Consider the following 57671-nt stretch of genomic DNA (forward strand, 5'->3'; position numbering starts at 1 on the left):
TCGCTGGTCTTTGCTTTTTGCGGTTTAAAATCGGTACGGTTGGCGCTGTTGCCGGTACCGCTCTGGGCGAGTGCAAAATTGCTGCCACCCGGCGGTTGCTGAGAGACCGCATAGTTAATGTAAATGTTGCCGTTATCTGTCAGATGATAAAGCGCGCCCGCTTTCCAGTTCACCAGATTACCAGACTTAGCGGTATCGACGGTGGTGACCGGCGATCCTTTGGCTACGCCTGCCGGGCAGGCGACAGCACCGCGCCCGGATGCACCGCATGCAGTGGCGCTGTCATACTCGGTGCGGTAGTTATCGAGACGAATGCCGCCGTTCAGCTCAAACTCACGGGTAATTTGCAAGGTGTCGAATGCATAAATGCCGAAGGTGTCGGTCTGGCCGTTGGCGTTGGCACCGTTACGGTTTAATCCACCCACGCTGACGTTGCTGTTGGGATGGTAAATATTCACCGGCGGTGGCGTGATCGGCACTACGCCGTAGTTGGTCTGCGTTTCACGCGTAAACTCTACGCCGGTGCTGATGTCATGGCCAATGGCGCCGGTATAAAATTTTGAGGTCAGGTTGGTCTGGTTGGTGAGGATTTTGTTGCTGACATCTTTGGTATTGGCCAGACGCGACCAGGTCCAGGTGTCTACGCTGCTGGTTGGCTGCGTGATATTTGACGCGCCGCCCATCACCGCCGTCATCAGGTAATCTTGTTTGACTCGTGACCAGCGCGTGGTATTGCGCACGGTGGTGCTGTCGCTCAGATCATGCTCAAAGCGCATCGTCGCGGTATCGGTCGTCGAGTCGTCGTAATCCGAATCGGTGCCATAGAAATTATGCGTATCCACTTTCCCTGAATGATTCAGGGCAGAAGTCCCCGCAGAAGGTGCAGAGTACCCCGGCAGGCCGATGGTGGGAACACCGCCGTCCGGCGTGTTGTGCTGGGTGACGTGCAAGTAGTTCAGATACAGACGATTTTCAGTGCCTAAACCAAAGGCGATGGACGGGGCCACGCCGTAACGTTCATTTTTAACGCTATCGCGTCCGGCATCGTGCGTCTTTTCGCCCATCAGGTTTAATCGTGCGGCGGTGGTCTCGCCAATTACCTGATTGATGTCCAGCGTACCGCGGCGGAACCAGGCGCTGCCGACGCTGGCAGAGGCATCAATGCCGGAGTCAGTGCGCGGTTGCTTGCTGATCATGTTGATAGAGCCGGTCGGCGCGCTGCGGCCATAATCGGTACCGGAAGGACCTTTAATTACTTCAACTTGTTCTGTATTGAAGGTATCGCGCGTCACGCTGCCAATATCGCGAACGCCGTCGATGTAAATGCTGTTCGAGGTATCGGCCCCACGCATATAAATCGCGTCACCGGTGGTGGAGTTGCCGTTTTCACCGGCGAAAAATGCGCCTACGCCCGGCACGTTCTTTAGCGCATCGGTCAGATTTGTTGCCCCTTGATCCTTAATGACCTGCTCAGAAATCACCGTCATGGTGCGCGTCGTATCAGCAACAGGACGGGAGAATTTCGGATCGGCAGAGTGGGTGGGGGCGTACAGCGACGGTTTGGCGGCTTCTACGACCAGCGTATCTTCTTGTTTCTTATCCTGATCGCCTGCGGCGACTGCCTGAGCGACCGGAGACAGGCCGATGCACAGACCGGCAAAAAAGGTGAGTGAATGGAAACTACTGGACGGCAGGTTGCGATTTTTATCCATGTTAATGAGTAGCTTATTATTTTTTGAGTAGAAGGTTTCACTCGTGCGAAGGGACATCTCTTTGGATGTTACGCCTGCAGGTCTCGCCGTAATGAAATACGTAATTGATAATGATTTTGATAAGCATTATTAATCAGTGCGACTTTTTAGCATTCATTAATTCAAAAATAAATACATTTATTTACATTGGATTCAAAATTCCAACATGATGGTTACAAATTGTGCAGGGAGTACGGAGAGCAAAAAAGAAAACTGCATTCAGGACGAATGCAGTTAGGCTGAGGGAGATTACTTGTAGATAGTTGCGGTACCGTACATCTGATTTTTACCGCCAGCAGCATTAACCACAAAGCCTTTTGCGCCTTGCTCTTTCGCTTTTTCCGCCAGCTTGTCTTCAAGATCGGTCAGGCTTGATGCGCCGGTAGCCGACACAGTTCCGGAGGCCTGTAGCGGACCGGTGGCAGGACTGGTGTTAGGCGGTGCAGCAAAAGACGCAAATGTCATGCCGGTGAGTACGGTAGCGGCAAGGAGTGTGAGGCATTTCTTCATAATGATATCCTCTGAGAAACAACGGGTAGTGCCTGATAAGTTTAGGACGTCATTGCCGGACGTTTACCGCAAAAAATTGATGGACAGCTGAGTGTTTTTTGAACGATTTGTTTTGTGGAAATCCGGCACAAATTATCGATTTTCCGTGCCGTGCGTGTTTACCGCGTGGCGTTATGCGGGTATCTTACGCCGCTGTTAATAGGAGAATGTTATGCCCCCCCAGAAACCGGGATTACACCCACGCAACCGCCACAATGGCCGTTACGATCTTGCCACGTTATGCCAGGTTACGCCCGAATTGACGCAATTCCTCACTATTACGCCAGGCGGCGAGCAGAGCGTTGATTTTGCTAACCCATTGGCTGTGAAGACGCTGAATAAAGCCCTGCTGGCGCATTACTATGCGGTGGCTAATTGGGATATTCCGCAAGGTTACCTGTGCCCACCGGTACCGGGTCGGGCGGATTACATTCATCATCTGGCCGATCTGTTGGGCGAAACGACGGGAACTATCCCGGCGAATGTGAGCGTGCTGGACGTCGGCGTTGGGGCAAACTGTATTTATCCGCTGATTGGCGTGCACGAATATGGCTGGCGGTTTACCGGCAGTGAGACCAGCCAGGAAGCATTGAGTAGCGCACTGGCGATCGTTAACGGCAATCCGGGGTTAACCCGTGCTATTCGCCTGCGCCGTCAGAAAGATTTGTCGTCTATCTTCAACGGAATTATTCATAAGAATGAACAGTTCGAAGCGACACTGTGCAATCCGCCGTTCCATGATTCAGCGGCTTCTGCCCGCGCCGGAAGTGAGCGTAAACGTCGTAACCTGGGACAGGACAAAGACGATGCGCTGAACTTTGGTGGGAAACAGGAGGAGCTCTGGTGTGAAGGTGGCGAAGTGGCGTTTATCAAAAAAATGATCGCCGAAAGCCAGGCCTTTGGTCGCCAGGTGATGTGGTTCACCACGCTGGTTTCACGCGGTGAAAATCTGCCACCGCTGTACCACGCCCTGACGGATGTGGGTGCGGTGAAAGTGGTCAAAAAAGAAATGGCCCAGGGGCAAAAGCACAGCCGCTTTATTGCCTGGACCTTTATGGATAACGATCAGCGTCGCCGTTTTATGGCGCGTCAGCGCTAAATCGTCGGTTCTGTCGGCGGCAGCGGATCGGCTGCTGCCGTGGGGCCATTCACCGGTGCGGGCAAAACCTGGTAGGTCTGTACCGGCGCGCGCACGTTGGCCAAATCAAAGTATTTTTTCACCTGACTGTCGAGCGCAAAGCGTACCGCCCACTGCTTCAGCGGTAAGGTGGTGAACGACACCCGCAGCGTAAACGCCGTATTGGTTAACCCGACAATGCCCGCGAATGACGGCTCGCCAATAATGAATCCGCGAATATCTTCTCGTTCCATCACCGCCGTAACGGCATCCTTCAACGCCTGATTGGCTTTATCGGCATCCTCATGGCGGTCCACGTCGTAATTGGCGACGACCGATCCAATACCCCGTACAAAGTTGGCGAAGGTGGTTATCGATGACCACGGGATAATATGGTACGCCCCGGTGTCCTGGCGCACACCGACTGAGCGAATCGACATGCGTTCAACCGTGCCGGTTAGCGGACCGATGGTGACCAAATCACCGGTGTTCATGCCATTTTCAAACTGGATAAAGATCCCGGTAATAATATCTTTTACCAGCGTCTGCGAGCCGAAGGAGATAGCCAGCCCCAGCGCGCCCGCGCCTGCCAGTAACGGGGCAATATTGACCCCAATTTCCGACAACACGATCATGATAGTGATGGTGCTGATAATCACCGCCAGCGCGTTGCGAAACAGTGTCAACAGTGTACGGGTACGTGCGCTGGGCAGGGGCCGGCCGTGGATATCCGAGGTCAGGCGGTTTTCAATCAGGCTGGCGAGCAGGGTCCAGCCGATAGCGGAGAAGAATAAAATCAGCGCGATACGGATCAGAATATCCACCGTTTTTTCTCCCGCGCCGTAATGCAGCCAGTTCCAGAAGTCGAACAGCCCCCAGGCGTTGAGCAGCAACATGATGGCGACACAGACCGTCAGGATCCGCGCGATGCTTAACGCCGTCGACAGCCAACCATTCAGGCGTTTTTGCAATTCCGGATAACTGCGCTGGGTGTGTGGTGAAAGCGTAATGGTTTTGGCGATCCAGCGGGAAAACATGCCAGAAATAAAGGCGGCGATGCCGATAATCACCAGGCTGCGCAGCGTTGCTCCCATCATAAACTTCAGGCTGTTGCCCGGATCAAACAGCGAGAAGAAAAACAGCACGATGAAATAGGCGCTGGCCAGCCAGTGCCAAACCAGCGCAAAGGCGCGGATAAACAGGCTGAAAAAAGCCAGCGACCTTTCTGCCAGACTCTGCAAATGCTCGGTGATCTCTTTCTTGTTCCTGAAGATCAGATACAGCGCCCACAGCGTAATGCATAGCATGATGATGACGTTAGCCATGGCGCCAACCTGTACATTGACCTGATTCGAGACGATGGGCACCACCACGATCAGCCCGTAGCCAATCAGGCTGCTGAGTGAGCTCAGGCGACGATTCCAGTAGCGTGCGCTTGCAGTCTGAATGTTGAACGGACGCAACTCGGCCACTGTCGGGCAAAATATCAGGCGTAAAATGGCCTTAAAGAACTCAATCAACGCGAAGGCATTAAGAAACAAACTTTGCTGGAAAGCGATGGTGCGGCTGCCGGCGTTCATGCGATCGCTTAAGATCTGCCCAACAAACAGCGTCAGGGCCAGCAGCAATAAATCGATGATGAATGCGCCAATAATCATGGCGGGAAGCTGTAACCAGTTGCTGCGGTCACGATTTTTTTGCCGCGCCCATTGCCCCATTTTGCGATACAGCGGCAACGCACATAAGCGTACCAACCAGTAAAATCCGAACACGGATACCGCCAGCATAAAAAAGTGAGTCAGGGCATTGGTGAACGATTGCGGATTAAAAGTTTTGTGCGGAGCGTCGGTGATATTGCGATAAAGCTGGGCGAATCGGCTGGAGAGAGCTTCCCCGTAGTGGCGACTGACATCGGTCACGTTCTCGAGTACCGTTTTTTCTTCCGTCAGCGTGGGAGGGACGATAGTGGGGACCGGTTCAGGAGGCGGCGTTGCCGCTACTTTACGCAGTTGACCTATCAACTCCTGGCGTGAGGCATTATTCTCCAGCACGTCTGCCAGGGCACCGTAGGCGGCTTTTTTTTGCTCAACGTCAGGTTCAGCAGCGGGCTCCGCTGGCGGGCTGGCGGAGGCGGTGGACGTTACGCCGGGTATCGTGACCGCCTGAACGGGGACGCTCAGTAGAAAAAAACAGATGAATAAGATCCACCGCATGACTCCTCCCATGAGAAACAAACACAAAAGGATAAGTATAGATGCCCGGACGGGAGGGTCATGAAATCAGAACATTCTGGGGGAGAACCTCCCTTCGGGGAGAAGGGAGGTGTCAGCATCAGGAAACGTGCTGTAAAAATTCCTGCAGACGCTGGCTGGGCGGATTTTCAATCAAGGTTTGCGGATTACCGTCTTCGGCAATACGGCCCTTATCAATGAAGATCAGGCGTGAGGCCACTTTTTCGGCAAAGCCGATTTCGTGGGTCACAATCACCATCGTCATACCTTCTTCCGCCAGATCCTGCATGACTTTCAGCACTTCGTGACGCAGTTCCGGGTCAAGGGCTGAGGTCGGCTCATCAAACAGCATCATTTTTGGCTTCACCGCCAGCGCACGGGCGATCGCCACACGCTGTTGCTGGCCGCCTGAAAGCTCAGAAGGGTAGTGATGCGCACGCTCGGCGAGGCCCACTTTAGCCAGTAACTCTTTGGCCTGTTTCTCAGCCTGATCTTTCTTCGCCCCGCGCACGCGCAGCGGCCCAAACATGACATTCTCCAGCGCGGTCAGGTGTGGGAACAGATAGAACTGCTGGAATACCATCCCGGCTTCCTGGCGTATTAACCGCTCGTCGACCTTCGGATCGTTGACCTTCAGACCATCGACAATCAGTTCGCCGGAGGTTATCTCTTCCAGCTTGTTAATGCAGCGCAGCAGGGTCGACTTACCGGAGCCGGAAGGCCCGATAATCACCACGACTTCGCCCTGACCAATATTCAGATCGATGTTATGCAGCACCTGGGTAGGACCAAAATGCTTAGAGACGTTTTTAAATTCAATCACAGGATTTTCATCCTTCTTTCCAGACGACGCAGAACGAAGCTCAGCACCAGCGTAATAATCAGATAGAACACCGCAACGGCGCTCCAGATTTCCAGTGCGCGGAAGTTACCGGCAATGATTTCCTGACCCTGACGGGTCAGTTCAGCGACGCCAATGACAATAAACAGTGAGGTATCTTTAATGCTGATGATCCACTGGTTACCCAGCGGTGGCAGCATACGACGCAGCGCGAGCGGTAAAATGACGTGACGAATAGTCTCTGTGCGTGAGAGACCCAGCGCCAGCCCGGCTTCGCTGAAACCTTTATGAATTGAGAGCACTGCGCCACGGGTGATTTCCGCGATGTAGGCACCGGAGTTAATCATGATGGTGACGACGGCGGCGCTGAAAGGATCAATGCGTAAGTCGTTAAACGCCATCGGCAGGGCGAAGTAAATAAACATCACCTGCACAACAATGGGGGTGCCGCGGATGACTTCGATAAATACCAGCGCAACGTGGTTGGCTATCCAACCGCCGAAGGTACGTGCAAAACCTGCTGCCAGCCCGATTACCAGGCCGCCAGCCAGACCGAGGACCGAAATCCACAGGGTCATTTTGGCGCCTTCAATCAAGAGCGGAATGGCGGGCCAAATGGCACTCCAGTCAAACTGCATATGTCGTTCCTGTTACCGTGGTGTAAATATTCAAATGCCTGTTTTGCCGGATGCGCCAGGCTTATCCGGCCTACAGGTCTCAAATCTGCTGGTGTAGGCCCGGTAAGCTTCGCGCTACCGGGCAACATCGCGAGTTATTATTTAGGTTCAGTACCGAACCATTTTTTGTAGATTTCGTTGTATGTGCCGTTCTCTTTCAGCGTTTTCAGCGCGCCGTTCACTTTCTCACGCAGTTCGTCGCTGCCTTTCGGGAAGGCAATACCGTACTGTTGGGCTTCCAGAGAATCGCCTACGGCTTTGAACTGGCCGTTGCCCGCAGTTTTGATGAAGTAAAGAATGTTTGGTGTGTCGTGCAGGACGGCATCTGCGCGGTTAGTGCCCAGTTCCATATACGCGTTATCGATGTTCGGGAACTGACGCAGATCTTTGGTTTTGATGTTTGCTTTCGCGTAATCGACAGAACCGGTTCCGCCTTTAACCGCAACCACTTTGCCATCCAGATCTTTCACGCTTTTCACGTCGTTATTGTTAGCTTTAACCATCACTAACAGGCCGCTTTTGTAGTAGCCGTCAGAGAAGTCGATCGCTTTTTTACGTTCTTCGGTGATGGTGATACCTGCCAGCGCCAAATCGATATTTTTGGTTTGCAGCGCAGGGATGATGCCGCTGAAATCCATCGGTTTCAGTTCATAATCCAGCTTCAGCTCTTTGGCCACGGCAGCCCACAGATCCACATCAAAACCGACGTATTTGTCACCCTGCTTGAATTCAAACGGAACAAAAGCGGTGTCAGTTGCGACAACGAGTTTCTTATCCGCGGCATGAGAAGACACCGCAAAAGCCAGGGTAAGTGCAGCCAGTGAAACTTTTAATACAGACTTCATAGGATTTCCTTTTATATCCACGGGGCGATCCCCTGCGAGAACATATGTCTTAATGAAATAATCGTGCCAATTTTGCAACTTATTGTTTTAACAAGAAGGTGTTACGTTTTGCTGCACAATAAGTAGGGCAAAGTGGGCAGCCTGCACCGTTTCGGGGCACTCATTTGGTGCGTGAAGGGGGCGGCACAAACGATATGACTATTTAGCGTAAAAATTGTTGATAAAACAATCTTTCGTTAACGATTGTGTGAGGTGATTATTACAAATATTTTACTTTACAGTGATAATCGATCAATGTTATGCACTAAAAAAGTGCAAAACCCCCGCCGGAGCGAGGGTTATATAGGAATTTCTTATCATGACCGTTATTCGATGTTGGCTTCGATAAACCACAAGAATTTGTCGAGATCGCGTGACGCAGCGGTGAAAATATCGGCGGTATCTTCATCTTTGGCTTCACTAATAGCTTTACGCACGCTGTTAGCGACCACGGCATAGCGTTCAGCCAGCTCTTTTAAGTGATCCTGCACGCTGTGAATATCCAGCGGGTAACTTTTCAGCGACGTTTTGCTGTTAATAACCTGCGTTGTCCCCAGCGCTACGCCACCTAACTGCACGGCGCGCTCGGCCATGGTGTCGAGGTGGTCGGTTAACGCGGTACGAAAGCCATCCAGCATTTCATGTACGGCAATAAAATTAGCGCCGCGCATGTTCCAGTGCGCTTGTTTGGTGATGAGTGACAGGTCGATGAACTGGATCACCTGCTCATTCAACAGCTCCACGGTCGCTTTCTTATCACTGTCGGATACATCGTTACGGGTATAAAGAAGGGGGGATGCTTTTGTTTTTACCAGTTTTGCGGTACTCATAATCTCATATCCTCTTGATATCTATGTTCCAGGTCATTCAACGAGAGTAAGTATAGACCTAAAATTAGTTTTAATTTTCTGGCCTTACCTATCACTTTAATAGTGAACAGGATGGGGAAATATAAATATTCAATTGGATCATATGCATAAGTGCAATTGTAATCTGTTGTCAGCTATTTTTTCTGGATGTTTATATTCGTAGGAAATAGGAGTTGAGAAACAATGGCGGTATAAGAATAATAATCACTGAGATAAACAAAAGGTTATTCTGCATGATTATGCAAACCATGCAGAATAACGGCAGGTTAATTCACGTCAAGTTGCTTAATTTGTGGCTCTTTACGGATGGTGAGCGTAGAGCCCATTGACGCGGCAATAATGGCTCCCAGCGCCAGCATTTGTACCATCGTCAGCGTTTCTCCGAGGAAGATCATGCCGGAAACAGCCGCCAGCGCAGGCTCCATGCTCATCAGCGTGCCAAAAGTGCGCGTAGGCAGGCGCGTTAAGGCGATCATTTCCAGCGAATAGGGCAGCGCCGTAGAGAGGACGGCGACCGCTAAGCCCAATGGCAGAATCGACCAGTGCCACAGCGCATCTCCGGCCTGAATCGCGCCCAGCGGCACGAAAATGATCGCTGCAATCAGCGACCCTACCGCCACGGTTGCCGGGCCATGCTCTTCACCAGCACGCTGGCCAGTAAGAATATAGACTGCCCAGCAGGCACCTGCGCCCAGCGCCAACGCGGCTCCGGTTAAGTCGACGTGCGACACGTCCTGACCCAACGGCAGCAGGAACCAGAGCCCGAGTACGGCCAGTGCGACCCAAATGAAATCCACTGGGCGTCGGGAAGAGAACAGCGCGACTGCCAGCGGTCCGGTGAACTCCAGCGCCACGGCAATACCGAGCGGGACGGTCTGAATCGACAGGTAGAAGAGATAGTTCATCCCACCCAGCGACAGACCATAAAACAGCAGAGGAAGACGCTGCTCTTTGGCAAAGCGTAACCGCCAGGGTTTAAAGAATGCGATGAGGATTAGCGTTCCCAGTGCCAGACGTAGCGCGGTAACGCCTGGTGCGCCGACAACAGGGAATAGCGACTTCGCCAGTGATGCCCCGCTTTGTATAGAGGACATTGCAATCAGCAGAACCAAAATAGGTAACCAGACTGGCGTTTTACGTGACGACCCCAGCATCCTTTCTCCTGTCAATTTAAGTAAAAGAGCGAGTGTACTGGAAATACACGCAGGTGGTTGAGTATTCGTTGAAAAAAAAACTGCACAGATCCGTACAATGGCCTGAAAGTGATGGATTAATAATCTGCGTGATTAGGAATTTTCCGGATGAATGTGCCGTATTGTGCGCGCAATAATGGCATTATTCGTTATAAAAGTGATGTTAATTGAAAGAGATAGTGGGTGTTTGAAATGTTCTGTTACATGAAAACCCCCGTTAGACATCGCTAATCGCAAAGAGTTTCCCATCAATTTTTGGTATATTTAAAACTTAAGATTTACTTGAAGCACATTTGAGGTGGTTATGAAAAAAATTGCATGTCTTTCAGCACTGGCCGCTGTTCTGGCTTTCTCCGCAGGTTCCGCTGTTGCGTCTACTTCTACCGTGACCGGTGGTTATGCTCAGAGCGATGCTCAGGGCGCTGCGAACAAAATGAACGGTTTTAACCTGAAGTATCGCTACGAGCAGGACAACAACCCGCTGGGCGTAATCGGTTCTTTCACTTACACTGAAAAAGATCGTACCGATGCTTCTGGCGACTACAACAAAACCCAATACTACGGCATCACTGCAGGTCCTGCTTACCGTCTGAACGACTGGGCAAGCATCTACGGCGTTGTTGGTGTTGGCTACGGTAAATTCCAGAACGCAGCATCTCCTGCTGACAACCACAGCACCAGCGACTACGGTTTCTCTTACGGTGCGGGCCTGCAGTTCAACCCGATCGAAAACGTTGCTCTGGACTTCTCTTACGAGCAGAGCCGTATTCGTAGCGTTGACGTTGGCACCTGGATAGCTGGCGTGGGTTACCGCTTCTAATCACTTCGGTGATATGAAAAATCCGCCTCGAGGGGCGGATTTTTTTTGTCTGTGATTTGCACGGTTAGCGTGATTTGGTCTCGAAGATATCGGTACCAAGATGGTTGTAGTCCACCTTCTGTAATTTAAAGTTGGTGATATACACCGGTCCGGCTTTTTTCTCCGAGATAAAGCGGTAGCGGTTGGTAATTTCTTTCGCGCTGATCCCGGTCCACTGCGAGAAAAAGCTCAGGAAGTCATTCGCGGAACGACGGGCTTTAATCACTCGGTGTGCTTTATCGTCGCTGGATATCACCATAAACGGCACCTGGAAATTCTGCTGGAACTGATCGTCGTGTGCCAAATACTGCACTTCTTTACCGCGTTCTTTAAAGGCGAGCCCATGATCGGAGAAGTAAACCATCGAGAAGCTGTCGCCGCTGTTACGCAGCTGATCGTAGAGCTGGCGCAGCAGGTCGTCGGTCTGCTTCATGGTGTACAGATAACACGATGTCTCTCTCGACTGAACGAAGGTCTCGTATTTTCCCTGGGTACGATCGCAGGCCTGCGGATGCGAACCCATCAAGTGCAGCACGATGAGCTGGGGTTGAGTTCGTTCCGTTTCTAACACCTGAGCAGTCATCTTCAACAGCGCTTCATCGCGGGTGTTCTTATCGGCTTCGAAGTCACCGTTTTTCAGGAAATGAACTTCGTCAGCGCGTTTGGCGATACTGGCGATTGCCGTATCGTATTCACCGATCTGTCCCTGGTTAGAGAACCACCATGTCTGGAATCCGGCGCGGTTGGCGAGGGTGACAAAGTTATCCTGGAACTGCGGCTTATCATCGACCACCCGATTCAGCGTTAAGCCAAGTGATTTCTGCGTTGATCCGCTGGCCGCGATGTAATCTGCAAAAATATAGCCGTTAACGCTGCTGGCAAACGGTGTGTTGTCCCAGTGGCCGCCAAACGCGCCTAGCGCATCACGACGGGCGCTTTCACCAATCACCACGACATAGGTGTGGTACTTAGGTTTCACCGCCGTCACAGTCCAGGTGTCTTTAACGCTCGCCAGCTTCGCCATGCGGTCTTGTTCATCAAGAACCTCGTAATTATTGACGATAACGTCCTTGGCAAAGCGAAACACCGGATAGCCGGTATCTTTTAATTTGAAGACGCCGCCCCAGGCGAGGTTTTGCACCGGCGTCACAAAAAACGCCACGATGCTGACCAGCAAACACAGACTGTCGAATTTGTTCCAGCGGCGTTTCGTCGCGACTTTTTTACGCCGTACGGCGAGCACGCCGAGGGCAAAGATAAACACGCCAACCAGGTAGTTGTACCAGGGGAAGATGGTCAGGATTTCGGTGGACTCTTCCATGTTGGTCGAGTGCAGCGCCAGCAGGGTATTGAAGTTGGGCGAGCCGTAAGCCTGACCAAATGGAAAATACATTGCTGCAATCAGTGAACAAATGCCGATCAGCGTTTTTTGCGTGCGCGGTGCATATTGCCACAACAGCAGCAGTATGCAGGTAAAGGCGACGCTATAAAGCAGGCTAAGCGGGTAGCCCAGTGCGAGGTTGATCAGCAGAGACTGTAAGAAATAAAAGCCAGTCCACGGGCTTAGCACCCGGCTACGAGCAATAAGCGAATCTTTGAGGGTTAAATTCATATGCCACTGTTGCAAAAACGCCATGTGCTTACCCTGGCGCAAAGGGTCATTGCCTGCCTGAGAGAGCGAGAAGAGGGATGAGGTCCGCATCTGCGAGCCGCAATATACGCAGGGCTGCGAAAAGATAGAGTGTGTACGGGAGAAGGTCAACTACTACAAAGAAAATGTTTTGCGAAGGGGATGGCAAAACGGACAAAAAGAAGGGTTATTGGGAGACAAACTGACCACCGTATCGAGGAGACGGCAGGAAAAAGAAGCGGCGTACCGCGACGCCGCATTATTTTCCGGAAGGTTTATCCTGCTCCGGTTTGCCGTTGATCATGTCGCACAGCATCGCGATCAGCATTAACCGTACTTTAAAGGGAGAGTGACTAAACACGCGCATACACCTCTTGAATTCATTCATATGAACCTCCTGACTTCACATTCCCATCAGTCCTTGAGGGATGTCTTTATTATATACAGATATAGCACAGGCTATATTATATAGCTATTGCTAAAACGTTAAATTTTTGTGCCCAAGCAACTCTGGTTTACAATGGCCGTTCTCTAATCAGATGCTGTTAACGCGTCACAGGAACGAGGAAGCAGAATGAGTCGTCGCGCAGGTATGCCAACAACAAAAAAAGTGACGCAATTGGTGAATGTTGAGGAACATGTTGAAGGGTTTCGTCAGGTCAGGGAGGCACACCGACGTGAACTGATCGATGATTACGTGGAGCTGATTTCCGATCTCATTATTGAGGTGGGAGAAGCGCGTCAGGTGGATATGGCCGCCCGGCTTGGCGTTTCCCAGCCCACCGTTGCTAAGATGCTCAAGCGTCTTGCTTCTGTGGGGTTGATTGAAATGATCCCATGGCGCGGGGTGTTCTTAACCGCAGAAGGCGAGAAGTTGGCGCAGGAGAGTCGCGAACGTCATCAGATCGTCGAAAATTTCTTGCTAATGTTAGGCATCAGCCCGGAAATTGCCCGCCGCGATGCGGAAGGGATGGAACACCACGTGAGCAAGGAAACGCTGGAGGCGTTTAGCCGGTTTACCCAACAGCAAGGCACCGACTCTGAATGAGTTTTCCTTTATTACGCGCATTGCAGCGCGATCGTTTTTTCCAGCTACTCATTATTACCGGGTGTGTACTGAGTCTGTTCGCGCCGTTTGCGCCCCGGAACTGGCCGGGGGCCATTGACTGGCACACGATTATTACGCTCGCAGGGCTGATGCTTCTGACCAAAGGTGTGGAGCTAAGCGGTTATTTTGATGTGCTAGGCCGCAAGATGACCCGCCGCTTTAAAACAGAACGTCAGCTGGCGATATTTATGGTGCTGGCGGCGGCGTTACTGTCGACGTTTCTTACCAACGATGTTGCCCTGTTTATTGTGGTTCCGCTCACCATCACCCTGAAAAAACTGTGCGCGATCCCGGTGAATCGTCTGATTATTTTTGAGGCACTGGCGGTCAACGCTGGATCGCTGCTGACGCCGATCGGTAATCCGCAGAACATCCTGATGTGGGGGCGATCCGGGCTGTCATTTACCGCGTTTACCTGGCAAATGGCGCCGCTAGCCGGTGCGATGATGCTAACGCTGGTGGCGCTGTGCTGGTTTAGTTTTCCGCGTAAAGCGTTGCACTATCATACCGGCACGTCTGCACCTGACTGGCAACCCCGACTGGTTTGGAGTTGCCTGGCATTGTATCTGGTCTTTTTAACGGCGCTGGAACTCAAGCTTGAGCTTTGGGGGCTAGGGATTGTCGCTGCGGGCTTTATGGTGCTGGCTCGCCGTGTGATCTTAAGTGTGGACTGGACGCTGCTGCTGGTGTTTATGGCGATGTTTATCGATGTGCATCTGTTGACACAGTTACCTGTACTCGGGGGCATTTCGGGCCACGTTGGTACGCTTTCGCAACCCGGTCTATGGTTGACGGCAATCGGCCTGTCGCAATTTATCAGTAATGTGCCCAGCACTATTTTGCTGCTGAACTACGTCCCGCCAACGGTATTGCTGGCTTGGGCGGTCAATATTGGTGGTTTTGGACTGTTACCGGGATCGCTGGCGAACCTTATTGCCTTACGCATGGCAAACGATCGACGGATCTGGTGGCGTTTTCATTGGTATTCGGTACCGATGCTGATCTGGGCGGCGCTGGTGGGATATGGTTTGCTGCAGATGATGTGAGGATTATGCCCGATGGCGCTAGCGCTTATCGGGCCTACTTAATCTGTAGGCCGGATAAGGCGACAGCCGCCATCCGGCATTTTTTGATGCTTAGTTCAGACGAACCGGCATACCAGAACGGTTCTGGACTGCCTGCTCAACGACGGCCTGGTCGACATCCGGCTGAGCGGTGATGCTCTTAATGCTCTTGGTCAGCGTAATCGGTACGATTTCCCCGCCTTCGAACTGTTCTTCGGTAGTAGACAGTGGGTTATGCACCTCAATATAGCGACTGCCGTCTGGCTCGGTCGTCGCTTTTACCGGTTCATCGATAAACTGGACGCGCGTGCCGACTGGAACGTTTTCAAACAGGAACTTGATATCTTCATTACGCAGACGCACGCAGCCGTGGCTGACGCGTAAGCCAACACCGAAGTTCGCGTTGGTCCCGTGGATGGCATACAGGCGACCGATATACAGTGCGTACAGACCCATCGGGTTATCCGGACCGGCCGGAACAACGGCTGGCAGCGGTTCGCCCGCAGCGCGGTATTCTGCGTGCATCTTGGCGGTTGGCGTCCAGGTCGGACCGGCTTTCTTACGTTCAACTTTGGTGGTCCAGTTAACCGGCGTGTCTTTACCTAACTGGCCGATACCAATCGGTAAAACGATCACGGTGTTGGTGCCTTTCGGGTAGTAGTACAGACGCATTTCAGCGCTGTTGATAACAATACCTTCATGCACGGTATCCGGCAGGATCAGCTGCTGAGGAATGTTCAGCACGGTGCCGCCCTTCGGCAGGAAGGTATCCACGCCCGGGTTGGCTTCCAGCATGTTGGACAGACCCATCTGGTATTCAGCCGCATAGTACTCCAGCGGTTGGGTGTTGCCTTCAGGAATGGTGATGACCTGGTTCTGGCCAATCAAACGGCTACCATCGGTAGGCAGCGGGTACGTGACGGCTGAGGCAGTGTTACAAAAACCAACTACTGCGAGCGCCGCCGCGAAAAGCGTTGTCAATTTCATATTCATTTTTGCGAGATTCTGAAGCCAAGCAGGCTAGTGGGTTGAGATTTATGTAGTGTTGGGCACGCATTATATGTGCATTCGGAGCAACAAGGAATTCGGATGTGTACTAAATCACATTTTTTTCCCTTTGCTTTCACTTTAACCCTCACGCACGAGAGGCGCGATCTTATTCCAGACTTATGGCATAATAAGCGGTTCGTCACATATTTCTTCTTTCAGGATACGCCAGTGTTAGTTTCCAGCAACGTCACCATGCAGTTCGGCAGTAAGCCGCTGTTTGAAAATATTTCCGTCAAATTTGGCGGCGGCAACCGTTACGGCCTGATTGGCGCCAACGGTAGCGGTAAATCCACTTTTATGAAAATTCTCGGCGGCGACCTCGAACCGACGCTGGGTAACGTTTCCCTCGATCCGAACGAACGCATTGGTAAGCTGCGTCAGGATCAGTTCGCTTTTGAAGAGTTCACCGTTCTGGACACCGTTATTATGGGTCACGCTGAACTGTGGGAAGTGAAACAGGAACGTGACCGTATCTATGCGCTGCCGGAAATGAGCGAAGAAGACGGCTACAAAGTTGCCGATCTTGAAGTTAAATACGGCGAGATGGACGGCTATTCGGCGGAGTCCCGCGCCGGTGAACTGCTGCTGGGCGTCGGTATTCCGGTAGAACAACATTACGGTCCGATGAGCGAAGTGGCACCAGGCTGGAAGCTGCGTGTGCTGCTGGCGCAGGCGCTGTTCTCTAACCCGGACATCCTGCTGCTCGATGAACCGACCAACAACCTGGACATTGATACCATTCGTTGGCTGGAGCAGACGCTGAACGAGCGTGACAGCACCATGATCATCATTTCGCACGACCGTCACTTCCTGAACATGGTCTGTACGCATATGGCGGATCTGGACTACGGTGAGCTGCGTGTTTATCCGGGTAACTATGATGAATACATGACGGCAGCAACCCAGGCACGTGAGCGTCTGTTGGCCGATAACGCCAAGAAAAAAGCGCAAATTGCCGATCTGCAATCCTTCGTCAGCCGCTTTAGCGCCAACGCCTCGAAATCTCGTCAGGCGACTTCTCGTGCGCGTCAGATTGATAAAATCAAGCTCGACGAAGTGAAAGCATCCAGCCGTCAGAACCCGTTTATCCGTTTCGAACAGGATAAGAAACTGTTCCGTAACGCGCTGGAAGTCGAAGCACTGACCAAAGGTTTTGATAACGGCCCGCTGTTTAAAAACTTCAATCTGCTGTTGGAAGTGGGCGAAAAGGTTGCCATCATCGGGGCTAACGGCGTGGGTAAATCGACCATGCTGAAAGTGCTGGTCGGCGACATGGAGCCGGATAATGGCACCGTTAAGTGGTCTGAGAATGCGCAAATCGGCTACTACGCGCAGGATCACGAATATGAGTTCGAAAACGATATGACCGTTTTCGAATGGATGAGCCAGTGGAAACAAGAAGGCGATGACGAGCAGGTTGTTCGCAGCTTCCTTGGTCGTCTGCTGTTCAGCCAGGACGATATCAAAAAGCCTGCTAAAGTGCTGTCCGGTGGTGAAAAAGGGCGCATGCTGTTCGGTAAGCTGATGATGCAGAAACCGAATATTCTGGTGATGGATGAACCTACCAACCACCTGGATATGGAATCTATCGAATCGCTGAACATGGCGCTGGAAATGTATCAGGGCACGCTGATCTTTGTTTCTCACGACCGCGAATTCGTCAGCTCGCTGGCCACCCGCGTGATTGAGATTACGCCGGAACGCGTGATCGACTTCACCGGTAACTACGAAGACTATCTGCGTAGCAAAGGCGTCGAATAATTATTCCGTCGTCTTTCGTGTTACAGGTGTGTTGGCTGCACCTGTTCACCCCGGTCACTTACTTATAATTCCACCCCCGCACTTTTCTGAAAAAAAGTTCTGCTGATTAATCTTAGCCACAATTGTGGCTAAGATACTTTCCATAACTACCTACACAAGGAAAGGAAATGAGTCAGATGGAACCGCTTTCTTTAGCCAATCTTAAATTAAAATTACTGAGTTTAAACAACAACAACGAGCATCCTTTCATTTTATGTGAAGATGGCGATGATATCGTTGCATCCTGGAATATCGTAGATGCTGAGTGGAAAGATTATTTCAGTCAATACGGATTGCAAAAACAATATGAGCTAAGACTGTTTTTCAATGAAAGTAAAAATCAGATTAGCTATCGGGAAAAAACTACCGATGTTGAGTGGGATGCAGATTTGGGTGGGTTCAGATTGAGCAAATCTGTCCAAATCGGGAAACGTCTTGAGTTTTCTGCTGGGGGATCCTGGGGTAAAAAAGAAGACGGTAGCTTCGGTAAAATTGACAGCTATAAATTTGCATCAACGGAAATTACGGACCCTATTTTTGATATGGCTCGTGATGCGGGATGGCAGGTTCGTGGTCTGTTAGCAGACAAGAAAAAAAGAAAATTTGTTATTGCGGGAGCGGTGATTGCCGCACTGATTATTTTTATTGGCTTGGGTACTTTCCTCTTTTCTTCGATGGGTGAATTGAAGGATGCTGCGCGATCAGAGATAGACTTGCTCCGTGATGGACAATATGTTCAGGCTTATCAGGCAAGCTCTTCTTCTCTGCAAAGACAAATGGGCAGTGAGGATTTTAAGCTTGTAACCGAGTCTATTCATTTTGATGATATTAGTGAATACAGTTTTGATAGTTTCAACGTAGAAAATGATGTTGGTTCTTTGTCTGGAAGCGTTGTTTTTAAAAATGGAGAATCCGGCGAGATTAACGTTACTATGCTCAAAGAAAATGATAAATGGAAACTGGTTGCAGTATCAGTAGAATAAAAAAATATCCGGTTTTTATCACGTAATGAAGAAAACCGGACTGTTTTAAAGGCGTTGAAAGGGGAAGGATTATTCCATCCCCAGCGCGCGCTTACCGTGGATATTCAAATCCCCCAGGGTAAAGCGTCCTTCCCAGTTTGTTTCATAGTCTTCACGCGGGAAATCCCCCGGCGAGGCACCTTTCTCCAGCGCGGCCTTCACCTTGTGGGCATAGGCGAGATTTTTTTCGCACATTGGTGCGGCGGGAATATACATCACGTTGCCCCAGCCTTGTTGGTTCTCCACCGGCGCAACGGCGTGGATCACATCACAATGCCACCATACGGAATCGCCGGCTTCCAGTTGCGGAATGCTGGTTAACGCCTCGATGAGTAAGGGATGCCATTGCGCTGAAACCGGCAGCACTCTTCCTGGCGCGACGCCGCACAGTTCATCTTCCGGAACATCATCCAGCAGTGGGCGTAACAGCACATAAGCCATCGCTTCAGGAATGGGAACCACATGTAGCAACCCCTGGCCCGGTAACATATCGGAAAGCGCTGTCCAGCCCTGGAAGGTGCGAAACACCGAACATTTGGTGGTGTTATCGACCGTATACTCTTCGACGTCAGTGCGATGCGCCGCCTGCCACGGATCGTAATCGGCCAGATTGCCGTTAAAAACAGAAGCAAAAACGCGCTGATATGCCGGAAGCAACCAGCGCTCCAGTGCGCCGGAATCTGTATGTGCGCCGAGCCCTTTGGAGGTGGTTCCCGGCGGGCGGCGACGAATACGGTCAGGATAGATCACGCTGACGTCCGGGTTAAACCACTGCTTACCTTCGCTTTCAAAAGTCCACAGGCGATTAAGAAACGACTGTGCGTTAGCCATCTCTTCACTCTGGCGGGCCTGCATTTGTGCCTGTGACCAGTAGATCGGAAAGATTTCAGGACGCGATGCACTCAGGGTGCCGAAAAAATTGTCCCCCGGTCCTTTGTAGACCTCGTCAAAGCGGTTGCGGTCGAGATAATCGAGCATTGAGCGATCCCAACCCAGCGCCTGCTCGCGGGGGAAATGACCCTTAATGACCGCACATCCACGACGTTTAATCAGTTCTCGCTGCACAGCGGTGACGGTGCCCGCCTGAATATCGGCGTATGGCAGTACCGGCCAGACCGCGTCACTCTGTGCTTTAAGCGCGTTGATCTCCGCCACGCGGGTGGCGATGGTCTCGCTAATCTGGCTGAAGATCTGCTGGACGTCGCCAAGCTGCGCCCGCTGTTCCCGCTTCATCTGACGGATTGCCGCTTTGTGATCGGCAGGCAACGTGTCGCTGGTAAAAGTAAGAGCCATAACCACCTCGCATGAACTTTCATTCGAAACTAATTTAACTTGCAAATGATAATATAAGTTAAAAGTAAGTTAATGCAAGTTTAAAAATCAGTAAGGCGCGCGGATGGGTAAGTGAGCGTTGGGCTGACCTATCGATAAAATGGGGGCTGTTGGATAAAAACGTTAACCAGCAACAAGTGGGACTATCTATACTTCTTTGCTCTGGGAGATTTTGCCCGCTAAAGGCCAGCACTAAGAGGGCGGTGCAGGTTGATAAAAGGATATTTTTCAATGGAAAGAAAAGGCACGCTTCATCTCTTCACCGTTCCAGTCTGCATTCTTAGTTATGCGCTATGGCAGTACTGGCGGGTAGCCGATGTTCTCGAAGGCGATGCTGAGGGGCTGCTCCGACAGGCGCTAGCGATGTTGGCGATAGCGCTTGGCGGTGCGGCTTTGCTTGTTGTGGGGGCGGCAGTGGGGCTATGTACAACCAGCGCCCGCGCTTCGCGCCATTCCCAAAGCATCTTGATTCGCACATTTACGCGTTGCCGTCGCCTGTTGCCTTTTATGATGGCCGCTGAAATTGTGACCTGCGGACTGGCGGCGATTTGTCTGGCGTTATCGGAAGTTACCTGGCTGATGTCGCATTTTGGCGGGGCGGGTGGGTTCAAACTGGCGGCGGTAATCCTGGTCGCCGTCGGCGCGATCCTCTGGATGCTATTAAAAAGTCTGACTTCCATCAGACGCTGTTTCGCTCTCTTTCAACCTGACGATACGGAGATTTACGGGGTGAATGTCACCGTCTCGAATAACCCGGCGCTCTGGCAATGGATACGTGACGTCACCCGGCGTGCAGAGTTGACGCTGCCTGACAATATCGTGGTCGGATTTTTTGACGGCTTCTTTGTCACCGCCAATACCGTACAAATTGAAGAGGGCAAACGACTCACGGGTAATACGCTCTACTTGCCGCTAACCTATATGGCATTGCTGGATGACGCGGAAGCGGCAGCGGTGATTGGCCATGAGCTGGGACATTTTACCGGCGAGGATACGCAGTACAGCCTGCGCTTCGTTCCTCTGTATGCCGGGATGCAAAACAGTCTTGAACAGATGGCGAGCAGCTCGCAGGGGATTTCCTGGCTTGACCGCATTGTGCTGCGCCCGTCGCTGGATATGGGCCTATGGTTTTTGCAGACCTTCCATGAAGCGGTCAGTGACTGGGCCAGGATCCGTGAATATGCGGCGGATAATATGGGTGCAAAAGTCTCATCTCCAGCGGCGTTCGCGTCGGCGTTACTACGGATATCGGTGCTGGATGTGCCGGTTTCCCGATTTCTGGAGGAGCTTTTGCATGGGCGTGTGACCAGCACCAACTGGCTTGTCGATCTGCTTGTCGCGTTACAGAAAATCGGACCGTTTGCGCTGCAGAACAGTCTCGATAATGAAATAGCGCATCCAATGGATAGCCATCCGACGACGCGTGAACGTATTGCGGCACTGACAGTACCGCTCGATAGTGAACTTCTGGCGCGGGCTTTACGCCCGGTTGCCGCAGGTGATAACGCTTTTTTCGGTGGTCTATTCGCCGATGCGGATGTGTTGAGCCTATCGCTTTCACGCACCCTGTCGACAAAAATCACCGCGCAACGTAAGGTCTATCGCCAGACACTTGAAGCCGAAGCCGGGCTGGCAACAGGCTCGGTGGCGCTGTGGATGAGTGCGAAAGTGGCATGGTATATGATAATTGCGGGCCTGGTGATGCTGTTGGGCGGTGGGGCTTTGCTGCTGTTCAAAACGGTCAGCCCTTGGTGCGTGTTGATTCCTTTCGGCGGAATTACCTTTGGGCTGTTGGGCATTATCACCTTACGACGAACGCGACAGCCGCTACTGGTGCTGACGCAGGACGCGATCGCCAGCCCGTGGTTGCCTCAGCCGCTACCGCTAAAAAATATTGCCGACTATAACCTGACGATTATTTCCAGTTCGATGACGATTGAATTCTTCATGGACGATGATTATCAACCGAATCTCACCACCAAACGGTTTATGCAGGTTATTCGCTTTAACCCGCGAAAACATGCGGTTGCAATCGTGGTGGCCGGCGATGTGTTACGCCAGCAGGAAAATGGAAAGGTTAAGCTGGATGCGCAAGCGCTGCTGACGCTTATCGGGCAATACATTGTTTCTGCCCACGCTCGCGCTGAGCTGGAGGATTTCTGATGGGGATGTAAAACCCGGAGTACGGACTCCGGGTTTATGTCAGCCGTTAAACGGTGAGGTGTTGTCGAGTACGGCCTGAATCACGTTCAGTGCGCCCTGATGATTGTTGTCATCGGTCTGGTAGCGGGCAATTGCTTTAATGCTGTCGGCGGCATTAGCCATGGCAAAGGAATAGTGTGCCATTTTCAGCATTTCCGCATCGTTGCCGCTATCACCAATGGCAACTACATTCTGCGGTGACAGGTTCCAGCGTTTAAGCAGGCGGCTGATACCGTTGGCTTTATGTAAACCTGGGATTATCAGATCGATAAAGCCAAACCCGCTGGTCACCGGCTTCATGATACCGTCGAGGGCTGTATGCAAATGGTCAATAACCAACGGGATTTGCCCATCAGGTAAATTCAGTGAGAACTTGAACAGCACATCATCGATGTCCTGAAAGTCCTTAACCGGTTTCAGGCGATGGTAGTGTTTTGACATCAGCGCCACAAACGCCTCCGGGGCATTTTCGCTGATGTAGGCGCTTTGCAGTCCGCAGGCGACAAAATTCAGCTGCTTATCCTTCAATAACTCGCCGATGACAATACGGGATTCGTGGCGGGTAAGCTCACCATGAAAAAGTTGTTTGCCGTGTTCATACACCAGCGCGCCGTTCTCTGCGACAAAAGAGATTTCGTCTTTGAGTTCAGGGAAAAAGGAGATCAACTGGTAATACTGGTTGCCGCTGGCCACGACAAATTCAATATCTCGTTTTTTCAATTGCTGATACTGCGCCATAAATCGCTGGCGATCGTACTGCTTGGCATCGTCGAGAAAAGTGCCGTCCATGTCGGTGACGATAACGTTGATGGTCATATATGCTCCTGGCTTTCACTGCAACCAGAAACATTCTAATAACAATGTGACCTGTAGCACAAATTTAATTTCGAATGAAAGTTTCCCCGTCGTCTATTACAGCACAGTTGTAGGCCGGATAAGCGTCAGCGCCATCCGGCATTGAAGCGGTATCGCTGCCGGATAGCGACGCGAAAACGTCTTATCCGGCCTACGGGAAATTACAGCATATGCTCTGTTCGGGCGATGATATCGTCCTGTGCATCCGGAGACAGGGCAGTGAAGAAGGCGGAGTAGCCAGCTACACGCACCACCAGGTCACGGTACTGATCTGGGTGTTTTTTCGCTTCCAGCAGCGTTTCACGAGAGACGATGTTGTACTGAATATGCCAGCCTTTGTGCTCTTCAAAGAAGGTACGCAGCAGGATCATTAACTTCTGCTTATCGGACTCATTTTCCAGTGTAGCCGGATTCAGCTTCTGGTTTAACAGCACCCCGCCGAGGATCGCGCCGGTCGGCAACTTGCCCACTGAGCCAATCACCGCCGTTGGGCCGAGATGGTCGGTACCGGAGGCCGGGCTGGCGCCTTCTGCCAGTGGGGTATGCGCTTTACGGCCATCCGGCGTTGCCATTGTTGCCGCGCCAAACGGTACGTTTGCCGAGATGGAGGAGGTTCCGGCGTAATAGTTACCACCGATCGGACCGCGACCGTAACGCGGATTATGATATTGCTTCAGTTCGTCGATATAGGTCTGGTAAGCGCGGGCCAGCAGGGTGTCGACGCTGTCATCATCGTTACCGTACTTCGGTGCGCCGTTGATCAGACGCTGGCGTAATTGTTCATGCGTGAGGCCTGCAAAGTCATCTGCCAGGGCTGCCGCCAGCTGCTGCTGACCGATAACACCCTGATCGAAGACCAGCTTTTTCACGGCAGCCAGACTGTTGCCAAGGTTAGCAATCCCGACCTGCAAACCGGATACCCAGTCATATTTTGCGCCGCCCTGTTTAATGCTCTTCGCCCGCTCAATGCAATCATCCACCAGCGCAGAGCACAGGATGTCGTGGACGTTTTCTTCCAGCATGGTATCAACCACATACTCAATCTCGATGGATTTACGCGTGTAGTAGCGGATCTGAGTATCCCAGGCGGTCATCACCTCGTCGAAGTTGTGGAAGTTACCCGCCGAGAGCGCCTTTTCCTGCGGCAGGAACACCTTACCGCTGGTGGCATCGCGACCACCTTCCAGCGCGGCCAGCATCACACGGGCAAAGTTAATAAAGCTCATGCCGGTGCAGCGGTAACCCCATTTCCCGCCCACGGCGGTTTCGATGCAGCCAATGGCTGCGTAGTCGTAGGCATCTTGCGGCTCAATACCCAGCTTAATGAATTCCGGGATAACAATTTCATCGTTGTTAAACGCCGGCATGCCAAAGCCGCAGCGAATGACCTGCACGCAGGCATCAAGGAAATCGTTACTCATCCCGGCGTGATAACGCACGCTGAGGTTCGGCTGGGTTGAACGCAGACGACCGCAGGACTCCAGAATGGCATAGGAGAGCGGATTGACCGCGTCCATTGGCTGGCCGTTAACCAGATTCTGACCACCGATAGTGACGTTTTGATACAGCGGGCTGCCCGCGGATGCCTTCGAGTGGGAGCCGGAGCGGATTTTGTTCACTTCCAGCAGCTTCAACCAGCAGCTGTGCAGCAGCTCAATGGCGTGCTCGCGGTCCAGCGTCTGGTTCAGCTCCACGTCGCGACGATAGAACGGGTAGAGATACTGGTCCATGCGGCCAAACGACACCGAGTGACCGTTCGATTCGATTTGCAGGATAAGCTGGATGAAATAGCACAGTTGCAGTGCCTGCCAGAAGGTTTTTGGCGGTTCGTGGGCGATGACATCGCAGTTTTCTGCCATTGCCAGCAGCTCATCGCGACGGCTTTCACGGGTTTCAGTTGCTGCCATTTTACGTGCCAGGCTGGCGAAACGTTCGATATGCAGGCTAACGGCATCCAGTACGATATCAATGGCTTTCAGGAACTGATCGCCATGGAGATCGTCCAGGCAGGTCAGGTTAATGCGCGAGCGACGCTCGTCGACTTTATGACGCAGACCATCAAGGCCTTTTTCCAGCAGCAGCGGAAAGTTCACCGCCAGGTGCGCATCGCCGGAAGTCATGTTGCCTTCGGCTTTGATGATGCCGGTTTCCAGCAGGCCTTTTTGTTCGTCGGTAAACATGCCGTAGCAGCGATCCTGTACGGTCTGACCGCGCCACCACGGGCAGATTTCATGCAGTACGCGCTTGTTCTCTTCGCTGACCGCAAAGCCGGCTCCTGGTCGGTCGGCCAAATCGTCGATCTCTTTTTCAATCCACGATACGGTGTATTCCGGGAATATTGGTGCGGCGCGGACTTCGCTTGCCTGATTACCGATAATCAACTCGTCATGTTTGATCCAGATAGTCCGTTCCGCCAGATGATGCGCCAGCGCCAGCGCGCGGCGTACCGGGATCGGTTTGTCCAGATGCTGTTGATACATCTCGGTATAGTGCTGGGCGCGCTCGGTACACACCGGCGGCTTCACAATGTGGATCAGGGCTGTTTTGTGTGCGTTGATGCGGTCGCTGAGTGTATCCAGTTTCAGTGTGGTCATGGCGGTTATCCTCGTAGGGTCGCGGTTAAACCTTTATGGCTGGCATACTGCTGGGCAAATTCGAGCAGTGCAGGCGCATCCAGCGGTTTGTCCGGGGCGTTGTAGGGTTGGCTGAGTAAGTGGTATTTGTTGATGCCCAAGGTGTGATAGGGCAAAAAATGAATCTCACCGACGTGAAGTTCATCGGCGGCAAAATCGGTAATGGCTTTAATGGCTTCTTCGTTGGCATTGAAGCCCTGAATCAGCGGCACGCGAATAATCATTTTTTTTCCGGCAGCGGCCAGTTTTTTCAGATTCTCCAGCACGCGAGCGGCGTTGCCGTCAGTCCACTGCTTAAACGGCACATCGGCGATGTGTTTTAAATCGGCAAGAAACAGATCGATGTACGCTAATGAAGGTTCAATGTACTTCCACGGTACGTGCAGGCAGGTTTCGACCGCAGTATGAATACCCGCCTCATGGCTGGCTTTGAACAACGCCGCAGCCAGCTCCGGCTGCATAAATGGCTCACCGCCGGAGAGCGTTACCCCACCACCGCTGCGATCGTAGAAGGGTTTATCGCGCAGCACGGTGGACATTATCTCCTCTACGCTTTTTACTTCACCACAGACGGTAAGCGCCTGGGTCGGGCAGCAGTGGGTCAGTGCGGTGAGCGACTTATCGGTCAATTTTTCACGATGAATAAGCAGGCCGTTGAGGGCGCGCTGAATGACGTCAGGCGCAGCCTGAACACACAGGTCACAGCCCTCCAGACACAGACGCGCGTCATACAGCAGATCCTGCGTACGGGCACGACTCTCCGGGTTCTGGCACCAGCGACAACCCAGAGAGCATCCCTTAAGGAAGACTACCGTGCGGATACCGGGACCATCGTGGGTGGAATAGCGCTGGATATTGAAAATCATAAGCGGCCTCTCTTCTTTCGTATAAAGATTAAATTACTTTCGAATGAAAGTTATATTGACGTGAGTCAACTAACCGCGCGGTTTCGTCGTGCTACCGTTGATTCATGCTAACGATCAGTTTTGAGGAACGGTTATGGAACTCTATTTAGATACGTCTGATGTGGATGCGGTGAAAACCCTGGCGCGTATTTTTCCGCTGGCAGGTGTCACCACAAACCCGAGTATTGTGGCGGCAGGTAGAAAGGCGCTGGAGGTGTTACTCCCGGAATTGCATGACGCGACTGGCGGGCAGGGGCGTTTGTTTGCTCAGGTGATGGCAACGACCGCTGAGGGCATGGTCAGCGACGCGCATAAACTGCGGGCAATGATTCCCGATATCGTGGTGAAGGTACCGGTGACCGCAGAAGGGCTGGCGGCGATTAAGCTGCTGAAGAAAGAGGGGATCCCAACGCTGGGCACCGCGGTTTACAGTGCAGCACAGGGGCTGTTAGCTGCGCTGGCAGGGGCCGAATACATTGCGCCGTATGTTAACCGCGTGGATGCGCAGGGCGGGGATGGTATTCAGACGGTGGTTGATTTACAGAACTTACTGAAAATGCACGCGCCGCACGCCAAAGTACTGGCTGCCAGTTTTAAAACCCCGCGTCAGGCGCTGGACTGCCTGTTAGCTGGCTGTGAAGCCATTACGCTGCCGCTGGATGTGGCGCAGCAGCTAATTAGCTCCCCGGCCGTGGATGCCGCCATGGCGAAATTTGCGCACGACTGGCAGAGCGCATTTGGACGTACGTCGATCTGATGCTGTTGCCGGGTGGCGCTAACGCTTACCCGGCCTACGTTCGAGCCGTTGTAGGTCGGGTAAGGCGAAGCTGCCACCCGACTTTTTTACCGACTACAAACCTCACACCCCGGGTTGCGCATCAGCTTCATCTCCCGGAACTGGCAGGTCATCGCATCGTACATCACGATTTTACCGCTTGCCGGTTTACCGAAGTTTGCCAGTAACTTGATGGCTTCCATCGCTTGCAGCGACCCGATTACGCCAATCAGCGGTGACATCACACCGGCCTCCACGCAGGTTAAGGCGTTTTCACCGAACAGGCGGCTCAAACAGCGGTAGCAGGCTTCACCTTCCTGATACGTAAAGACGGTGATTTGTCCTTCCATACGAATGGCCGCGCCGGACACCAGTGGCACTTTTGCCGTAAAGCAGGCAGCGTTCAGCTGATTGCGCACGGCGACGTTATCGGTGCAATCCAGCACCAGGTCATGCTCTACAACCAACGCATGCATCGCAGCATCGTCAAGCAGCGCATTCACCGGTGTGAGGGTGATATGTGGATTAATACGCGCCAGCGCATCGCGTGCCGATTCCACTTTTGGCTGCCCGACGGTCGCGTCGCTATGCAACGTCTGGCGCTGAAGATTGGAAACCGACACGGTATCAAAGTCGAGCAGGGTTAAATGCCCGATGCCTGCGCCCGCCAGATACTGAGTTGCGGCGCAGCCAAGTCCTCCGAGTCCTACGACCAGCACCCGCGCTTCTTTTAACGCTTCCTGACCGTCAAAGTCGAAGCCGCGCAGGATGATTTGCCGGTTATAACGCAGCATCTCCTGGTCGCTGAGTTCTGCCATTACAGGCCTCCAAACAGCGCGTTAAATGGCTCGACGTCTACCCATTCTCCGGCTTCAACGTTGCCGCGATCGCGTTCCAGAACGATAAAGCAGTTGCCAAGGCTAAAGGAGCTAAAAATATGCGAGCCCTGATGACCGGTGGTAGTGACCTCCAGTTCGCCATCAGCTGTACGCTGCAATACGCCGCGCTGGAAATCCAGACGGCCAGGCGTTTTCTTCAGGCGTGATGCGGTCCGTACGCGCTGGCGTGGGGGTAATCCGCTGGCGGTGTTGCCGCTCAGTTTTGCCAGCAGCGGTTGCACCAGCTGATAGAAGGTGAGGGCCGCAGAGACCGGGTTGCCCGGCAGGCCACAAAACCAGCTGTTGCTCAATTTACCGAACGCGAACGGTTTACCCGGCTTAATCGCCAGTTTCCAGAAGGCAATTTCGCCGAGTTCTTCGAGAATGGTTTTGGTGTAGTCCGCTTCCCCGACCGATACACCGCCGGAGCTTATCACCACATCGGCCTGACTGTCGGCTTCGATAAACGCCGCGCGCAGGGCGTGAGGATCGTCGCGGATAATACCTAAGTTGATGACCTCACAGCCCAGCTGTTGCAGCATCAGGTGTACGGCCAGGCGGTTGGTGTCATAAATCTGACCGTCACCCAGCGGTTGGCCTGGCAGCTGTAGCTCATCACCGGTAGAAAATAGCGCCACGCGCACTTTACGCACAACCTGCACATCGGCAATGCCGAGCGAGGCTAGCACAGGGAGCTCAGCGGTTGTCAGACGCGTCCCTGCGGCAAACACCACCGCGCCGTGAGCAATATCTTCTCCGCGTAGACGAATATTTTGTCCGGCGCGAACTTCTGCGGTGAAACGAATACCATCATCAGTTTGTTCTGTTTGTTCCTGCATCACCACGGCTTCGCAGCCGGCGGGCACCGGTGCGCCGGTCATAATGCGGATGCAGGTTCCCGCAGGCCATTCCCCATGAAAAGGCTGACCGGCAAAGGCTTTACCTGCGACAGCAAGCGGCAGACCGGATTGCAAATCCGCTAAACGCACCGCGTAACCGTCCATTGCCGAGTTATCGAATCCCGGCACATCAATCGGTGAGACGACGTCGGTTGCCAGCACGCGACCAAAGCATTCCACCAGCGGCAGTGTTTCAACGGCGGTGAGTGGGGTAATCGACGACAGCATTTGTGAAAGTGCCGTTTCGAGCGGCATCAGTCCGGCGGTAAATTCCATGAGAAGACTCCTGCGAGGCAAAATCGAATCCGATCATTATGTCAGAAAACAGACGCAGACAGTATGCCACCTCAGTCTTAGGTGCAGGCCTTTATCTTTACATGACGTCTGCATCTTTCTATATTCGAAAATCGAATCAATAACTCACCGAAATTCTGCTATTTATAACCACGTTTCCTGCCACCTAAATGGACGATAAAAATGGGCAAAGCAGTCATTGCAATTCACGGCGGCGCTGGCGCAATCACCCGCGCGCAGCTGAGTCAGGAACAGGAATTGCGTTATATACAGGCATTGTCAGATATCGTTGAAGTAGGGCAACGAATGCTGGAGGCGGGCCAAACCGCGCTGGATGTGGTGACTGAAGCCGTACGCTTACTGGAAGAGTGTCCTCTGTTTAATGCCGGAATCGGCGCTGTATTTACCCGTGATGAAACCCATGAGCTGGATGCCTGCGTGATGGACGGAAATACGCTGCAGGCAGGCGCCGTCGCTGGCGTCAGCCACCTGCGTAACCCGATCCTCGCGGCCCGTCTGGTGCTGGAAAAAAGCCCGCACGTTATGATGATAGGCGAAGGGGCGGAGAATTTTGCCCATGCGCAGGGCATGGATCGCGTGAGTGCGGATATTTTCTCGACGCCAGAGCGGTATGCTCAGCTACTGGACGCACGTACAGCGGGAGAAACGGTGCTCGATCACGGCGGTACGCCGCTGGATGAGGGCAGCAAAATGGGCACCGTTGGCGCGGTGGCGCTGGATAAGTACGGTAATTTGGCGGCGGCGACCTCGACCGGTGGCATGACCAACAAACTGCCGGGGCGCGTCGGGGATAGCCCGTTAGTAGGTGCCGGTTGTTATGCCAATAATGCCAGCGTGGCGGTCTCGTGTACCGGAACCGGGGAAGTGTTTATACGCGCGCTGGCAGCATATGACATTGCCGCGCTGATGGATTATGGCGGGCTGAGCTTGTCAGAGGCCTGCGAACGCGTAGTTATGGAAAAATTACCGGCGCTCGGCGGTAGCGGCGGGCTTATTGCCGTCGATCATGAAGGTAACGTGGCCTTACCGTTTAACAGTGAAGGCATGTACCGTGCCTGGGGATACGCTGGCGATACGCCAACCACCGGTATTTACCGGGAAAAAGGAGATACCGTTGCCACACAGTGATGAGCTTGACGCCAACGATGTACTGGCGGTTAGCAATCTGAACATTGCGTTTGCGCAGGAGCAGAAGCGGGTCAGTGCGGTACGCAATTTGTCATTTCGCCTCAAGCGTGGGGAAACGCTGGCGATTGTTGGCGAGTCCGGTTCAGGAAAGTCGGTCACCGCGCTGTCACTGATGCGCCTGATTGAACAGGCGGGCGGAGAGGTGAGCTGCGATGAGATGTTGCTTCGGCGACGCAACCGGCAGGTGATTGAACTGGGCGAACAGAGCGCGTCGCAGATGCGCCATGTGCGCGGGGCGGATATCGCGATGATCTTCCAGGAGCCGATGACGTCGCTCAATCCGGTGTTCACCGTCGGCGAGCAAATAGCCGAGTCGATTCGTTTGCATCAGGGGGCTAGCCGTGAGGCGGCGATGGAAGAGGCCAAACGGATGCTCGACCAGGTGCGGATACCGGAGTCGAGGGCCATTTTATCGCGCTTTCCGCATCAGCTTTCTGGCGGTATGCGCCAGCGGGTTATGATTGCGATGGCGCTGTCGTGCCGTCCGGCGGTATTGATTGCCGATGAGCCGACCACCGCGCTGGATGTCACCATTCAGGCGCAGATCCTGCAGTTAATTAAAGTATTACAGCAGGACATGGCCATGGGGGTGATTTTTATCACCCACGATATGGGCGTGGTTGCCGATATTGCCGACCGTGTCCTGGTGATGTATCAGGGTGAAGCTGTAGAAACGGGCAGCGTGGAACAGATTTTTCACGCCCCGCAACATCCCTATACCAAAGCGCTGCTGGCTGCCGTGCCGCAGCTCGGGGCCATGAGCGGACATGAACTGCCGCGCCGTTTCCCGTTGATTTCGCTGCAGGACCCCGACCACCGTGAACCGCAGACTGAACAGGACACGGTGGTGGCGGGCGAGCCGATCCTGCAGGTGCGTAATCTGGTGACGCGTTTCCCGCTGCGCAGCGGCATTCTCAATCGCGTGACCCGCGAGGTGCATGCGGTGGAAAACGTCAGTTTTGATCTGTGGCCAGGCGAAACGCTCTCGCTGGTCGGGGAGTCCGGCTGTGGTAAATCTACTACCGGACGGGCGTTGTTGCGACTCGTGGAGTCTCAGCACGGGGAGATCACCTTTAACGGTCAGCGGATAGACACGCTGGCCAGCAGCAAGCTTCAGTCGCTCCGTCGGGATATTCAGTTTATTTTCCAGGATCCCTATGCGTCGCTCGACCCGCGTCAGACGGTAGGTTATTCCATTCTCGAGCCGCTGCGGGTGCACGGGCTACTGCAAGGGGACGCCGCGGCAAAACGGGTCGCCTGGCTGCTGGAGCGGGTGGGGCTACTCCCTGAACACGCCTGGCGCTATCCGCACGAGTTTTCCGGTGGCCAACGTCAGCGTATCTGTATTGCCCGGGCGCTGGCGCTCAATCCAAAAGTGATCATTGCCGATGAATCAGTTTCGGCGCTGGATGTCTCGATTCGTGGGCAGATTATTAATTTGTTGCTCGATCTCCAGCGAGAAATGGGCATCGCCTACCTGTTTATTTCTCACGATATGGCGGTGGTCGAACGTATCAGCCACCGTGTGGCGGTGATGTACCTGGGGCAGATTGTCGAGATTGGTCCCCGTCGGGCGGTGTTTGAAAATCCGCAGCATCCGTATACCCGCAAATTAATGGCGGCGGTTCCGGTTGCCGATCCCTCTCATCAGCGGCCGCAGCGGGTGCTGCTGTCGGATGATATCCCCAGCAATATCCGCAAGCGCGGAGAAGAGATTTCCCCGGTGTCACTCCAGTTAGTGGGGCCAGGGCATTATGTTGCGCGTCCGCAGGTGGAAAATGCGCTTTCGCGTCTATAACAGGCAGGGTTCAGGAGAATAACATGAGACAAATTGTTGCTCGTAAATGGCTGGTTGCGCTGGGGGTTGCCTCTGCACTGGCTGCGTCCCCTGCCTGGTCGGCTAAAGACGTGGTGGTGGCGGTAGGATCTAATTTTACTACGCTCGACCCCTATGACGCGAATGACACGCTGTCGCAGGCGGTGGCGAAGTCGTTTTATCAGGGGCTTTTCGGTCTTGATAAAGAGATGAAGCTGAAAAATGTGCTGGCAGAAAGCTATACCGTTTCCGATGACGGCTTAACCTATACCGTCAAACTGCGGCAGGGGGTGAAGTTTCAGGATGGCACCGATTTCAATGCAGAGGCGGTGAAAGCTAACCTTGAGCGAGCCAGCAATCCGGAAAATCATCTTAAACGCTATAACCTGTATAAAAATATCGCTAACACCGAGGCCGTTGATGCGACGACGGTGAAGATCACGCTGAAACAGCCGTTCTCGGCGTTTATTAATATCCTGGCGCACCCGGCAACGGCAATGATATCGCCGGCGGCGCTGAAGAAATACGGTAAAGATATCGGCTTCCATCCGGTGGGTACCGGGCCTTATCAGCTTGAAACCTGGAATCAGACCGATTTTGTGAAGGTGAAAAAGTTCGCTGGTTACTGGCAGCAGGGCCTGCCGAAGCTTGATACGATTACCTGGCGTCCGGTGACCGACAATAACACCCGTGCGGCGATGTTGCAGACCGGCGAGGCACAATTTGCCTTCCCGATCCCTTACGAGCAGGCCGCATTACTGGCGAAGAACAAAAACCTGGAACTGGTTGCCAGTCCGTCGATCATGCAGCGTTATATCAGCATGAACGTGACGCAAAAACCGTTTGATAATCCGAAGGTGCGTGAGGCGCTGAACTATGCCATTAACCGCCAGGCGTTGGTAAAAGTGGCATTTGCCGGTTACGCCACACCGGCGACCGGCGTGCTGCCGCCCGCGATAGCCTACGCGCAAAGCTATACGCCGTGGCCTTACGATCCGGCGAAAGCCCGTGAGTTGCTGAAAGAGGCGGGTTATCCCAACGGCTTTACCACCACGCTGTGGTCATCGCATAATCACAGCACCGCGCAGAAAGTGCTGCAATTTACCCAGCAGCAGTTAGCGCAGGTCGGCGTGAAGGCGCAGGTGACGGCGATGGATGCCGGACAGCGGGCGGCAGAAGTTGAAGGTAAGGCGCAGAAAGAGAGCGGGGTACGGATGTTCTACACCGGCTGGTCGGCGTCGACGGGCGAAGCTGACTGGGCATTATCACCGCTGTTTGCTTCGCAAAACTGGCCGCCAACGTTGTTTAATACGGCGTTTTACAGTAACAAGCAGGTGGACAGCGATTTAGCCGCGGCGCTGCAAACGAACGATCCGAGCGAAAAAGCGCGATTGTACAAAGATGCACAGGATATCATCTGGAAAGAGTCGCCGTGGATCCCGCTGGTGGTGGAGAAACTGATCTCTGCGCACAGTACCAAGTTGACCGGATTCTGGATTATGCCGGACACCGGATTTAGTTTTGATGATGCGGATTTGCAATAAGCTATTCATTCGGCCCCTGAACAGCGGGGGCCGCCGAAGGGAGTCTGATGCTTAATTATGTTTTCAAGCGCCTGCTGGGGTTGATTCCAACGCTACTTATCGTCGCGGTGCTGGTGTTTTTATTTGTTCATTTGCTGCCTGGCGATCCGGCCCGGTTGATTGCCGGACCGGAGGCCGACGCTGAGGTGATTGAGCTGGTGCGCCAGCAGTTGGGTCTGGACCAGCCTCTGCATGTTCAGTTCTGGCATTACATGACGAACGTGTTGCAAGGTGACTTTGGCACCTCGATGGTGTCGCGTCGTCCGGTTGCTGAAGAGATTGCCAGCCGCTTTATGCCTTCATTCTGGTTGACGATTGCCAGCATGACGTGGGCGGTCTTGTTTGGCATGACGGCAGGGATCATCGCCGCCGTATGGCGAAATCGCTGGCCGGACAGGTTGAGTATGACCCTTGCGGTCACCGGGATCTCCTTCCCGGCGTTTGCCCTCGGCATGCTGTTAATGCAGATTTTTTCCGTGGAGCTCGGCTGGTTACCCACCGTGGGCGCGGATTCCTGGCAGCATTATATCCTGCCCTCTATCACGCTGGGCGCTGCGGTGGCAGCGGTATTGGCGCGTTTTACCCGCGCCTCGTTTGTCGATGTGCTCAGCGAAGATTACATGCGCACCGCGCGGGCAAAAGGGGTGAGTGAAACCTGGGTGGTGTTAAAACACGGTTTGCGTAACGCGATGATCCCGGTCGTCACGATGATGGGGCTGCAGTTTGGCTTTTTGCTTGGTGGCTCCATTGTGGTTGAGAAAGTCTTTAACTGGCCAGGGCTCGGACGATTGTTGGTGGACTCGGTTGAAATGCGAGACTACCCGGTGATTCAGGCCGAGGTGCTGTTATTTTCTCTGGAGTTTATTCTTATTAACTTAGTGGTGGATGTGCTCTATGCCGCCATTAATCCGGCTATCAGGTACAAGTAAGGATGCGATTTTTTAACTGGCGCCGACAGGCGATTTTAAATGCAATGCCGCTCGTTAAGCCTGAACAGATCCGCACGCCGTGGCACGAGTTCTGGCGGCGTTTTCGTCGCCAGCGTGTGGCGATGATCGCCGGGTTATTCGTGCTGGCCTTGATCCTGGTGGCGATATTTGCCCGTTGGTTGACGCCGTTTGATGCCGAGAATTACTTCGACTATGACCGCCTCAATGATGGGCCGTCGATGTTGCACTGGTTTGGCGTCGATTCGCTGGGGCGGGATATTTTTAGCCGCGTGCTGGTTGGCGCGCAAATTTCGCTGGCGGCAGGGGTGTTTGCCGTATTTATTGGCGCGGCCATAGGTACGGTGTTGGGTCTGCTGGCAGGTTATTACGAAGGCTGGTGGGATCGGCTGATTATGCGTATCTGCGATGTGCTATTCGCTTTTCCGGGTATTCTGCTGGCGATAGCGGTGGTGGCGGTGCTCGGCAGCGGCATTGCTAACGTGATAATTGCCGTCGCTATCTTCTCCATTCCAGCCTTTGCGCGACTGGTGCGTGGGAATACGTTGGTGCTCAAACAGCAGACGTTTATTGAGTCGGCGCGCAGCATTGGCGCCAGCGATACGACCATTATCTTCAACCATATTTTGCCGGGGACGGTCTCGTCGATCGTGGTCTTTTTTACCATGCGCATCGGGACGTCGATCATCTCCGCCGCGAGTTTGTCGTTCCTGGGATTGGGTGCTCAGCCACCGACGCCGGAGTGGGGCGCGATGCTCAACGAAGCGCGGGCGGATATGGTGATTGCTCCACACGTGGCGATATTCCCGGCGGTGGCAATATTCCTGACGGTGCTGGCGTTTAACTTATTGGGTGATGGCCTGCGCGACGCGCTGGACCCGAAGATTAAAGGATAAACAGTAGGCCGGATGACGGCGTAAATGCCTTATCCGGCCTACTGTTGGGTGACGATGAGTTAAACGCGGCTGCCCCACAGATCGTATTCGTCTGCGTTTTCGACTTTCACGCGGATGATATCGCCAGGCTTCACGTTGGTTTCGCCATTCATATACACAGCGCCGTCGATTTCCGGGGCGTCTGCCATGCTGCGACCAATCGCGCCTTCTTCGTCAACTTCATCGACGATGACCAGAATTTCGCGGCCGACTTTCTCCTGCAAGCGTTCAGCAGAGATCTGCTGCTGCAATTGCATAAAGCGGTTCCAGCGTTCTTCTTTCACCTCTTCCGGGATTTGATCCGGCAGCGCATTGGCCCCCGCACCTTCTACCGGGCTGTATTTAAAGCAGCCGACGCGATCCAGACGCGCTTCTTTCAGGAAATCGAGCAGCATCTGGAAGTCTTCTTCGGTTTCACCCGGGAAGCCGACGATAAACGTTGAACGCAGGGTCAGTTCAGGGCAGATTTCACGCCACTGCTTAATACGCGCTAACTGGCGGTCTACCGAACCTGGGCGCTTCATCAGCTTAAGAATACGCGGGCTGGCATGCTGCAGAGGGATGTCCAGATACGGCAGGATTTTGCCTTCCGCCATCAGCGGGATGACATCATCGACGTGCGGGTACGGATAGACGTAATGCAGACGAGTCCAGATACCCAGTTTCGACAGCTGCTCGCACAGATCAACCATGCTGGTTTTCACTGGCTCACCGTTATGGAAGCCGGTGCGGTGCTTCACATCCACGCCGTAAGCGGAGGTATCCTGGGAGATAACCAGAATCTCTTTGACGCCCGCATCAACCAGGCGCTTGGCTTCGCTGAGTACCTCGCCGATGGGACGGCTGACCAAATCGCCGCGCATGGACGGAATGATGCAGAACGTGCAGCGGTGATTGCACCCTTCAGAGATCTTCAGATAGGCGTAATGACGCGGCGTCAGCTTGACGCCCTGCTCAGGAACCAGGCTCTGGAACGGGTTATGTTTTGGTTTTGGCACGTAATGGTGAACGTGTTCCAGAACCTGCTCGTAACTGTGCGGTCCGGTGATTTCCAGCACCTTCGGGTGAACTTCACGGATCTGATCGACTTTCGCGCCCAGACAGCCGGTGACAATCACCTTGCCGTTCTCGTTCAGCGCTTCGCCAATCACTTCCAGTGATTCTTGTACCGCGCTGTCGATAAAGCCGCAGGTGTTAACGATAACCATATCCGCGTCGTCGTAATTCGGCACCACGTCATAACCTTCGGTACGAAGTTCAGTCAGGATGCGCTCAGAATCAACGAGGTTTTTCGGACAACCTAGTGAAATAAAACCAATTTTTGCCATTTTCTTATACTGTACATTGCTCGTAATCGGGGGATTATACAGATGCCATCGCGTGACATCTATCTCTGATGTTCATAAGTCGGACGCTCTAAATGGGGAGTACCGGTAATTGGCTTATCGGCAGGAGCAAGGTATTTAGAGAGTCTAATTCCGGCTTTAAGTGTCACTTCTTGGCTATAGAGAAGAAGTCTTCTAAATTTAATATGTCGAGCGTTATTCATGAGGTTAAATTTGAAAGATATTGCTTTGCAGTCAAAACTTAAAATGGCGAGAACCCTTTATGCTAATGGTGTGAGCTTATATTATATTTCGCTCGCCACCGGTTTAAGCTGGCGCTTATTAATGAATGAACTTCATTCTATTACTCGTCATGAAGTGAGCCCGCAAAAGAATCAACGCTCATAAATTTATTTGTGCTTTATTTTTATTTTATTTTTCTGCCCCTGTCCGATTCTACGAGGTCACGCTGACATGTATATTTCCCCACTTCCTACAGCCGCCGAAATTGATGTTGATAAACTCAGGGATGATATTGCCAATAAACTCTTATTTACCATTGGTAAAGATCCGGCCATTGCCACTAAACGTGAATGGTTAAACGCTACGCTATATGCCGTGCGCGATCGCATGGTTGAACGCTGGCATCGTTCAAACCGGGCGCAATTCTCTCAGGATGCCCGCCAGGTTTATTACCTGTCGATGGAGTTTCTGATTGGGCGTACATTGTCGAATGCGCTGCTGTCTCTGGGGATTTATGACGAAGTGAACAGCGCGCTCGAGGCCATGGGGCTGGATCTGGAAGAGCTGATTGACGAAGAAAACGATCCAGGGCTTGGCAATGGTGGTCTCGGACGTCTGGCGGCCTGTTTCCTTGACTCGCTGGCCACGTTGGGTTTACCGGGATGCGGTTACGGTATCCGTTACAACTACGGTATGTTCAAACAAAATATCGTTAATGGGGTGCAGAAGGAGTCGCTGGACTATTGGCTAGAATACGGAAATCCGTGGGAATTTAAGCGTCATAATACCCACTATAAAGTGCGCTTTGGCGGTCGTGTTCAGCAAGAAGGCAGCAAAGTCCGCTGGATTGAGACCGAGGATATTCTGGCCGTAGCGCATGACCAGATTGTCCCAGGTTATAACACCGACAGCACCAATACATTGCGCTTGTGGAATGTGCAGGTTAATAGTGAAGTTAATTCAGGCAAAGTAAATCTGAATGATGATTTTACCGTTGAAGTGGAAAATAAATACCATTTTGAAAAGATCTCGCGGGTGCTGTACCCGGATGACTCCACCGACGCCGGGCGCGAGCTGCGCCTACGCCAGGCTTATTTTTTGGCCTCAGCGACCATTCAGGACATATTGAGCCGGCATTATCAACTGCACAAAACTTATCATAATCTGGCTGATAAAATCGCGATTCACCTTAATGATACCCACCCGGTTCTGGCGATCCCGGAATTGATGCGTCTGTTAATCGATAATCATCAATTTGCATGGGATGATGCGTTTGACGTGACTTGTCAGATTTTCTCCTATACCAACCACACCTTGATGAGTGAAGCGCTGGAAACATGGCCGGTAGAGATGCTGAGCCGGATCCTGCCGCGCCATTTGCAAATTATTTTTGAAATTAACGATCGCTTCCTGAAATCCGTGGCGGATAAATATCATGATGACAGTGAGCTGCTTAAACGGGTCTCGTTAATTGATGAATCGCATGGCCGGGTGGTGCGGATGGCCTGGCTGGCCGTCGTGGTCAGTCATAAAGTGAACGGCGTGTCGGCATTACATTCAAAATTGATGACGGAATCACTGTTTGCTGATTTTGCGCGTATCTTCCCGATGCGGTTTACTAATGTCACGAATGGCGTGACGGCCCGTCGCTGGCTGGCATTGGCGAACCCGCCGCTGGCAAACGTACTGGATGAGAATATCGGTCAGAACTGGCGCACTAACCTGATGCAGCTTGCTGATCTGAAACAGTATATTGATTATCCAAGCGTGAACGATGCGGTGCATCGCGCGAAACACAAAAATAAACAGCGGCTGGCGCACCATATTGCCACCCAGTACGGGGTGGTGGTGGATCCTGCGGCCCTGTTTGATGTACAGGTGAAGCGTATTCACGAGTACAAGCGTCAATTATTGAACGTGCTCCACGTGATTACACGCTACAACCGTATTAAAGCTGCACCGGAGGAAAACTGGGTTCCTCGTGTGAATATCTTTGCCGGTAAGGCTGCTTCGTCGTACCACATGGCGAAACAGATTATTCGCTTAATAAATGACGTGGCACAGCGGGTGAATAACGATCCACAAATCGGCGGCAAGCTGAAGGTGGTGTTTATCCCGGATTACAGCGTCAGCCTGGCGCAGCTAATTATTCCGGCGGCGGACCTTTCCGAGCAAATTTCACTGGCAGGGACCGAGGCTTCCGGTACCAGCAATATGAAGTTTGGCTTAAATGGTGCGTTGACCATTGGCACGCTGGACGGGGCGAATATTGAAATGCAGGAATATGTCGGCGAAGATAACATCTTTATCTTTGGTAATAAGGCGCCGGAAGTCGACGCCTTACGACGTGACGGCTATAACCCAAGAACGATTTTTGAGAATGATGCCGAACTGCATCAGGCACTGACGCAAATTGGCACCGGCCTGTTTAGTCCACAGGATCCTGGGCGGTATCGTAACATCCTCGATTCATTGATCAACTTTGGTGACCATTATCAGGTGTTAGCGGATTATCGCCGCTATGTTGATTGCCAGGACTCTGTGGATGAGTTGTATCGTACTCCCCGTGAGTGGACGACGAAATCGCTGCATAATATTGCCAATATGGGGTACTTCTCGTCGGACAGAACGGTACAGGAATACGCCAATAATATTTGGCGTATTACCCGGATCCATGTCTAACCCTTAATCACAACGGGTGTTCTCCCTGGTTTTCAGAACAGGGAGGATGCTTGTAAATCGGCGAGAATTGGCGCCAGGAGCTTATGGGTATTGGTTTCTTTGCGCGATGAGGCAAAAATACTGAATTGCGGTAACGGGAACGGCGTATTGATTTTTTTCAGGCCATAAAGTGGCGCATGCGTGGCGAAGACTTTTTCCGGGATCACCCCTAAACATTGGGTATTCGCGACAATCGTGAGTATCGCGGTAAAAGAAGAGGTTAGCAGGCAGCGATCCCCGGTTCTGAATTTTTTATCCACGATGCTGCGGTGATAAATTATTTTCTCGTTTTTAGTGTTGTAACCCACCAGATTGGCACTTCTGAACATTTCCTCACTGATCGAATGACCATACAACGTATTATTTTGTGACGCTGCCAGTACCAGCCGCATATCACATATTTTGTGACAGGAAATACTGCCTGATTCCACGGAAAAGGTAGAAAAAACAACATCAGCCTGCCGCATCGTGAGCAGTTCGATAATACTCTGCTCATTTAAATCAGCGGTAAGATGCAGGAGACTGATATCCGCGTTATTGCTGATTATTTTTTCCGTAACGTCGGGAATAACGATCGGTGAAATAAACGATTCCGTATACAGCGTGAGCCTTTTTCTGGATGCCGGGGAAGTATGTGGCATTAGCAGCGACAGTTTATCAATAATCGGGATTGCATTGTCGTAAAGCTCGTCGGAATAGACGGTTGGTAATAACGCATTGCCGCTGCGGACAAAAAGATTATCTCCCATCAGTTCGCGCAGTTTTTTTAACGACTGACTGACAGCCGAGGGAGAAATATTCAGCATATCGGCGACGCGGGTAATGCTCCCTACGCTATAAATTAAACAGAAAATGGTGAGCAGATTCAGGTCTATCTTTGATAGCGTGCGTATCTTCTCGGCATCATTTGCTTTTGACATAGACCCCTCATCATCCGTGTCGCGACAGTAACCCCATCAGGTATAGCAAAAAATTATCGCTACGTCAGAAACAGACGGTTTCTCTGTGCGTTGTAACATTGTAAATAATGTTAATCAATTAGGGTTTATTGACGTGGAGCATCAATTTGTTCAAAAAACGACCATACTATTAAGTTGCACCATGGTTGGAAAGAGGAGGAACAAAGTATGGTCGTTGACAGACTGAGAACCGATCTTCTCAACAAGTTGATAAACGCCCGTATCGATCTCGCCGCTTATCTGTTGTTGAGGAAAGCGAAAGGCTATATGTCAGTGAGTGAGAGCGATCGTCTGCGTGATAATTTTTTTGCACTGAATCGCGAACTGCATGATGACCAATCACAGCTCCACGGTATGCATCTTGACCAGGAAGAGTGGAATGCCCTGCGCCGTGCTGAAGGCGCGTTAGCCGCCGCGGCTGTTTGTCTGATGAGCGGACATCACGATTGTCCGACCTTTATCGCCGTTAACGCAGAGAAACTGGAAAACTGCCTGACAACGCTGACGCTGAGTATCCAGTGTTTGCAAATGTACTCAACGCTGGAACATGTCTGAATCCGGGGGAGGGCGCTCCCCCTTTTCGTTAAGATTGTGTAAAAGTTGCGGGAAATTGCCCCTTGCTGGCTACGCTTTATGCAGAGCCATTAAGGAGGTGTTATGCGGCGACTCTTTCTCTGTGCGGCCCCACTGTTACTGTTTGCCCCTCACGCCAGTGCCGAACCGTCTGCGCTGAAGGTTGAGGTGCTGCAAACCAAACTTGATCACCCCTGGTCCTTGGCCTTTTTACCTGACAACCGCGGCATATTACTCACGCTGCGGGGTGGACAGTTGCGACTATGGCAGGCGGGGGAAGGACTTTCCGATCCGCTAACCGGGGTACCAAAGGTTTGGGCGCACGGTCAGGGGGGGTTACTCGATGTGGTGCTCGCCCCGGATTTTGAACGTTCCCGGCGGGTTTGGCTCAGCTTTGCTGAAGCCGACCATGAGGGTAAGGCCGGTACGGCAGTCGGTTATGGACGACTGAGCGACGATCTCAAACATCTGCAGGCGTTCCAGACGGTTTTTCGCCAGATGCCAAAACTTTCAACCGGCAACCATTTTGGTGGCCGCATGGTGTTTGACGGTAAAGGCCACCTGTTTATTGGTCTGGGTGAAAATAACCAGCGCGCTACCGCTCAGGATCTGGACAAGCTGCAGGGTAAGGTGGTGCGACTGACCGATGAGGGCAGCATTCCGCCGGATAATCCATTTGTGAACCAGGCCGGTGCTCGACCTGAGATTTGGTCCTATGGCATCCGTAATCCACAGGGGATGGCGATGAATCCCTGGAGTGACACGCTGTGGCTCAACGAACATGGCCCGCGCGGTGGCGACGAAATTAATATCCCCGAGAAAGGCAAAAACTACGGCTGGCCGTTAGCGACCTGGGGGATGAACTACAGCGGTTTAAAAATACCTGAGGCTAAAGGTGGAATTGTTGAGGGTACGGAACAGCCTGTTTTCTACTGGGAAAAGTCGCCGGCGGTCAGCGGGATGGCTTTTTACAATAGCGATACCTTTGCGCAGTGGCGGCAGAAGGTGTTTATTGGCGCGTTAAAAGACCAGGATGTGATCGTTTTAAGCGTTAACGGGAATCAGGTTACTGAGGACGGGCGTATTTTACGCGAAAGAGGACAGCGGATCCGCGATGTGCGTGTCGGACCAGACGGTTATTTGTATGTGTTAACCGACGAGTCCGACGGGCAACTACTGAAGGTGAGCCCCCGGTAGCCGCAGCGCTGCAGCATCAGCTGACCGGGATCATCACCGCTTTTTGGAACGCTGGACGTTCGGTAAGCTGCTGGTACCAACGCTCAAGGTGAGGACGTTCGGTCCAGCTCAGGCCAACGTTAAACAGGTTGTAGATAAACGGGGCGATGGCGATATCGCCGGTACCAAACTCGTCCCCGGAGAACCACTGTTGGTCGGCCAGCGCGTTGTCGAGCATGGCAAACAGGTTGTCGCAAACCTTCGCGCCTGCGTCAATGGCCGCCTGGTCGCGTTGTTCTGCCGGTGTTCTGACCAGACCAAATAAGATGACCCGATGAGCAGGGCTTAGCGTCTGGTTAGCCCAGTCCATCCATTTTTCGCCTTCTGCACGTTTTGCCGGGGCATCGATCCACAGCCGTTTTTGCCCGTATTGGGCGGCCAGATAGCGGACGATGGTATTGGATTCCCACAGTAAAACGTCGGTTTCATCATCGCGTAGCAGGGGGACCAGACCGTTTGGATTCATCGCCAGGTAGTCAGCATCTCGGTTGATACCGTGCTGCCCGCCCGCCAGTATTTGGTTATACGGCAGTTCCAGTTCTTCGAGCGTCCACAACACTTTTTTCACGTTGGTCGAGTTATTGCGACCCCACAGTGTAATCATAGTAACCCCGCGTAATCATTGAGCAGCTTGATGGCTGCATTCGGTATTAAACCCGTTACATGGTGGGGTAAACCTAATATTTACGCAACAACACGTAAAAAAATCGTGATGAAAGCGGCGCAGCGCAGTGTTATTGCATAAACTTTAAAAACTTTACCAACTTACGGTTTCTTTAAGCTCGTTAGTGCGTTATTACTCACCGCACTTATTTTACACGTCATCCATCAGGCCGCTTCTGCGCGGGTTTGGCCGATGCAGTTTGTGTAAACATGGTGTGTTATGACGTGGTTTTTTGGAATGGATACTCGGGTGGCATTTATGACGCAATACTTCTCTTCCCTTCGCAGTTTCGCCGCAGGTTCAGCGCTGTTATTCCTTTTGGCACCGACCGCACAGGCGGTAGAGCAACCCACCGCGCCGCCGAGCGTGGATGCGCGCGCGTGGATCTTAATGGATTACGCCAGCGGCAAGGTGCTGGCGGAGGGCAATGCTGATGAGAAATTGGATCCAGCCAGTCTGACCAAGATCATGACCAGCTATGTGGTTGGCCAGGCGCTGAAGGCCGGGAAAATTAACCTGAACGACATGGTTACCGTAGGAAAAGATGCCTGGGCGACGGGCAACCCGGCTCTGCGTGGGTCTTCAGTGATGTTCCTGAAACCCGGCGATCAGGTAGCGGTCTCCGATCTGAACAAAGGCATTATTATTCAGTCGGGTAATGATGCATGTATCGCGCTGGCAGATTACGTGGCTGGCAGCCAGGAATCCTTTATTGGTTTGATGAACGGCTATGCGCAAAAGCTGGGACTGACGAATACCACCTTCCAGACGGTGCATGGTTTGGATGCGCCGGGGCAGTTCAGTACCGCGCGCGACATGGCCTTGCTCGGTAAAGCACTCATCCACGATGTGCCGGAAGAGTACGCCATTCATAAAGAAAAAGAGTTTACCTTTAATAAAATTCGCCAACCGAACCGCAACCGCCTGCTGTGGAGCACCAACCTGAACGTGGACGGGATGAAAACGGGCACCACGACGGGCGCGGGTTATAACCTGGTGGCTTCCGCCACCCAGGGCGATATGCGCCTGATCTCGGTAGTGCTGGGAGCGAAAACCGACCGTATTCGATTCAATGAGTCAGAGAAGCTGCTGACGTGGGGCTTCCGCTTCTTTGAAACGGTCACGCCGATTAAACCGGATGCCACCTTTGTGACCCAGCGCGTCTGGTTCGGCGATAAGAGTGAAGTTAACCTGGGCGCAGGCGAAGCCGGTTCGGTGACTATTCCGCGCGGTCAGCTTAAAAATCTGAAAGCCAGCTTTACACTGACCGAACCGCAATTAACCGCGCCACTGAAGAAAGGCCAGGTTGTCGGGACGATCGACTTCCAGCTGAACGGGAAATCCATTGAACAGCGTCCGCTGATGGTGATGGAGGCCGTTGAAGAGGGCGGTTTCTTTAGCCGGATGTGGGACTTTGTGATGATGAAATTCCACCAGTGGTTTGGTGGCTGGTTCTCTTAATCACCGTTATTGCCGGACAGCGTTTGTGCGTCCGGCAATGTCATTTCAGTACACCAGTTTAATGTGCTGCGCTTTTGCGTAATCAACAAACTCATCGTCAGGACGGGTATCGCTAATGATGCTATCAAAGCGTTTCAGATTACCCATCCGAGCGGGACGCACCTTACCAAACTTGCTGTGATCCACCACCAGTACATGATACTGCGCCATCGACATCGCCCAATGCTTCACCGGTAGTTCTTCCAGGTTAAAACAGGTTGCACCTTTGTCAATGTGTACGCCAGCCGCAGAATAAAACGCGATATCCGGGCACAGGTTGTTCAGCGTTTCCTGGAAATCGAGTGGTTTGAAAATAGCGTTGCTGGCGTGGAATTCACCGCCACATAGGATGACGCGACACAGCGGTTTTTCCTGGAGTACCAGAAAGGTATTCAGCGAGTAGCAAATCGCGGTGAAAGGCAGATCGTTATCAATAGCTTCAATGATCCACGGCGTGGTGGTGCCGCAGTCAAAAAAGATCGTCTGATGCGCTTGAACGAGGCTCGCAGCTTGTTGGGCCGCGCGACGTTTCTCATCCACCAGCCGGGACTTTTGGTCGCTGATTAAGTAATGGCTGGCGCTACGGGGTTCCAGAACAATATATCCCCCCAGCAACACGACCGGGGCATCGTTATTATTCAGGTCGCGACGGATGGTCATCTCAGATACGCCAAGTAGCGTCGCGGCTTCTTTAAGGTGTAATTTATCGCTGCGTTTCAGCGCCTGCAGCAATTGACCAATACGCTCGTCGCGTCGTGTTTCCATAGTTCCCCTGGTGAGTAGAATAAGCGTTTCATATCGCGCGCTTAATACTACTCTTTTTACCGTGGATTAGTCACGCACCCAGCCTTTACGGATCGGCAGGGCGAAGCAGGTGCGATAGCAGGCCTGCAACGCGGAATACAGCGAGGTGCCGAACCGTTGCCAGATCATCTGGGCGCTCAGGCAGCCGATTAACGCTGCCAGGAACCCACCCAGCATATCCAGCGGCCAGTGTACGCCGAGGTACACCCGTGACCAGGCGATCGCCACGGCAATCGCCATAAACAGGGCGCCAGACCACAGGCGATGCCAGAATATAAAGGCCAGTGCAAAGGTGAAAATAACGGTGCCGTGATCGCTTGGGAAAGAGTCATCAGGTGCATGGTGCAGGAAGTTGTAGCCGATGTGGTTAACAAACGGGCGATCGTGTGGGAACAGATGTCCTATCAGCCATGAAATGACCAGGCTGACAATTATTGCCAGCGCCATTTTGATCACCAGTTTGCGCTGAGTCGTCACGTGGTCGCGCGGGCCCCAAAGCCACAGGATTACAGCTAACAACGGCACGATGCTGATCAGATCTTTAGCAATAAAGATGGCAAACGCGATCGCCCATTGCGCAGAGTCCGGCGTGGCGTTGATCAGGTAAAATAGCGAGTTGTTCAGATTTTCCAGCATAACATCCAGATTCACGACAGTAGTTAAAAGAGTCCCATCAGGCAGAGCATAAGTTCGCTTTAGCGGGATAAAAAGCGGTGTTGTCTTATTTGTCAGCTAAATGACTATTTTTAAGATAATTAATGACGTCTATAGAGCATGATAACGGGTTCAACTTAAATTAACCTTAAAGCAAAAGAGCATTGTGAAACTGAGTGTAAAAATGTGCGCATTTTGCGGCCAAATCACATAATTCACTATCACCAGTCCGGCGCATTTATTACACTTTGCGCGTTTTTTCATTGGTTAAGAGACTGCATGCACAACCGTTTATCTTCAGGCGCCCGACTGGGGCGTCAGGCATTACTTTTCCCTCTCTGTCTGGTGCTTTACGAATTCTCTACGTATATCGGCAACGATATGATCCAGCCCGGTATGCTGGCGGTGGTGGAGCAATATCAGGCCGGATTAGACTGGGTTCCCACCTCCATGACCGCTTACCTGGCAGGCGGCATGTTTTTGCAGTGGTTATTAGGACCGCTGTCGGATCGTATTGGTCGTCGGCCGGTGATGTTAACCGGTGTGGTGTGGTTCATTGTTACCTGCCTTGCGACGCTGTTTGCGCAGAACATTGAACAATTCACTTTCCTGCGCTTTTTGCAGGGCATTAGCCTGTGCTTTATTGGCGCGGTGGGCTATGCCGCGATTCAGGAATCCTTTGAAGAGGCGGTATGCATTAAAATTACCGCCCTGATGGCGAACGTGGCGCTGATTGCCCCGTTGCTGGGCCCGCTGGTCGGCGCTGCCTGGGTGCACGTGCTGCCGTGGGAAGGGATGTTTGTACTGTTTGCGGTACTGGCCGCCATCGCCTTTGTTGGCCTGCAGCGCGCGATGCCTGAAACCGCGACCCGACTCGGTGAAACGCTGTCGATTAAAGAGCTGGGCAAAGACTACAAGCTGGTGCTGAAGAACGTGCGTTTTGTCGCCGGTGCCCTGGCGTTGGGCTTTGTCAGTCTGCCGTTGCTGGCGTGGATCGCTCAATCCCCGATTATCATTATTAGCGGTGAACAGCTGAGCAGCTATGAATATGGTCTGCTACAGGTGCCGATTTTTGGTGCGCTGATCGCCGGTAACCTCGTGCTGGCGCGCCTGACCGCACGACGCACGGTACGGTCGCTGATTATTATGGGCGGCTGGCCAATCGCCGTGGGGCTGATTATTGCCGCGGCGGCCACGGTGGTTTCTTCCCATGCCTATTTGTGGATGACGGCAGGGTTGAGTGTTTATGCGTTTGGGATTGGCGTGGCGAATGCCGGGCTGGTACGCCTGACGCTGTTTGCCAGCGACATGAGCAAAGGGACGGTTTCCGCTGCGATGGGCATGCTGCAGATGCTGATTTTTACCGTTGGTATTGAGCTGAGCAAACATGCTTATTTACTCGGCGGTAACGGCCTGTTTAGCCTGTTTAATCTGGCCAGCGGGATACTGTGGCTGGCGCTGATGTTTATTTTCCTGAAAGATAAGCGGGTAGGGGATTCACGGGAAGGATAAAGCCCGGCTATCCGTAATACCGTTCAGTTAACGTCTCGGTATCAGAAAGCATCAACATGTGTTGGCGGCGGGGGGGATGAATATGCTCTCTCAGAGAAAGGGTTCCGTTCACCTCATGTTCATCGTTTCTCCGAGGCACTGATTCCTGTGAACGTGTAAAGGGCGTTCTTCGCCACGCCCTTTACAATCCCGGCAGGAAAATTGTTGCTTCGCAATTCCCTCCGCTTATTCCTCCAGGCTATCGGGCCGGGCGCGAGGTAGCGTCCTTGCAAAACGCGCCCTGAGCCAGCATCCATGCTGGTTCTCCCGGCCTTACGGAAACACGTCGGCAATTTTCAGCCGGACCAGCCCACACCTGACTACCTGCGCTTTTACTTGAATATCTCTGAACAGCAAAACGGATATAGCTGAAAGCCAGAGAGCTGAAGCGACACCCTGGTCCGGCTGAAAATCGATGAGGCGTTGACGGCTGCCCGGGCTTTACGCGAACTTAGTGGTGATCGTCAATCTGATGCTCAATAACCATCCCTTCGCCTACGCTGGCGACATGCCGTGCATAAGGATGTACACGATAAACGGGTGCCGGCGCAGGAGCCGGAGCAACATAAACCGTTTGTGGCGCGGTGGTCATGCTGACCGCCTGCGGCACGCTCACGGAAGAAGGAACCACGACAACTTTATAACCGCTTGGTACATCAACGGTGACGCTTTGTGCCAGCGCAGTTCCCGCAAACCCCAGCAATAATGCCGCCATAAGTACATTCTTCTTCATCATCAGATCACCTGAAAATAGTTACTGGAGATATTTATCCAGCGGGTTAATGTGACGCGGATTATGAAGAGATCATGCCATTCTTTTGTTGCCGTCTGTGCTGAGGTGTTATTGCGTAAACGGTGCGTCGTTTTTTAGCACCCGGTCGATAATATCCAGTACGCCTTCTTCGTTATTCGACCCCGCACGATATTTTGCCGCACGGGCCACGGTATCGTTGGCATTGGCCATCGCAAAACTGAACCCCGCCTGACGCAGCATCTCAATATCATTACCGCCATCACCAAACGCCACGACTTCCTCATCGCGAATATTCCAGCGCTGTTGCAGCAGACGCAGACCATTTGCTTTATGTACGCCAGGGATAATTAAATCGATGCTGCCGTAGCCGGTATGCACTGGAACCATAATGTCGCCAATCGCGTCATGCAGTGCAGACTGAACCTGCGGGATCTGTTTTTCAGAGATATTCAGCCCGAATTTGAAAAATACATCGTTGATGTTGTTGAAATTATCAACAAATTCGAGGCGGTGGTAGTACATGGCGGCGACGGATTTTAGCTCGTCGCTGTAGTGCTTCAGGGTGTAGGCGCTGTTTTTTCCGCAGGCAATAATGTCAATGTCGGTGCGCGTTAGCAGATGATCCACGATAGTCTGAAAATCGTCTTTAGCCAGCTCGCCGTTAAACACATCTTCCCCTTCGCTAACGACCCAGCCGCCGTTTTCCGCCACAAAAGAGATTTCATCGGCCAGCTCGGGGAAAAAAGAGATCAGTTGGTAGTACTGGTTACCGCTGGCGACCACAAAGCGAATCCCCTGAGCTTGCATCTGGCGGTACTGCGCCATAAACCGTTCACGGTTGTAGGTCTTTTGGTCACTTAAAAAGGTGCCGTCCATGTCGACTGCAATTAACTTAATAGCCATTAGCTGTTCTCCGTCACAGGGGTATTTTTAACGTCTGGTTTGGCGACAGCCTTCGCGACGATGGCCGCAACCAGCACCAGCGCCAGCACCACCAACATGGCGCTGCGCAGGCCATAGTGTTCACCCAGATAGCCCAGCAGCGGCGGCCCGACCAGGAAGGCCAGATAGCCGGTGGTTGCCACAACGCTCACGCGGGTTGGTGCATCGGGGCCGGTATCGCTGGCGGCTGAAATAGTCAACGGGAAGCCCAGCGACGCACCGAGTCCCCACAGGATAACGGACACACCTGCGACCCACGAACTGTCGACAAAGATAATCAGGCTAATACCCAGCGCGCCCATTAACGCACTGGCGCGTACGACCGCGACGCGACTGTAGCGATCGATAAACCAGCCGCCGGTAAACCGTCCGACGGTCATGCCCAGCGTAAACCCGGCATAAATCAGGGAGCCTGAGGTCGGGCTAAATCCGTGTCCGTCTACCATCAGGAGCGGAAGCCAGTCATTGGCGGAACCCTCGGCAAATGCCATCGCCAGTACCACGACGCCGATGAGCAGCAGCTGGATATCACGGTAAAAGGGCAGCCCTTTTTCGGCTGAGTGAGAACCGTCAGCGGCATTTTTACCGGTGCCGTCAGGAATCGCTTTGATGGCGATAAATATTGGCGCAATAGCCACCAGTGCCGCCAGCAGAATATGCGCATTGGCGGGAACGCTAAAGGCGGTGAGCACCATCCCGACGCCTGCGCCTGCCAGGGTGCCGAGGCTATAAAAACCATGCATCATCGGCAGCACGGTTTTGTTCATCTCACGCTCAACCGCTGCACCTTCGACGTTAATGGCAACCTCTGCGGCACCAAAGCTGGCACCAAAAACCCCCAGCCCAAACGCAAATAGCCAGGCGGAATGCAGCCATAGCGCCACGCTAAGGATCGCCATACCAACAACCGCACATGACATGGTGGTGCGGATCACTTTCCGCGTGCCAAATCGTTTCACTAGCCAGGCCGAACAAAGAATGCCACTCATCGAACCAATAGAGAGTCCAAATAATACTGCCCCCATTTCAGCGGTAGAAACGGAGAGGATATCTCTGATGGCTGGGGTACGCGTTGCCCAGGAAGCCATTAATAATCCTGGTAAAAAGAAAAACATAAACAGCGCCCAGGTTCGGCGTCTTAAGGCTTTGCGTGATGAGATGCCAGTCATGAATTCGAGCCAAAGAAATGAGGAAAGGAGACAACATTAGCAAGGTTGTGTACATTTGTACACAAATGCAAGAAGAGGAAATGCGGTGCGACGCGCGAACGATCCACAACGGCGGGAAAAAATAGTTCAGGCTACGCTGGACGCAGTAATAACTTATGGTATTCATGCAGTTACGCATCGTAAGATTGCAACGATTGCGCAGGTGCCGTTGGGTTCAATGACCTATTATTTTTCGGGAATCGATGAGCTTCTGATGGAGGCATTCGGTCATTTTACCGAAACTATGTCGCGGCAATATCAGGCATTTTTTATGGACGTGATGGATGCGCCACAGGCCTGTCATGCCATTACTGAGATGATTTACAGTTCGCAGGTCACCACGCCGGATAACATGGAGATTATGTACCAGTTGTACGCGTTCGCCAGCCGTAAACCGGCTTTGAAAACGGTGATGCAAAACTGGATGCAACGCAGTCAACAAACCTTAGAGCAGTGGTTTGACCCCGCTATGGCCCGTGCGCTGGATGCCTTTATTGAAGGCATGACGCTGCATTTTGTGACCGATAAAAAACCGCTGCAGCGAGACGATATCCTGGTGATGGTTGAGCGCATCGCCGGGCTGTCGTAGTACTGACACAGCTTATCAACTGACGGTTGCGCCCCCGGTGACATTTACTACCGTCGCGGTCATCGCACTGGCGTGGTTTGATGCCAGAAACGTTGTGACCTCGGCGATTTGTGCCAGCGTTGGCAGACGCTTAAGCATCGTACTTTGTGCGGCTCCAACAAGCCATTGCTCGACGGTTAACCCCATTGACTGCGCTTTTGCGGCGAATATTTCCCCGGTATAAGACCCTGCTTGCACTGCATCAACAATGGCATGCGATCGCACGCCAAGGACGCGAATATTCTGTGGGCCAAGCTCACTGGCGAGCGCTTTAATAAATGCCTCGATTCCCGCGCAGCCAACGATGTGGCCCAGATGCCCCTGCATCGCCATGGACGCCGCTGGGGCAACAACGGTGATAATCGTTCCTGCTCGCTCACCGCCCATATGTGGCGAGACAGCTTTAGAGATCGTGACTTGTGCGGTGAGAAAAGGGATGATGCCGCGCATAAACTCCGCAAGGGATAATGCGTCAATATGTTTACCCTGATCGTGCATAAAGCCGGTGGCGTTGACCACCACGTCAATCCCCCCGGTGTTCTGAACAAGGTGCATAACCTGCTCAGCTGTCGACTGCTCGTCGAGCACATCGATGATAAAGGTGTCGGCCGAGCCACCCGACGCGCGAATGTGGCTCGCTGCCTGATCGAGATTTTGCTGGCTACGTGCACCCAGGAACACATGTGCCCCTTCGCGTGCCATCACCTGCGCAACCGCACACCCTATTGCACCGCTGCCCCCGAAAATCACCGCGACTTTGCCTGCAAGTAACATTGCGCACCCCATCACCAAAAGCACCGTGTAAAAGTATGTGCCATAACCGGCATGATGCAAATTGGTCGAAGGGATAGGAAGGGAGACAAATTTCAGGCAACAAAAAACCCATCAACCTTGAACCAAAACGGCGGGGTTGATGGGCTCCACAAATTGGGGACATCAAAGAAAAGCAGTGGCAATAGTTATGACTGACACCTTGAAGAAAAGTTCTGCTTATCTGCAAAAAAATTTCATAAAAGGGTAAATTTTAACCGAGGCCAGGCCAGACGATGACGATCAGTGTCCCCGCCAACGTCAGTAAGACGTTGGCAATAGCATAGGTGCCTGCATAACCTAAAGCAGGGATGTTGCTGCGCGCGGTGTCGCTGATGATTTCCATCGCCGGTGCACAGGTTCGTGCGCCCATCATGGCGCCAAACAGCAGGGCGCGGTTCATGCGCAATACGTAAGCGCCGAACAGGAAACAGATAACCACCGGCACCAGGCTGACAATCAGGCCCGCTACCAGCATTTGTCCGCCGACTGCACCGAGGCCGTTGCCAATACCGCTGCCTGCGCTTAAGCCGACGCCCGCCATAAAGACCATCAGGCCAAACTCTTTCACCATGTTCAGCGCACCCTGTGGGATGTAGCCAAACGTCGGGTGGTTGGCGCGCAGGAAGCCAAGCATAATACCGGCAAACAGCAGGCCAGCTGCGTTTCCGATGCCAAAGCTGAAATTACTGAACTGGAAGGTGATCATCCCAATCATCAGGCCGATGATAAAGAAGGCGCAGAAGGCCAGCAAGTCGGTGACCTGGCTGTGAATTGAAATAAAGCCGATACGGTCTGCAATGGTTTTTACGCGGCGGGCATCGCCGCTGACCTGCAACACATCACCTTTATTGAGCACGACGTTGTCATCAATCGGCATTTCAATCTGGCTACGGATCACGCGGTTAAGGAAGCAGCCGTGATCGGTCAGTTTTAACTGCGCCAGACGACGACCGACGGCATTGTGGTTTTTCACCACAATCTCTTCGGTGACGATGCGCATATCGAGCAGGTCGCGATCGAACACTTCTTTGCCGTTACGGAAGCTAGGGTCGAGGCGGGCATGTGCATCCGGGTAGCCCACTAAGGCAATTTCATCGCCCATCTGCAATACAGCGTCGCCGTCCGGGTTAGCCAGAATGCCGTTGCGACGGATACGCTCGATATAACAACCGGTCTGGCGATAGATACCCAGCTCACGCAGATTTTTACCATCAGCCCAGGCAACCAGTTCCGGACCGACACGATAGGCGCGGATCACGGGCAGATAGACCTTACGGTTGGCGTCGGTGTCGAGGCCACGTTCACGGGCGATTTGTTGGGCGCTGGTTTGCAAATCCTGATGCTGCAGTTTTGGCAGGTAGCGTGCGCCGACAATCAGGCTGACCAGTCCGATCAGATAAGTCAGTGCGTAACCGAGGCTCAGGTTATCAAGAGCCGTTGACAGCTGTGTTCCTGTCATCCCTGAATGGCGCAATGTGTCACCCGCGCCGACCAGCACCGGCGTGGAGGTCATTGAACCTGCCAGCATGCCAGCTGTCAGGCCGATGTCCCAGCCAAATAGCCTACCCAGTCCCAGGGCGATCAGCATTGCGCTGCCGACCATGACCAGAGCAAGCATTAGGTAATTTTTCCCATCGCGAAAAAAAATCGAAAAAAAGTTGGGACCAGCTTCGACGCCGACGCAAAAAATAAACAGCATAAAGCCGAGATTTAAAGCATCAGTGTTAATACTAAAGTGCTGCTGGCCTAATAATAGGGAGACTACTAAAACGCCAATGGAATTACCGAGTTGGACTGTACCCAGGCGTAATTTCCCCAGACACAGCCCCAGCGCCAGGACCACAAATAATAACAGGATGTAATTCCCATTTAACAAATCTGCGACGTTTATATTCACGGAGACTAACTTCTTGTTTACTAGTAAGCTATTGAAAGAAATGGCAATTTACGCTAATGTTTTTGCCAGAAATTAAGGGGCGACAGCATCGTACACAGCCCCAAATAAAGCAGCATGACGATATATGCGGCTAGTTTAATCTCATTACGTTTCAACGGCTATAAGAATCGTGTGAGTGCGTTTTTGGCATGGAATGCCGAACGACTTTATCTGACTGGACGCCTTTGGGCGAAAAGAGTGTTCGATAGAGAGTGTCAGGAGGAACGATTGAAACATAGGCAAGGTTGGGCGGGTGCGATCTGCTGCTTTGTGCTTTTTATTGTGGTGTGTCTTTCATTGACGCTGAACGTGAAAGGAGCATTTAAGGCGGCTGGGCATCCTGAGGTTGGGTTGTTGTTTTTTATATTGCCAGGAGCAGCGGCCAGCTTTTTTTCCCATCGTCGTGAGGTGCTTAGACCTCTTCTCGGTGCAATGCTGGCGGCACCGTGTTGTTTGTTATTGATGCGATTTGTGTTTATGCCTACACGTTCGCTGTGGCAAGAGCTTGCATGGTTGTTTAGTGCGGTGTTTTGGTGCGCGCTTGGCGCATTGTGTTTTCTGTTTATCAGTAGCCTATTTAATCAGCATCAGCAGCGGAAAAAACACTGATTACGCCCTCCAGTGGAGGGCGTAGAGACGGCAATCAGGCGAACAGATTCACATTCTCTTTTGCCCATGCTTCGAAATCCGTGCAGCCGCCGATGTGTTTCTGATCGACAAAAATCTGCGGTACGGTCTCTACCGGCTTACCAACCGTCTTTTCAAGATCGGCTTTTGAGATCCCTTCAGCATGAATATCAATGTAGCGGAAGTTAAAATCTTCATGCTCATTGCTTAATTTTTCTGCCAATTCTTTTGCGCGCACGCAATACGGGCACCCTGGGCGACCAAAAATAACAGCAAACATCTCACTCTCCTCGAACTTATCAGGCCAGATGGCGAATGACTGTATGATGCCGCGATTTATGTCGGATGGAAAGTAGGTTCGGCCTGTTGCTTTGATACATCTACTCTATATCTGTTAAACATGAGAACTCGGAACGTTTTATACTACGAGCCACTTCGCCGGGAGGCCACGTATGCGCACTGTGGGTGTGTTACCTAAAAGCATATTGATTCTGGAAACGATCGGTATGGTGTCGTTAGCGCTGGCGCTATTGTCGCTTAACGATTATCTCACCTTACCCGCGCCGCTTAACAGTCCATTGGCCTGTGTGGTGATGATTTTTCTGGGGGTTTTGTTGATGCTTCCCGCCGCTGTGTTTTTAATGTGGCGCATTGCGCAACTGTTGGCGCCGCAGCTGATGTCGCGAACATCCAGCGTATCTTCCCGTTCAGCCAGAGAAAAAAGAGATGACTCCAACCATTGATTTACTTCGCAGCCACCGTTCTATTCGCCATTTTACCGAGGCGTCGATTTCGGATGCGCAGCGCGAGGCGATTATAGCTGCCGCGCAAGGCACCTCGAGCTCCAGTTTTTTACAGTGCAGCACGATTATTCGGGTGACGGATAAGGCCCTGCGAGAGTCGCTGGTGACGCTGTCAGGTGGGCAGCCGCACGTGGCGAAGGCTGCCGAATTCTGGGTGTTCTGCGCCGATTTTAACCGTCATTTACAGATTTGCCCTGACGCACAGCTGGGACTGGCAGAACAACTGCTGCTGGGCGTGGTTGATACGGCGATGATGGCGCAAAATGCGCTGACGGCTGCAGAGTCGCTGGGGCTTGGCGGTGTATATATTGGCGGACTGCGCAACAATATTGCGTCTGTAACTGAGTTACTGAAACTGCCGCAGCATGTTCTGCCGCTGTTTGGTCTGTGTCTCGGTTGGCCTGCAGATAATCCCGATATCAAGCCACGGCTGCCTGCGGCCATTGTGGTGCATGAAAATCAATACCAGCCGCTCGATAAGGACGCCCTGGCTCACTATGATGAACAGCTTGCGCAGTATTATCTGACCCGTGGCAGCAACACGCGTCGTGATACCTGGAGCGATCATATTCGCCGCACCATCATCAAAGAAAATCGCCCCTTTATTCTGGAATATTTGCACAAACAGGGATGGGCTACGCGCTAAAGATTTTAACCCGGTGTATGATACGCCGGCTTTCAGCAGGTCTTTCAGAGAGGTGCAGGGTGAAAATTGCCATTTTGTCCCGGGACGGAACGCTCTATTCTTGTAAGCGCCTGCGTGAAGCGGCGATGCAGCGCGGTCACCTGGTTGAGATTATCGATCCCCTTTCCTGTTATATGAACATTAGTCCGGCGGCGTCTTCGATTCATTACAAGGGCCGCCAGCTCCCTCATTTTGATGCGGTCATCCCACGAATCGGCTCGGCGATTACCTTTTACGGTACGGCGGCGTTGCGCCAGTTCGAGATGTTAGGGAGTTATCCGTTGAATGAGTCGGTGGCGATCACCCGTGCGCGCGATAAGCTGCGCTCATTGCAACTGCTGGCACGTCAGGGAATCGATCTCCCGATTACCGGAATCGCGCACTCACCGGACGATACCAGCGACATGATTGATATGGTCGGCGGCGCACCGTTGGTGGTGAAGCTGGTAGAAGGCACGCAGGGTATCGGTGTGGTGCTGGCCGAAACGCGTCAGGCCGCGGAGAGCGTCGTGGATGCATTTCGAGGACTGAACGCACATATTCTGGTGCAGGAATATATTAAAGAGGCCAAAGGGCGGGATATTCGCTGTTTTGTCGTAGGGGACGAGGTGGTGGCCGCTATTGAGCGTCGGGCTAAAGAGGGCGATTTTCGTTCTAATCTCCATCGCGGTGGCGTGGCCAGTATTGCCAATATTACGACGCGTGAAAGGGACATCGCGATAAAAGCCGCCCGAACCATGGGCCTGGATGTGGCTGGCGTTGATATTTTGCGCGCAGACCGCGGGCCGCTGGTCATGGAAGTTAACGCTTCTCCGGGGCTTGAAGGCGTGGAGAAAACCACGGGGGTTGATATTGCCGGACGGATGATCAAGTGGATCGAACGTCATGCAACTCCGGAATTTTGTCTTAAAATCGGCGGCTGAACGCAATATCGATGGCGATCGTGGTATGACGCGGTCTTTTTGCGTAAGCTGTGCCGGTAATTTTTTCATCGAAAGAGGTCGCACATTATTATGACATCACTGGTCGTTCCCACTCTGGATACGTTGCGTCAATGGCTCGACGACCTGGGCATGAGTTTTTTTGAATGCGATACCTGTCAGGCGCTGCATTTACCTCATATGCAAAACTTTGACG

52 protein-coding genes (2 of these 52 cut by a window edge) are annotated in these 57671 nt (G+C 52.7%); 24 read left to right on the forward strand and 28 right to left on the reverse strand.

The features are described from left to right. Positions 1-1712, reverse strand: the 5' portion of a protein-coding gene (locus M2374_RS01390) for a catecholate siderophore receptor Fiu (protein ID WP_137400334.1). Its footprint begins 574 nt before the window's first position; 1712 of the gene's 2286 nt are visible here — the first part of the coding sequence; it begins with the start codon at positions 1710-1712; its stop codon lies beyond the left edge, outside the window. Between the two features lie 288 nt (positions 1713-2000). After that, positions 2001-2261, reverse strand: coding sequence for a DUF1471 family periplasmic protein McbA (gene mcbA / locus M2374_RS01395; protein ID WP_096757757.1), 261 nt, complete (start codon positions 2259-2261; stop codon positions 2001-2003). Between the two features lie 211 nt (positions 2262-2472). Here mcbA and rlmF point away from each other — a divergent pair, with 211 nt between their 5' ends. Beyond that, on the forward strand, positions 2473-3399 hold the full coding sequence (rlmF, locus tag M2374_RS01400; protein WP_181688339.1) for a 23S rRNA (adenine(1618)-N(6))-methyltransferase RlmF: 927 nt from the start codon (positions 2473-2475) through the stop codon (positions 3397-3399). On the opposite strand, the gene ybiO is transcribed toward rlmF, so the two are convergent. The 6 genes from ybiO to rhtA all read right to left on the reverse strand — a co-directional run bounded on the left by ybiO (position 3396) and on the right by rhtA (position 10073). Continuing rightward, the gene (gene ybiO / locus M2374_RS01405; RefSeq protein ID WP_117341676.1) at positions 3396-5630 is read right to left on the reverse strand and encodes a mechanosensitive channel protein; all 2235 of its coding nucleotides are present in this window, start codon (positions 5628-5630) and stop codon (positions 3396-3398) included. The genes rlmF and ybiO overlap by 4 nt on opposite strands. Positions 5631-5748: 118 nt before the next feature. Next, a complete protein-coding gene (gene glnQ / locus M2374_RS01410; protein ID WP_115258988.1) occupies positions 5749-6471 on the reverse strand; it encodes a glutamine ABC transporter ATP-binding protein GlnQ in 723 nt (240 codons plus the stop codon). Beyond that, positions 6468-7127 (reverse strand): glutamine ABC transporter permease GlnP, encoded by a 660-nt coding sequence (glnP, locus tag M2374_RS01415; RefSeq protein WP_096757753.1) that lies wholly within the window; start codon positions 7125-7127, stop codon positions 6468-6470. The genes glnQ and glnP overlap by 4 nt, the downstream gene beginning before the upstream one ends. Before the next feature lie 137 nt (positions 7128-7264). After that, positions 7265-8011 (reverse strand): glutamine ABC transporter substrate-binding protein GlnH, encoded by a 747-nt coding sequence (glnH, locus tag M2374_RS01420; RefSeq protein WP_096757752.1) that lies wholly within the window; start codon positions 8009-8011, stop codon positions 7265-7267. A 365-nt stretch (positions 8012-8376) separates the two neighbouring features. Further along, positions 8377-8880 carry a DNA starvation/stationary phase protection protein Dps gene (gene dps / locus M2374_RS01425; RefSeq protein WP_181688338.1) on the reverse strand — a complete coding sequence of 168 codons (504 nt, stop codon included), beginning with the start codon at positions 8878-8880 and terminating at the stop codon, positions 8377-8379. Between the two features lie 305 nt (positions 8881-9185). Beyond that, positions 9186-10073: a threonine/homoserine exporter RhtA gene (rhtA, locus tag M2374_RS01430; RefSeq protein WP_096757750.1), complete on the reverse strand. Its 888-nt coding sequence runs from the start codon at positions 10071-10073 to the stop codon at positions 9186-9188. A gap of 343 nt (positions 10074-10416) precedes the next feature. On the opposite strand from rhtA, the gene ompX reads away from it, so the two are divergent. After that, complete coding sequence (gene ompX / locus M2374_RS01435) at positions 10417-10932, forward strand: outer membrane protein OmpX (protein ID WP_096757749.1); 516 nt, start codon at positions 10417-10419, stop codon at positions 10930-10932. Positions 10933-10996: 64 nt separating this feature from the next. Here ompX and M2374_RS01440 read toward each other — a convergent pair whose 3' ends face one another. Together M2374_RS01440 and mntS are read right to left on the reverse strand one after the other, a co-directional pair. Further along, positions 10997-12583, reverse strand: a complete 1587-nt coding sequence (locus M2374_RS01440; RefSeq protein WP_137362404.1) for a phosphoethanolamine transferase — start codon at positions 12581-12583, stop codon at positions 10997-10999. Between the two features lie 277 nt (positions 12584-12860). Next, entirely contained in the window at positions 12861-12989 is a 129-nt protein-coding gene (gene mntS, locus M2374_RS01445) for a manganase accumulation protein MntS (RefSeq protein ID WP_096757748.1), read from the reverse strand. Positions 12990-13175: 186 nt separating this feature from the next. On the opposite strand from mntS, the gene mntR reads away from it, so the two are divergent. Both mntR and M2374_RS01455 read left to right on the forward strand, forming a co-directional pair. Further along, on the forward strand, positions 13176-13649 hold the full coding sequence (mntR, locus tag M2374_RS01450; protein WP_096757747.1) for a manganese-binding transcriptional regulator MntR: 474 nt from the start codon (positions 13176-13178) through the stop codon (positions 13647-13649). Continuing rightward, positions 13646-14755 (forward strand): anion transporter, encoded by a 1110-nt coding sequence (locus M2374_RS01455; protein WP_115258986.1) that lies wholly within the window; start codon positions 13646-13648, stop codon positions 14753-14755. The genes mntR and M2374_RS01455 overlap by 4 nt, the downstream gene beginning before the upstream one ends. Before the next feature lie 90 nt (positions 14756-14845). Here the strand turns inward: M2374_RS01455 and ldtB are convergent, their stop codons facing one another. After that, positions 14846-15766, reverse strand: coding sequence for a L,D-transpeptidase (gene ldtB, locus M2374_RS01460; RefSeq protein ID WP_115258985.1), 921 nt, complete (start codon positions 15764-15766; stop codon positions 14846-14848). Positions 15767-15991: 225 nt separating this feature from the next. Here ldtB and M2374_RS01465 point away from each other — a divergent pair, with 225 nt between their 5' ends. Then, entirely contained in the window at positions 15992-17584 is a 1593-nt protein-coding gene (locus M2374_RS01465; protein WP_115258984.1) for an ABC-F family ATPase, read from the forward strand. 167 nt (positions 17585-17751) lie between these two features. Continuing rightward, positions 17752-18606: a hypothetical protein gene (locus M2374_RS01470; RefSeq protein WP_249414489.1), complete on the forward strand. Its 855-nt coding sequence runs from the start codon at positions 17752-17754 to the stop codon at positions 18604-18606. Between the two features lie 69 nt (positions 18607-18675). Here the strand turns inward: M2374_RS01470 and M2374_RS01475 are convergent, their stop codons facing one another. After that, a complete protein-coding gene (locus M2374_RS01475; RefSeq protein WP_181688337.1) occupies positions 18676-19938 on the reverse strand; it encodes a DUF1479 domain-containing protein in 1263 nt (420 codons plus the stop codon). 270 nt (positions 19939-20208) lie between these two features. On the opposite strand from M2374_RS01475, the gene M2374_RS01480 reads away from it, so the two are divergent. Continuing rightward, a complete protein-coding gene (locus M2374_RS01480; RefSeq protein WP_181490407.1) occupies positions 20209-22140 on the forward strand; it encodes a M48 family metalloprotease in 1932 nt (643 codons plus the stop codon). A gap of 39 nt (positions 22141-22179) precedes the next feature. Here the strand turns inward: M2374_RS01480 and M2374_RS01485 are convergent, their stop codons facing one another. The 3 genes from M2374_RS01485 to M2374_RS01495 all read right to left on the reverse strand — a co-directional run bounded on the left by M2374_RS01485 (position 22180) and on the right by M2374_RS01495 (position 26533). Further along, entirely contained in the window at positions 22180-22995 is an 816-nt protein-coding gene (locus M2374_RS01485) for a Cof-type HAD-IIB family hydrolase (protein ID WP_117341682.1), read from the reverse strand. Positions 22996-23195: 200 nt separating this feature from the next. Then, positions 23196-25628 (reverse strand): formate C-acetyltransferase/glycerol dehydratase family glycyl radical enzyme, encoded by a 2433-nt coding sequence (locus tag M2374_RS01490; RefSeq protein ID WP_115258980.1) that lies wholly within the window; start codon positions 25626-25628, stop codon positions 23196-23198. 5 nt (positions 25629-25633) lie between these two features. Then, positions 25634-26533 carry a glycyl-radical enzyme activating protein gene (locus M2374_RS01495; protein ID WP_146717123.1) on the reverse strand — a complete coding sequence of 300 codons (900 nt, stop codon included), beginning with the start codon at positions 26531-26533 and terminating at the stop codon, positions 25634-25636. A 133-nt stretch (positions 26534-26666) separates the two neighbouring features. On the opposite strand from M2374_RS01495, the gene fsa reads away from it, so the two are divergent. Next, positions 26667-27329 carry a fructose-6-phosphate aldolase gene (gene fsa, locus M2374_RS01500; protein WP_181219274.1) on the forward strand — a complete coding sequence of 221 codons (663 nt, stop codon included), beginning with the start codon at positions 26667-26669 and terminating at the stop codon, positions 27327-27329. A gap of 86 nt (positions 27330-27415) precedes the next feature. Here the strand turns inward: fsa and moeB are convergent, their stop codons facing one another. Both moeB and moeA read right to left on the reverse strand, forming a co-directional pair. Beyond that, the gene (gene moeB, locus M2374_RS01505; protein ID WP_096757738.1) at positions 27416-28165 is read right to left on the reverse strand and encodes a molybdopterin-synthase adenylyltransferase MoeB; all 750 of its coding nucleotides are present in this window, start codon (positions 28163-28165) and stop codon (positions 27416-27418) included. After that, positions 28165-29400, reverse strand: a complete 1236-nt coding sequence (gene moeA / locus M2374_RS01510; protein ID WP_137400341.1) for a molybdopterin molybdotransferase MoeA — start codon at positions 29398-29400, stop codon at positions 28165-28167. Before moeA ends, moeB begins: the two co-directional genes overlap by 1 nt. 201 nt (positions 29401-29601) lie before the next feature. Here moeA and iaaA point away from each other — a divergent pair, with 201 nt between their 5' ends. From iaaA to gsiD, 5 genes are read left to right on the forward strand one after another with little or no spacing between them, the layout of a single operon-like run. Continuing rightward, entirely contained in the window at positions 29602-30567 is a 966-nt protein-coding gene (gene iaaA / locus M2374_RS01515) for a beta-aspartyl-peptidase (RefSeq protein WP_181688336.1), read from the forward strand. Next, positions 30554-32425 carry a glutathione ABC transporter ATP-binding protein GsiA gene (gene gsiA, locus M2374_RS01520; RefSeq protein ID WP_181688335.1) on the forward strand — a complete coding sequence of 624 codons (1872 nt, stop codon included), beginning with the start codon at positions 30554-30556 and terminating at the stop codon, positions 32423-32425. The genes iaaA and gsiA overlap by 14 nt, the downstream gene beginning before the upstream one ends. Positions 32426-32448: 23 nt before the next feature. Beyond that, a complete protein-coding gene (gene gsiB, locus M2374_RS01525) occupies positions 32449-33987 on the forward strand; it encodes a glutathione ABC transporter substrate-binding protein GsiB (RefSeq protein WP_096757733.1) in 1539 nt (512 codons plus the stop codon). Positions 33988-34034: 47 nt separating this feature from the next. Then, positions 34035-34955 carry a glutathione ABC transporter permease GsiC gene (gene gsiC / locus M2374_RS01530; RefSeq protein WP_137400343.1) on the forward strand — a complete coding sequence of 307 codons (921 nt, stop codon included), beginning with the start codon at positions 34035-34037 and terminating at the stop codon, positions 34953-34955. Between the two features lie 2 nt (positions 34956-34957). Beyond that, on the forward strand, positions 34958-35869 hold the full coding sequence (gene gsiD, locus M2374_RS01535; protein WP_096757731.1) for a glutathione ABC transporter permease GsiD: 912 nt from the start codon (positions 34958-34960) through the stop codon (positions 35867-35869). A gap of 59 nt (positions 35870-35928) precedes the next feature. Here gsiD and rimO read toward each other — a convergent pair whose 3' ends face one another. Further along, a complete protein-coding gene (rimO, locus tag M2374_RS01540) occupies positions 35929-37236 on the reverse strand; it encodes a 30S ribosomal protein S12 methylthiotransferase RimO (RefSeq protein WP_115258973.1) in 1308 nt (435 codons plus the stop codon). A gap of 471 nt (positions 37237-37707) precedes the next feature. On the opposite strand from rimO, the gene glgP reads away from it, so the two are divergent. Beyond that, positions 37708-40158, forward strand: a complete 2451-nt coding sequence (glgP, locus tag M2374_RS01545) for a glycogen phosphorylase (protein WP_181688334.1) — start codon at positions 37708-37710, stop codon at positions 40156-40158. 32 nt (positions 40159-40190) lie between these two features. Here glgP and M2374_RS01550 read toward each other — a convergent pair whose 3' ends face one another. Continuing rightward, positions 40191-41117 (reverse strand): LysR family transcriptional regulator, encoded by a 927-nt coding sequence (locus M2374_RS01550; protein ID WP_115258971.1) that lies wholly within the window; start codon positions 41115-41117, stop codon positions 40191-40193. 207 nt (positions 41118-41324) lie between these two features. Here M2374_RS01550 and bssR point away from each other — a divergent pair, with 207 nt between their 5' ends. Together bssR and M2374_RS01560 are read left to right on the forward strand one after the other, a co-directional pair. Further along, on the forward strand, positions 41325-41711 hold the full coding sequence (gene bssR / locus M2374_RS01555) for a biofilm formation regulator BssR (RefSeq protein ID WP_096757726.1): 387 nt from the start codon (positions 41325-41327) through the stop codon (positions 41709-41711). Positions 41712-41813: 102 nt separating this feature from the next. Further along, the gene (locus M2374_RS01560) at positions 41814-42926 is read left to right on the forward strand and encodes a PQQ-dependent sugar dehydrogenase (protein WP_096757725.1); all 1113 of its coding nucleotides are present in this window, start codon (positions 41814-41816) and stop codon (positions 42924-42926) included. A 16-nt stretch (positions 42927-42942) separates the two neighbouring features. Here M2374_RS01560 and M2374_RS01565 read toward each other — a convergent pair whose 3' ends face one another. Beyond that, entirely contained in the window at positions 42943-43569 is a 627-nt protein-coding gene (locus M2374_RS01565; protein WP_117341693.1) for a glutathione S-transferase family protein, read from the reverse strand. A 318-nt stretch (positions 43570-43887) separates the two neighbouring features. Between M2374_RS01565 and dacC the strand changes: the two genes are divergently transcribed. Beyond that, the gene (gene dacC / locus M2374_RS01570) at positions 43888-45090 is read left to right on the forward strand and encodes a serine-type D-Ala-D-Ala carboxypeptidase (protein WP_115259972.1); all 1203 of its coding nucleotides are present in this window, start codon (positions 43888-43890) and stop codon (positions 45088-45090) included. 45 nt (positions 45091-45135) lie between these two features. Here the strand turns inward: dacC and deoR are convergent, their stop codons facing one another. Together deoR and ybjG are read right to left on the reverse strand one after the other, a co-directional pair. Beyond that, positions 45136-45894: a DNA-binding transcriptional repressor DeoR gene (gene deoR / locus M2374_RS01575; protein WP_115258969.1), complete on the reverse strand. Its 759-nt coding sequence runs from the start codon at positions 45892-45894 to the stop codon at positions 45136-45138. A 66-nt stretch (positions 45895-45960) separates the two neighbouring features. Further along, on the reverse strand, positions 45961-46569 hold the full coding sequence (ybjG, locus tag M2374_RS01580) for an undecaprenyl-diphosphate phosphatase (protein ID WP_115258968.1): 609 nt from the start codon (positions 46567-46569) through the stop codon (positions 45961-45963). A gap of 297 nt (positions 46570-46866) precedes the next feature. Between ybjG and M2374_RS01585 the strand changes: the two genes are divergently transcribed. After that, positions 46867-48099, forward strand: coding sequence for an MFS transporter (locus tag M2374_RS01585; protein ID WP_096757721.1), 1233 nt, complete (start codon positions 46867-46869; stop codon positions 48097-48099). A 490-nt stretch (positions 48100-48589) separates the two neighbouring features. On the opposite strand, the gene M2374_RS01590 is transcribed toward M2374_RS01585, so the two are convergent. The 3 genes from M2374_RS01590 to M2374_RS01600 form a co-directional block, all read right to left on the reverse strand. Beyond that, positions 48590-48871: a hypothetical protein gene (locus tag M2374_RS01590; RefSeq protein WP_404979172.1), complete on the reverse strand. Its 282-nt coding sequence runs from the start codon at positions 48869-48871 to the stop codon at positions 48590-48592. Positions 48872-48979: 108 nt separating this feature from the next. Next, positions 48980-49795 carry a Cof-type HAD-IIB family hydrolase gene (locus tag M2374_RS01595; protein ID WP_135912337.1) on the reverse strand — a complete coding sequence of 272 codons (816 nt, stop codon included), beginning with the start codon at positions 49793-49795 and terminating at the stop codon, positions 48980-48982. After that, positions 49795-51003, reverse strand: coding sequence for an MFS transporter (locus M2374_RS01600; RefSeq protein ID WP_096757718.1), 1209 nt, complete (start codon positions 51001-51003; stop codon positions 49795-49797). Before M2374_RS01600 ends, M2374_RS01595 begins: the two co-directional genes overlap by 1 nt. A gap of 85 nt (positions 51004-51088) precedes the next feature. Between M2374_RS01600 and M2374_RS01605 the strand changes: the two genes are divergently transcribed. Continuing rightward, entirely contained in the window at positions 51089-51631 is a 543-nt protein-coding gene (locus M2374_RS01605) for a TetR/AcrR family transcriptional regulator (protein ID WP_181688333.1), read from the forward strand. A gap of 15 nt (positions 51632-51646) precedes the next feature. Here M2374_RS01605 and M2374_RS01610 read toward each other — a convergent pair whose 3' ends face one another. Both M2374_RS01610 and M2374_RS01615 read right to left on the reverse strand, forming a co-directional pair. Further along, complete coding sequence (locus M2374_RS01610; protein ID WP_181688332.1) at positions 51647-52444, reverse strand: SDR family NAD(P)-dependent oxidoreductase; 798 nt, start codon at positions 52442-52444, stop codon at positions 51647-51649. 250 nt (positions 52445-52694) lie between these two features. Beyond that, positions 52695-54380: an aspartate:alanine antiporter gene (locus tag M2374_RS01615; protein ID WP_115258963.1), complete on the reverse strand. Its 1686-nt coding sequence runs from the start codon at positions 54378-54380 to the stop codon at positions 52695-52697. 267 nt (positions 54381-54647) lie between these two features. Between M2374_RS01615 and M2374_RS01620 the strand changes: the two genes are divergently transcribed. Next, entirely contained in the window at positions 54648-55028 is a 381-nt protein-coding gene (locus tag M2374_RS01620; protein ID WP_096759440.1) for an inner membrane protein YbjM, read from the forward strand. Between the two features lie 34 nt (positions 55029-55062). Here M2374_RS01620 and M2374_RS01625 read toward each other — a convergent pair whose 3' ends face one another. Continuing rightward, complete coding sequence (locus M2374_RS01625) at positions 55063-55326, reverse strand: GrxA family glutaredoxin (RefSeq protein ID WP_096757713.1); 264 nt, start codon at positions 55324-55326, stop codon at positions 55063-55065. Between the two features lie 172 nt (positions 55327-55498). On the opposite strand from M2374_RS01625, the gene M2374_RS01630 reads away from it, so the two are divergent. From M2374_RS01630 to M2374_RS01645, 4 genes are all read left to right on the forward strand, one after another. Then, positions 55499-55789: a DUF1418 family protein gene (locus M2374_RS01630; protein ID WP_096757712.1), complete on the forward strand. Its 291-nt coding sequence runs from the start codon at positions 55499-55501 to the stop codon at positions 55787-55789. Next, the gene (gene nfsA / locus M2374_RS01635; RefSeq protein WP_115258961.1) at positions 55773-56495 is read left to right on the forward strand and encodes a nitroreductase NfsA; all 723 of its coding nucleotides are present in this window, start codon (positions 55773-55775) and stop codon (positions 56493-56495) included. Before M2374_RS01630 ends, nfsA begins: the two co-directional genes overlap by 17 nt. A 59-nt stretch (positions 56496-56554) precedes the next feature. Then, positions 56555-57457 (forward strand): 30S ribosomal protein S6--L-glutamate ligase, encoded by a 903-nt coding sequence (rimK, locus tag M2374_RS01640; RefSeq protein ID WP_117341700.1) that lies wholly within the window; start codon positions 56555-56557, stop codon positions 57455-57457. 90 nt (positions 57458-57547) lie between these two features. After that, positions 57548-57671, forward strand: the 5' end (the start) of a protein-coding gene (locus tag M2374_RS01645; protein ID WP_096757709.1) for a YbjN domain-containing protein. The gene runs 353 nt beyond the window's last position; 124 of the gene's 477 nt are visible here — the first part of the coding sequence; the start codon lies at positions 57548-57550; the stop codon falls past the right edge of the window.

Origin of the sequence: Citrobacter sp. JUb117 (assembly GCF_024809055.1) — a bacterium.
GTDB lineage: Bacteria > Pseudomonadota > Gammaproteobacteria > Enterobacterales > Enterobacteriaceae > Citrobacter > Citrobacter gillenii.

What these genes read in the sequence shown, in the direction of transcription:
- gsiB (WP_096757733.1), top strand. Translation starts at nt 32,449, where the DNA reads ATGAGACAAATTGTTGCTCGTAAATGGCTGGTTGCGCTGGGGGTTGCC.
- rimO (WP_115258973.1), bottom strand. Translation starts at nt 37,236, where the DNA reads ATGGCAAAAATTGGTTTTATTTCACTAGGTTGTCCGAAAAACCTCGTT.
- M2374_RS01625 (WP_096757713.1), bottom strand. Translation starts at nt 55,326, where the DNA reads ATGTTTGCTGTTATTTTTGGTCGCCCAGGGTGCCCGTATTGCGTGCGC.
- mcbA (WP_096757757.1), bottom strand. Translation starts at nt 2,261, where the DNA reads ATGAAGAAATGCCTCACACTCCTTGCCGCTACCGTACTCACCGGCATG.
- dacC (WP_115259972.1), top strand. Translation starts at nt 43,888, where the DNA reads ATGACGCAATACTTCTCTTCCCTTCGCAGTTTCGCCGCAGGTTCAGCG.
- M2374_RS01475 (WP_181688337.1), bottom strand. Translation starts at nt 19,938, where the DNA reads ATGGCTCTTACTTTTACCAGCGACACGTTGCCTGCCGATCACAAAGCG.
- M2374_RS01550 (WP_115258971.1), bottom strand. Translation starts at nt 41,117, where the DNA reads ATGTCAAAAGCAAATGATGCCGAGAAGATACGCACGCTATCAAAGATA.
- M2374_RS01610 (WP_181688332.1), bottom strand. Translation starts at nt 52,444, where the DNA reads ATGTTACTTGCAGGCAAAGTCGCGGTGATTTTCGGGGGCAGCGGTGCA.
- dps (WP_181688338.1), bottom strand. Translation starts at nt 8,880, where the DNA reads ATGAGTACCGCAAAACTGGTAAAAACAAAAGCATCCCCCCTTCTTTAT.
- mntR (WP_096757747.1), top strand. Translation starts at nt 13,176, where the DNA reads ATGAGTCGTCGCGCAGGTATGCCAACAACAAAAAAAGTGACGCAATTG.
- moeB (WP_096757738.1), bottom strand. Translation starts at nt 28,165, where the DNA reads ATGGCAGAACTCAGCGACCAGGAGATGCTGCGTTATAACCGGCAAATC.
- M2374_RS01560 (WP_096757725.1), top strand. Translation starts at nt 41,814, where the DNA reads ATGCGGCGACTCTTTCTCTGTGCGGCCCCACTGTTACTGTTTGCCCCT.
- M2374_RS01440 (WP_137362404.1), bottom strand. Translation starts at nt 12,583, where the DNA reads ATGAATTTAACCCTCAAAGATTCGCTTATTGCTCGTAGCCGGGTGCTA.
- ompX (WP_096757749.1), top strand. Translation starts at nt 10,417, where the DNA reads ATGAAAAAAATTGCATGTCTTTCAGCACTGGCCGCTGTTCTGGCTTTC.
- M2374_RS01480 (WP_181490407.1), top strand. Translation starts at nt 20,209, where the DNA reads ATGGAAAGAAAAGGCACGCTTCATCTCTTCACCGTTCCAGTCTGCATT.
- nfsA (WP_115258961.1), top strand. Translation starts at nt 55,773, where the DNA reads ATGACTCCAACCATTGATTTACTTCGCAGCCACCGTTCTATTCGCCAT.
- gsiD (WP_096757731.1), top strand. Translation starts at nt 34,958, where the DNA reads ATGCGATTTTTTAACTGGCGCCGACAGGCGATTTTAAATGCAATGCCG.
- M2374_RS01630 (WP_096757712.1), top strand. Translation starts at nt 55,499, where the DNA reads ATGCGCACTGTGGGTGTGTTACCTAAAAGCATATTGATTCTGGAAACG.
- bssR (WP_096757726.1), top strand. Translation starts at nt 41,325, where the DNA reads ATGGTCGTTGACAGACTGAGAACCGATCTTCTCAACAAGTTGATAAAC.
- fsa (WP_181219274.1), top strand. Translation starts at nt 26,667, where the DNA reads ATGGAACTCTATTTAGATACGTCTGATGTGGATGCGGTGAAAACCCTG.
- mntS (WP_096757748.1), bottom strand. Translation starts at nt 12,989, where the DNA reads ATGAATGAATTCAAGAGGTGTATGCGCGTGTTTAGTCACTCTCCCTTT.
- M2374_RS01585 (WP_096757721.1), top strand. Translation starts at nt 46,867, where the DNA reads ATGCACAACCGTTTATCTTCAGGCGCCCGACTGGGGCGTCAGGCATTA.
- rlmF (WP_181688339.1), top strand. Translation starts at nt 2,473, where the DNA reads ATGCCCCCCCAGAAACCGGGATTACACCCACGCAACCGCCACAATGGC.
- ldtB (WP_115258985.1), bottom strand. Translation starts at nt 15,766, where the DNA reads ATGAATATGAAATTGACAACGCTTTTCGCGGCGGCGCTCGCAGTAGTT.
- ybiO (WP_117341676.1), bottom strand. Translation starts at nt 5,630, where the DNA reads ATGCGGTGGATCTTATTCATCTGTTTTTTTCTACTGAGCGTCCCCGTT.
- M2374_RS01600 (WP_096757718.1), bottom strand. Translation starts at nt 51,003, where the DNA reads ATGACTGGCATCTCATCACGCAAAGCCTTAAGACGCCGAACCTGGGCG.
- glgP (WP_181688334.1), top strand. Translation starts at nt 37,708, where the DNA reads ATGTATATTTCCCCACTTCCTACAGCCGCCGAAATTGATGTTGATAAA.
- M2374_RS01565 (WP_117341693.1), bottom strand. Translation starts at nt 43,569, where the DNA reads ATGATTACACTGTGGGGTCGCAATAACTCGACCAACGTGAAAAAAGTG.
- moeA (WP_137400341.1), bottom strand. Translation starts at nt 29,400, where the DNA reads ATGGAATTTACCGCCGGACTGATGCCGCTCGAAACGGCACTTTCACAA.
- M2374_RS01470 (WP_249414489.1), top strand. Translation starts at nt 17,752, where the DNA reads ATGAGTCAGATGGAACCGCTTTCTTTAGCCAATCTTAAATTAAAATTA.
- iaaA (WP_181688336.1), top strand. Translation starts at nt 29,602, where the DNA reads ATGGGCAAAGCAGTCATTGCAATTCACGGCGGCGCTGGCGCAATCACC.
- M2374_RS01495 (WP_146717123.1), bottom strand. Translation starts at nt 26,533, where the DNA reads ATGATTTTCAATATCCAGCGCTATTCCACCCACGATGGTCCCGGTATC.
- rhtA (WP_096757750.1), bottom strand. Translation starts at nt 10,073, where the DNA reads ATGCTGGGGTCGTCACGTAAAACGCCAGTCTGGTTACCTATTTTGGTT.
- M2374_RS01590 (WP_404979172.1), bottom strand. Translation starts at nt 48,871, where the DNA reads ATGAAGAAGAATGTACTTATGGCGGCATTATTGCTGGGGTTTGCGGGA.
- gsiC (WP_137400343.1), top strand. Translation starts at nt 34,035, where the DNA reads ATGCTTAATTATGTTTTCAAGCGCCTGCTGGGGTTGATTCCAACGCTA.
- glnH (WP_096757752.1), bottom strand. Translation starts at nt 8,011, where the DNA reads ATGAAGTCTGTATTAAAAGTTTCACTGGCTGCACTTACCCTGGCTTTT.
- deoR (WP_115258969.1), bottom strand. Translation starts at nt 45,894, where the DNA reads ATGGAAACACGACGCGACGAGCGTATTGGTCAATTGCTGCAGGCGCTG.
- M2374_RS01455 (WP_115258986.1), top strand. Translation starts at nt 13,646, where the DNA reads ATGAGTTTTCCTTTATTACGCGCATTGCAGCGCGATCGTTTTTTCCAG.
- ybjG (WP_115258968.1), bottom strand. Translation starts at nt 46,569, where the DNA reads ATGCTGGAAAATCTGAACAACTCGCTATTTTACCTGATCAACGCCACG.
- M2374_RS01490 (WP_115258980.1), bottom strand. Translation starts at nt 25,628, where the DNA reads ATGACCACACTGAAACTGGATACACTCAGCGACCGCATCAACGCACAC.
- M2374_RS01485 (WP_117341682.1), bottom strand. Translation starts at nt 22,995, where the DNA reads ATGACCATCAACGTTATCGTCACCGACATGGACGGCACTTTTCTCGAC.
- glnP (WP_096757753.1), bottom strand. Translation starts at nt 7,127, where the DNA reads ATGCAGTTTGACTGGAGTGCCATTTGGCCCGCCATTCCGCTCTTGATT.
- M2374_RS01595 (WP_135912337.1), bottom strand. Translation starts at nt 49,795, where the DNA reads ATGGCTATTAAGTTAATTGCAGTCGACATGGACGGCACCTTTTTAAGT.